Origin of the sequence: Exiguobacterium sp. SH1S21, assembly GCF_004337175.1 — a bacterium.
In the GTDB taxonomy this organism is placed as follows: Bacteria; Bacillota; Bacilli; order Exiguobacteriales; family Exiguobacteriaceae; genus Exiguobacterium; species Exiguobacterium aurantiacum_A.
The window spans coordinates 1-53,683 of record NZ_SJUY01000011.1; the positions used below are offsets into that span (position 1 = coordinate 1).

The 53,683-nt window shown below is 49.2% G+C and carries 68 protein-coding genes, 2 rRNA genes and 2 other annotated features; all 70 genes read left to right on the forward strand.

Translation table 11 applies throughout. The annotated features are described in order from the left end of the window. Positions 1-11 precede the first annotated feature (11 nt). A 5S ribosomal RNA gene (rrf, locus tag EVJ24_RS13290) occupies positions 12-127 on the forward strand. Between the two features lie 142 nt (positions 128-269). Continuing rightward, positions 270-737 carry a CtsR family transcriptional regulator gene (locus EVJ24_RS13295; RefSeq protein WP_070329265.1) on the forward strand — a complete coding sequence of 156 codons (468 nt, stop codon included), beginning with the start codon at positions 270-272 and terminating at the stop codon, positions 735-737. Positions 738-751: 14 nt separating this feature from the next. After that, a complete protein-coding gene (locus EVJ24_RS13300) occupies positions 752-1,186 on the forward strand; it encodes a UvrB/UvrC motif-containing protein (protein ID WP_131441625.1) in 435 nt (144 codons plus the stop codon). Further along, positions 1,186-2,229 carry a protein arginine kinase gene (locus tag EVJ24_RS13305; protein ID WP_131441641.1) on the forward strand — a complete coding sequence of 348 codons (1,044 nt, stop codon included), beginning with the start codon at positions 1,186-1,188 and terminating at the stop codon, positions 2,227-2,229. The genes EVJ24_RS13300 and EVJ24_RS13305 overlap by 1 nt, the downstream gene beginning before the upstream one ends. Positions 2,230-2,253: 24 nt before the next feature. Continuing rightward, positions 2,254-4,689 carry an ATP-dependent protease ATP-binding subunit ClpC gene (gene clpC / locus EVJ24_RS13310; RefSeq protein ID WP_070329262.1) on the forward strand — a complete coding sequence of 812 codons (2,436 nt, stop codon included), beginning with the start codon at positions 2,254-2,256 and terminating at the stop codon, positions 4,687-4,689. Between the two features lie 54 nt (positions 4,690-4,743). Next, positions 4,744-6,120 (forward strand): DNA repair protein RadA, encoded by a 1,377-nt coding sequence (radA, locus tag EVJ24_RS13315; protein WP_131441626.1) that lies wholly within the window; start codon positions 4,744-4,746, stop codon positions 6,118-6,120. A gap of 114 nt (positions 6,121-6,234) precedes the next feature. Beyond that, a complete protein-coding gene (locus tag EVJ24_RS13320) occupies positions 6,235-7,299 on the forward strand; it encodes a PIN/TRAM domain-containing protein (protein ID WP_131441627.1) in 1,065 nt (354 codons plus the stop codon). A gap of 56 nt (positions 7,300-7,355) precedes the next feature. Next, a complete protein-coding gene (gene ispD / locus EVJ24_RS13325; RefSeq protein WP_236637668.1) occupies positions 7,356-8,036 on the forward strand; it encodes a 2-C-methyl-D-erythritol 4-phosphate cytidylyltransferase in 681 nt (226 codons plus the stop codon). After that, positions 8,033-8,506 (forward strand): 2-C-methyl-D-erythritol 2,4-cyclodiphosphate synthase, encoded by a 474-nt coding sequence (gene ispF / locus EVJ24_RS13330; protein ID WP_131441629.1) that lies wholly within the window; start codon positions 8,033-8,035, stop codon positions 8,504-8,506. The genes ispD and ispF overlap by 4 nt, the downstream gene beginning before the upstream one ends. A 45-nt stretch (positions 8,507-8,551) precedes the next feature. Beyond that, positions 8,552-10,009: a glutamate--tRNA ligase gene (gltX, locus tag EVJ24_RS13335; RefSeq protein WP_201740379.1), complete on the forward strand. Its 1,458-nt coding sequence runs from the start codon at positions 8,552-8,554 to the stop codon at positions 10,007-10,009. Next, positions 10,006-10,209 (forward strand) — a binding site (T-box leader). Its footprint overlaps the gene before it by 4 nt. A gap of 49 nt (positions 10,210-10,258) precedes the next feature. After that, on the forward strand, positions 10,259-10,948 hold the full coding sequence (gene cysE, locus EVJ24_RS13340) for a serine O-acetyltransferase (RefSeq protein ID WP_131441631.1): 690 nt from the start codon (positions 10,259-10,261) through the stop codon (positions 10,946-10,948). Further along, on the forward strand, positions 10,917-12,314 hold the full coding sequence (cysS, locus tag EVJ24_RS13345) for a cysteine--tRNA ligase (RefSeq protein WP_070329255.1): 1,398 nt from the start codon (positions 10,917-10,919) through the stop codon (positions 12,312-12,314). The genes cysE and cysS overlap by 32 nt, the downstream gene beginning before the upstream one ends. Next, complete coding sequence (locus EVJ24_RS13350; protein ID WP_035386102.1) at positions 12,311-12,715, forward strand: Mini-ribonuclease 3; 405 nt, start codon at positions 12,311-12,313, stop codon at positions 12,713-12,715. The genes cysS and EVJ24_RS13350 overlap by 4 nt, the downstream gene beginning before the upstream one ends. A 121-nt stretch (positions 12,716-12,836) precedes the next feature. Continuing rightward, the gene (rlmB, locus tag EVJ24_RS13355; protein WP_035386115.1) at positions 12,837-13,574 is read left to right on the forward strand and encodes a 23S rRNA (guanosine(2251)-2'-O)-methyltransferase RlmB; all 738 of its coding nucleotides are present in this window, start codon (positions 12,837-12,839) and stop codon (positions 13,572-13,574) included. Next, on the forward strand, positions 13,571-14,119 hold the full coding sequence (locus EVJ24_RS13360) for a YacP-like NYN domain-containing protein (RefSeq protein WP_131441632.1): 549 nt from the start codon (positions 13,571-13,573) through the stop codon (positions 14,117-14,119). The genes rlmB and EVJ24_RS13360 overlap by 4 nt, the downstream gene beginning before the upstream one ends. 202 nt (positions 14,120-14,321) lie before the next feature. Further along, on the forward strand, positions 14,322-14,963 hold the full coding sequence (sigH, locus tag EVJ24_RS13365) for an RNA polymerase sporulation sigma factor SigH (protein ID WP_070329253.1): 642 nt from the start codon (positions 14,322-14,324) through the stop codon (positions 14,961-14,963). A gap of 127 nt (positions 14,964-15,090) precedes the next feature. Further along, positions 15,091-15,237 carry a 50S ribosomal protein L33 gene (gene rpmG, locus EVJ24_RS13370; RefSeq protein WP_083274150.1) on the forward strand — a complete coding sequence of 49 codons (147 nt, stop codon included), beginning with the start codon at positions 15,091-15,093 and terminating at the stop codon, positions 15,235-15,237. 34 nt (positions 15,238-15,271) lie between these two features. Beyond that, positions 15,272-15,442 (forward strand): preprotein translocase subunit SecE, encoded by a 171-nt coding sequence (gene secE / locus EVJ24_RS13375; RefSeq protein WP_012727692.1) that lies wholly within the window; start codon positions 15,272-15,274, stop codon positions 15,440-15,442. Positions 15,443-15,459: 17 nt separating this feature from the next. Next, entirely contained in the window at positions 15,460-16,011 is a 552-nt protein-coding gene (nusG, locus tag EVJ24_RS13380) for a transcription termination/antitermination protein NusG (RefSeq protein ID WP_016508920.1), read from the forward strand. 148 nt (positions 16,012-16,159) lie between these two features. After that, positions 16,160-16,585, forward strand: a complete 426-nt coding sequence (gene rplK / locus EVJ24_RS13385; RefSeq protein WP_070329252.1) for a 50S ribosomal protein L11 — start codon at positions 16,160-16,162, stop codon at positions 16,583-16,585. Between the two features lie 98 nt (positions 16,586-16,683). Further along, positions 16,684-17,370: a 50S ribosomal protein L1 gene (gene rplA / locus EVJ24_RS13390; protein ID WP_083274148.1), complete on the forward strand. Its 687-nt coding sequence runs from the start codon at positions 16,684-16,686 to the stop codon at positions 17,368-17,370. A gap of 59 nt (positions 17,371-17,429) precedes the next feature. Continuing rightward, positions 17,430-17,583: a sequence feature (ribosomal protein L10 leader region), on the forward strand. Positions 17,584-17,628: 45 nt separating this feature from the next. Beyond that, positions 17,629-18,135, forward strand: coding sequence for a 50S ribosomal protein L10 (rplJ, locus tag EVJ24_RS13395; RefSeq protein WP_070329251.1), 507 nt, complete (start codon positions 17,629-17,631; stop codon positions 18,133-18,135). Between the two features lie 55 nt (positions 18,136-18,190). Continuing rightward, positions 18,191-18,556, forward strand: coding sequence for a 50S ribosomal protein L7/L12 (rplL, locus tag EVJ24_RS13400; protein ID WP_070329250.1), 366 nt, complete (start codon positions 18,191-18,193; stop codon positions 18,554-18,556). An 84-nt stretch (positions 18,557-18,640) separates the two neighbouring features. Then, on the forward strand, positions 18,641-19,237 hold the full coding sequence (locus EVJ24_RS13405; protein ID WP_131441633.1) for a class I SAM-dependent methyltransferase: 597 nt from the start codon (positions 18,641-18,643) through the stop codon (positions 19,235-19,237). A gap of 193 nt (positions 19,238-19,430) precedes the next feature. After that, positions 19,431-22,979: a DNA-directed RNA polymerase subunit beta gene (rpoB, locus tag EVJ24_RS13410; RefSeq protein WP_131441642.1), complete on the forward strand. Its 3,549-nt coding sequence runs from the start codon at positions 19,431-19,433 to the stop codon at positions 22,977-22,979. A 22-nt stretch (positions 22,980-23,001) separates the two neighbouring features. Next, positions 23,002-26,601: a DNA-directed RNA polymerase subunit beta' gene (rpoC, locus tag EVJ24_RS13415; RefSeq protein ID WP_070329248.1), complete on the forward strand. Its 3,600-nt coding sequence runs from the start codon at positions 23,002-23,004 to the stop codon at positions 26,599-26,601. 288 nt (positions 26,602-26,889) lie between these two features. After that, positions 26,890-27,312 (forward strand): 30S ribosomal protein S12, encoded by a 423-nt coding sequence (gene rpsL, locus EVJ24_RS13420; RefSeq protein WP_012727683.1) that lies wholly within the window; start codon positions 26,890-26,892, stop codon positions 27,310-27,312. A gap of 45 nt (positions 27,313-27,357) precedes the next feature. Beyond that, positions 27,358-27,825, forward strand: a complete 468-nt coding sequence (gene rpsG, locus EVJ24_RS13425; RefSeq protein WP_016508928.1) for a 30S ribosomal protein S7 — start codon at positions 27,358-27,360, stop codon at positions 27,823-27,825. A 116-nt stretch (positions 27,826-27,941) separates the two neighbouring features. After that, positions 27,942-30,020, forward strand: a complete 2,079-nt coding sequence (gene fusA, locus EVJ24_RS13430) for an elongation factor G (protein WP_071398660.1) — start codon at positions 27,942-27,944, stop codon at positions 30,018-30,020. A gap of 113 nt (positions 30,021-30,133) precedes the next feature. Beyond that, the gene (gene tuf / locus EVJ24_RS13435) at positions 30,134-31,321 is read left to right on the forward strand and encodes an elongation factor Tu (protein WP_131441634.1); all 1,188 of its coding nucleotides are present in this window, start codon (positions 30,134-30,136) and stop codon (positions 31,319-31,321) included. A 97-nt stretch (positions 31,322-31,418) separates the two neighbouring features. Further along, positions 31,419-31,928, forward strand: a complete 510-nt coding sequence (locus tag EVJ24_RS13440) for a hypothetical protein (RefSeq protein WP_131441635.1) — start codon at positions 31,419-31,421, stop codon at positions 31,926-31,928. Between the two features lie 380 nt (positions 31,929-32,308). Further along, positions 32,309-32,617, forward strand: a complete 309-nt coding sequence (gene rpsJ, locus EVJ24_RS13445; protein ID WP_016508894.1) for a 30S ribosomal protein S10 — start codon at positions 32,309-32,311, stop codon at positions 32,615-32,617. Between the two features lie 61 nt (positions 32,618-32,678). Next, positions 32,679-33,305, forward strand: coding sequence for a 50S ribosomal protein L3 (gene rplC, locus EVJ24_RS13450; protein ID WP_016508913.1), 627 nt, complete (start codon positions 32,679-32,681; stop codon positions 33,303-33,305). Between the two features lie 28 nt (positions 33,306-33,333). Next, the gene (gene rplD / locus EVJ24_RS13455; protein WP_016508943.1) at positions 33,334-33,957 is read left to right on the forward strand and encodes a 50S ribosomal protein L4; all 624 of its coding nucleotides are present in this window, start codon (positions 33,334-33,336) and stop codon (positions 33,955-33,957) included. Continuing rightward, positions 33,957-34,238 (forward strand): 50S ribosomal protein L23, encoded by a 282-nt coding sequence (gene rplW / locus EVJ24_RS13460; RefSeq protein ID WP_071398658.1) that lies wholly within the window; start codon positions 33,957-33,959, stop codon positions 34,236-34,238. Before rplD ends, rplW begins: the two co-directional genes overlap by 1 nt. A 34-nt stretch (positions 34,239-34,272) precedes the next feature. Further along, the gene (gene rplB, locus EVJ24_RS13465) at positions 34,273-35,103 is read left to right on the forward strand and encodes a 50S ribosomal protein L2 (RefSeq protein ID WP_070329243.1); all 831 of its coding nucleotides are present in this window, start codon (positions 34,273-34,275) and stop codon (positions 35,101-35,103) included. Between the two features lie 66 nt (positions 35,104-35,169). Then, positions 35,170-35,445 (forward strand): 30S ribosomal protein S19, encoded by a 276-nt coding sequence (gene rpsS, locus EVJ24_RS13470; protein WP_012727673.1) that lies wholly within the window; start codon positions 35,170-35,172, stop codon positions 35,443-35,445. A 20-nt stretch (positions 35,446-35,465) separates the two neighbouring features. Further along, entirely contained in the window at positions 35,466-35,798 is a 333-nt protein-coding gene (rplV, locus tag EVJ24_RS13475) for a 50S ribosomal protein L22 (RefSeq protein WP_021066609.1), read from the forward strand. 13 nt (positions 35,799-35,811) lie between these two features. After that, entirely contained in the window at positions 35,812-36,456 is a 645-nt protein-coding gene (gene rpsC / locus EVJ24_RS13480) for a 30S ribosomal protein S3 (RefSeq protein WP_035386108.1), read from the forward strand. A 32-nt stretch (positions 36,457-36,488) separates the two neighbouring features. Next, the gene (gene rplP / locus EVJ24_RS13485; RefSeq protein WP_016508922.1) at positions 36,489-36,926 is read left to right on the forward strand and encodes a 50S ribosomal protein L16; all 438 of its coding nucleotides are present in this window, start codon (positions 36,489-36,491) and stop codon (positions 36,924-36,926) included. Then, positions 36,913-37,116: a 50S ribosomal protein L29 gene (gene rpmC / locus EVJ24_RS13490; protein WP_016508900.1), complete on the forward strand. Its 204-nt coding sequence runs from the start codon at positions 36,913-36,915 to the stop codon at positions 37,114-37,116. Before rplP ends, rpmC begins: the two co-directional genes overlap by 14 nt. 33 nt (positions 37,117-37,149) lie before the next feature. Beyond that, on the forward strand, positions 37,150-37,410 hold the full coding sequence (rpsQ, locus tag EVJ24_RS13495; RefSeq protein ID WP_016508930.1) for a 30S ribosomal protein S17: 261 nt from the start codon (positions 37,150-37,152) through the stop codon (positions 37,408-37,410). A gap of 43 nt (positions 37,411-37,453) precedes the next feature. Continuing rightward, complete coding sequence (gene rplN, locus EVJ24_RS13500; RefSeq protein ID WP_012727667.1) at positions 37,454-37,822, forward strand: 50S ribosomal protein L14; 369 nt, start codon at positions 37,454-37,456, stop codon at positions 37,820-37,822. Positions 37,823-37,859: 37 nt separating this feature from the next. Next, positions 37,860-38,168, forward strand: a complete 309-nt coding sequence (gene rplX / locus EVJ24_RS13505) for a 50S ribosomal protein L24 (protein WP_021066612.1) — start codon at positions 37,860-37,862, stop codon at positions 38,166-38,168. A 32-nt stretch (positions 38,169-38,200) separates the two neighbouring features. Beyond that, positions 38,201-38,740, forward strand: a complete 540-nt coding sequence (gene rplE, locus EVJ24_RS13510; RefSeq protein WP_016508927.1) for a 50S ribosomal protein L5 — start codon at positions 38,201-38,203, stop codon at positions 38,738-38,740. Positions 38,741-38,758: 18 nt separating this feature from the next. Continuing rightward, on the forward strand, positions 38,759-39,028 hold the full coding sequence (gene rpsN, locus EVJ24_RS13515; RefSeq protein ID WP_021066613.1) for a 30S ribosomal protein S14: 270 nt from the start codon (positions 38,759-38,761) through the stop codon (positions 39,026-39,028). Positions 39,029-39,059: 31 nt separating this feature from the next. Next, positions 39,060-39,458 (forward strand): 30S ribosomal protein S8, encoded by a 399-nt coding sequence (gene rpsH / locus EVJ24_RS13520; RefSeq protein ID WP_021066614.1) that lies wholly within the window; start codon positions 39,060-39,062, stop codon positions 39,456-39,458. A 33-nt stretch (positions 39,459-39,491) separates the two neighbouring features. Then, the gene (rplF, locus tag EVJ24_RS13525; protein WP_016508938.1) at positions 39,492-40,031 is read left to right on the forward strand and encodes a 50S ribosomal protein L6; all 540 of its coding nucleotides are present in this window, start codon (positions 39,492-39,494) and stop codon (positions 40,029-40,031) included. A 34-nt stretch (positions 40,032-40,065) separates the two neighbouring features. Then, complete coding sequence (rplR, locus tag EVJ24_RS13530; RefSeq protein WP_070329241.1) at positions 40,066-40,428, forward strand: 50S ribosomal protein L18; 363 nt, start codon at positions 40,066-40,068, stop codon at positions 40,426-40,428. A gap of 20 nt (positions 40,429-40,448) precedes the next feature. Further along, complete coding sequence (gene rpsE, locus EVJ24_RS13535) at positions 40,449-40,949, forward strand: 30S ribosomal protein S5 (protein ID WP_016508948.1); 501 nt, start codon at positions 40,449-40,451, stop codon at positions 40,947-40,949. Between the two features lie 15 nt (positions 40,950-40,964). Further along, positions 40,965-41,150 carry a 50S ribosomal protein L30 gene (gene rpmD / locus EVJ24_RS13540; RefSeq protein ID WP_016508937.1) on the forward strand — a complete coding sequence of 62 codons (186 nt, stop codon included), beginning with the start codon at positions 40,965-40,967 and terminating at the stop codon, positions 41,148-41,150. A 30-nt stretch (positions 41,151-41,180) separates the two neighbouring features. Next, positions 41,181-41,621, forward strand: a complete 441-nt coding sequence (gene rplO / locus EVJ24_RS13545) for a 50S ribosomal protein L15 (RefSeq protein WP_131441636.1) — start codon at positions 41,181-41,183, stop codon at positions 41,619-41,621. Then, positions 41,621-42,910, forward strand: a complete 1,290-nt coding sequence (gene secY / locus EVJ24_RS13550) for a preprotein translocase subunit SecY (RefSeq protein WP_131441637.1) — start codon at positions 41,621-41,623, stop codon at positions 42,908-42,910. The genes rplO and secY overlap by 1 nt, the downstream gene beginning before the upstream one ends. A gap of 78 nt (positions 42,911-42,988) precedes the next feature. Beyond that, positions 42,989-43,639 carry an adenylate kinase gene (locus EVJ24_RS13555; RefSeq protein ID WP_070329239.1) on the forward strand — a complete coding sequence of 217 codons (651 nt, stop codon included), beginning with the start codon at positions 42,989-42,991 and terminating at the stop codon, positions 43,637-43,639. Beyond that, complete coding sequence (map, locus tag EVJ24_RS13560; protein WP_016508902.1) at positions 43,636-44,394, forward strand: type I methionyl aminopeptidase; 759 nt, start codon at positions 43,636-43,638, stop codon at positions 44,392-44,394. The genes EVJ24_RS13555 and map overlap by 4 nt, the downstream gene beginning before the upstream one ends. A 105-nt stretch (positions 44,395-44,499) precedes the next feature. After that, positions 44,500-44,718 carry a translation initiation factor IF-1 gene (gene infA / locus EVJ24_RS13565; protein WP_035386112.1) on the forward strand — a complete coding sequence of 73 codons (219 nt, stop codon included), beginning with the start codon at positions 44,500-44,502 and terminating at the stop codon, positions 44,716-44,718. Positions 44,719-44,748: 30 nt separating this feature from the next. Continuing rightward, on the forward strand, positions 44,749-44,862 hold the full coding sequence (rpmJ, locus tag EVJ24_RS13570; protein ID WP_003156543.1) for a 50S ribosomal protein L36: 114 nt from the start codon (positions 44,749-44,751) through the stop codon (positions 44,860-44,862). 19 nt (positions 44,863-44,881) lie between these two features. Next, positions 44,882-45,247: a 30S ribosomal protein S13 gene (gene rpsM, locus EVJ24_RS13575; protein ID WP_035386113.1), complete on the forward strand. Its 366-nt coding sequence runs from the start codon at positions 44,882-44,884 to the stop codon at positions 45,245-45,247. A 16-nt stretch (positions 45,248-45,263) separates the two neighbouring features. Continuing rightward, positions 45,264-45,659, forward strand: coding sequence for a 30S ribosomal protein S11 (gene rpsK, locus EVJ24_RS13580; protein WP_070329238.1), 396 nt, complete (start codon positions 45,264-45,266; stop codon positions 45,657-45,659). Between the two features lie 92 nt (positions 45,660-45,751). After that, positions 45,752-46,696 (forward strand): DNA-directed RNA polymerase subunit alpha, encoded by a 945-nt coding sequence (locus tag EVJ24_RS13585; RefSeq protein WP_070329237.1) that lies wholly within the window; start codon positions 45,752-45,754, stop codon positions 46,694-46,696. Between the two features lie 24 nt (positions 46,697-46,720). Continuing rightward, positions 46,721-47,074, forward strand: coding sequence for a 50S ribosomal protein L17 (gene rplQ, locus EVJ24_RS13590; RefSeq protein ID WP_016510776.1), 354 nt, complete (start codon positions 46,721-46,723; stop codon positions 47,072-47,074). Positions 47,075-47,143: 69 nt separating this feature from the next. After that, positions 47,144-47,980 (forward strand): energy-coupling factor transporter ATPase, encoded by an 837-nt coding sequence (locus tag EVJ24_RS13595; RefSeq protein ID WP_070329236.1) that lies wholly within the window; start codon positions 47,144-47,146, stop codon positions 47,978-47,980. Continuing rightward, the gene (locus tag EVJ24_RS13600) at positions 47,956-48,834 is read left to right on the forward strand and encodes an energy-coupling factor transporter ATPase (RefSeq protein ID WP_131441638.1); all 879 of its coding nucleotides are present in this window, start codon (positions 47,956-47,958) and stop codon (positions 48,832-48,834) included. Before EVJ24_RS13595 ends, EVJ24_RS13600 begins: the two co-directional genes overlap by 25 nt. Then, complete coding sequence (locus EVJ24_RS13605; RefSeq protein WP_131441639.1) at positions 48,831-49,622, forward strand: energy-coupling factor transporter transmembrane component T family protein; 792 nt, start codon at positions 48,831-48,833, stop codon at positions 49,620-49,622. The genes EVJ24_RS13600 and EVJ24_RS13605 overlap by 4 nt, the downstream gene beginning before the upstream one ends. Further along, a complete protein-coding gene (gene truA / locus EVJ24_RS13610) occupies positions 49,619-50,359 on the forward strand; it encodes a tRNA pseudouridine(38-40) synthase TruA (RefSeq protein ID WP_131441640.1) in 741 nt (246 codons plus the stop codon). The genes EVJ24_RS13605 and truA overlap by 4 nt, the downstream gene beginning before the upstream one ends. A 154-nt stretch (positions 50,360-50,513) precedes the next feature. After that, entirely contained in the window at positions 50,514-50,951 is a 438-nt protein-coding gene (gene rplM / locus EVJ24_RS13615; RefSeq protein ID WP_016510784.1) for a 50S ribosomal protein L13, read from the forward strand. A gap of 25 nt (positions 50,952-50,976) precedes the next feature. Beyond that, the gene (gene rpsI, locus EVJ24_RS13620; RefSeq protein ID WP_070329232.1) at positions 50,977-51,369 is read left to right on the forward strand and encodes a 30S ribosomal protein S9; all 393 of its coding nucleotides are present in this window, start codon (positions 50,977-50,979) and stop codon (positions 51,367-51,369) included. A gap of 142 nt (positions 51,370-51,511) precedes the next feature. Further along, a complete protein-coding gene (locus EVJ24_RS13625) occupies positions 51,512-52,543 on the forward strand; it encodes a P-loop NTPase (RefSeq protein ID WP_071398652.1) in 1,032 nt (343 codons plus the stop codon). Between the two features lie 11 nt (positions 52,544-52,554). Then, positions 52,555-53,208 (forward strand): KinB-signaling pathway activation protein, encoded by a 654-nt coding sequence (locus EVJ24_RS13630; protein ID WP_071398651.1) that lies wholly within the window; start codon positions 52,555-52,557, stop codon positions 53,206-53,208. Between the two features lie 369 nt (positions 53,209-53,577). After that, positions 53,578-53,683: ribosomal RNA gene (locus EVJ24_RS13635) — 16S ribosomal RNA — on the forward strand; the annotation flags it as partial.

Consider the following 53,683-nt stretch of genomic DNA (forward strand, 5'->3'; position numbering starts at 1 on the left):
ACAATCCCTTGTCTGGTGGCGATAGCGAAGCGGCCACACCCGTTCCCATGCCGAACACGGAAGTTAAGCGCTTCAGCGCCGAAAGTAGTTGGGGGTCTCCCCCTGTGAGGATAGGACGTTGCCAGGCCATATGAAGGACGACCAAGCACATGCTTGGTCGTCTTTTCTTTTGAGCGACGACGCATTTGCGTCGTCGCTTTTCGTTTGCCTTTTTTTAAATCAGTGATAGAATAAAAACAAAAGTCAAAGATGGTCAGAGGGTGGTGGAGATGAGAAACATATCTGATGTAATCGAACAGTATTTGAAGCAAGTGCTGAAGGAAAGTCAGGCAGAAGCGATTGAAATCAAACGACAAGATATCGCGAAACGTTTTGAATGTGTTCCGTCTCAAATCAACTATGTCATCAATACACGTTTTACGGTCGAAAAAGGCTACCTTGTAGAAAGTAAGCGAGGCGGGGGCGGTTATATTCGAATTCGTCGCGTCATTCTTCATGAGAAACAAGACTTGCTGACGAGTTTAATGGATATTTTACAAGACCATCCTCGCCTGACGGAACAACTTGTTGAAAACATTTTGATCCGTTTATTTGAAGAAGGTATGTTGAGCGAGCGGGATGTCCGTTTACTGTACCACTTGTTGTCCGACGAAACGCTCGGCTTGAACGCCGACGACCGTTATCTGATTCGAAGACAGCAGCTACTCGCCCTGATGAAGTTACTTAGTTATCACTGACGGAGGCTTAAGACATGTTATGCGAACGGTGTAAACGGCGTCCTGCCGTCAATGAAGTCGTTATGTTGGAAAACGGGGTCCCAGTCGAACGAAAACTATGTCGGAACTGTACAGTCGAAGTGATGGCCGGTTACGTTCCTGTCGTGAAGCGGTGTCCAACTTGCCAGATGACACAGAGCGAGGTGGCGCACCTAAGAAAAGCGGGCTGCGCCTCATGCTACAAAGTTTTCCGTGAAGAGTTGATTAAAATGACACGTCAGTACCAGCAAGGGCATGACCATCATGTCGGTTCGGTACCTGACGCGTTACGCACACCGGATGAGCGAATCGGCGAACGTCTTGTAAAGTTAGCAGGGGAGTTAGAACGGGCCGTCGAACAAGAAGATTATGAACGAGCGGCACGAATCAAAAAAGAAATGACGCAACTGAAAGGGCAAGGTGAGGCGTGATGGAGACATTCCTCAAACATCCACTCGGTCCAAAAATGAAAGAACGGGCCAAGCTTGATGATCTTGTCATCTCGACACGAATTCGTTTGGCACGCAATTTAAAAGACACTGTCTTTTCTCCGACATTGTCTCAAGAAGGACAGCGACAGCTATGCGAGCGCATCGAGACGGCCTTGGGCGGCTTACAAGGCTTTGGATATCTGCATATGCGCGCCTATGATCAAGTGACGCGGCAAGCTCTCGTCGAAAAGCATTTGATCAGCCCGACGATTGCAGAAAAAGATGAGAGTGCTGTTTTTCTGAGTGAAGACGAGACGATTAGCGTGTTGATTAACGAAGAAGATCATTTGCGCATCCAAACGTTGCTTCCCGGCTATCAAGTCCAAGAAGCGTTCGAACTTGCGAAACGAGTCGACGCGCTCTGTGGCGAGTCGCTCCCATACGCTTTCGATGAAGAACTTGGCTATTTGACGACGTGTCCGAGCAACATCGGTACCGGACTTCGCGCATCGGTCATGCTACACCTGCCGGGTCTGACGTTAACGGGACGAATAACTCCTATATTAGTAGAACTTCGCAAACTCGGATACACGATTCGAGGACGTTACGGAGAAGGCAGTGACGCAGCCGGGCGTTTGTTCCAGTTATCGAATCAACGGACGCTTGGCAGCGATGAATCGCAACTGTTATCTGATTTTATGGAGATCACAGAACAAGTCGTCCAAGCGGAACGTCAAGCCCGAGAACAGCTCCTAGCCAGTAACCAAGATGAATTGGAAGATCAGTTTTATCGTTCTTACGGGATTTTACGGTATTCCAAATTATTGTCGTCCACAGAGGCGATTGAACGGTTATCAGATTTACATTTAGCGAGTGACCTCGGTATTTTGTCCGACTGGAGTCCACCGCAGTTTCATGATTTGATCGTCCGCCTACAATCAGGTTTCCTACAAAAACATTTCGGGAAAACATTATCTACGAAAGAACGAGATCGCGAACGAGCGACTCTCGTACGTCGAACGTTAGATCATGGTTTAGTTTGATCCAACTTTAAGGAGGTTTTGTCAATGATGTTTGGTCGATTTACAGAACGAGCTCAGCGCGTATTAGCTTTAGCACAAGAGGAAGCGGTACGACTTGGCCATCATAATATTGGTACGGAACATATCTTGCTCGGACTTGTCCGTGAAGGTGAAGGGATTGCTGCCAAAGCGTTGTTCGCCCTCGGTCTAACTTCTGAGAAAATTCAACAAGAAGTCGAGGCGCTGATTGGCCGTGGTTCTGAGAACGGTTCGACAATCCACTACACGCCGCGTGCGAAAAAAGTAATCGAGCTCTCGATGGATGAAGCCCGTAAACTCGGTCATTCTTACGTCGGGACAGAGCATATTTTACTCGGATTGATTCGTGAAGGCGAAGGTGTCGCTGCCCGCGTCTTGAACAACCTCGGTATCAGCTTGACGAAAGCACGGCAACAAGTACTTCAACTTCTCGGGAACACGGAATCGTCGTCAAACGCATCACAACCAGGCACCAGCGCTGCGACACCGACACTTGATGGCTTGGCCCGTGACTTGACGCAACAAGCTCGTGAGTCACGTCTCGACCCTGTTATCGGCCGTGCCGGTGAAATCCAACGGGTCATCGAAGTGTTGTCTCGCCGGACGAAGAACAACCCGGTCTTGATTGGAGAGCCAGGTGTCGGTAAGACGGCAGTTGTCGAAGGACTCGCGCAACAAATCATCAACAATGAAGTGCCGGAGACGCTTCGCAACAAACGCGTCATGGTGCTCGACATGGGTACGCTCGTCGCGGGAACGAAATACCGTGGTGAGTTTGAAGACCGATTGAAAAAAGTCATGGACGAGATTCGCCAGGCCGGCAACGTCATTCTCTTCATCGACGAGTTACACACGTTGATTGGGGCGGGTGGAGCCGAAGGGGCGATCGATGCCTCGAACATCTTGAAACCGTCGCTCGCTCGAGGTGAGCTCCAATGTATCGGTGCAACAACGCTTGACGAGTACCGGAAATACATTGAGAAGGATGCCGCACTCGAACGCCGCTTCCAACCGATTCAAGTGAATGAGCCGACGACGGACCAGGCTGAACAGATCTTGTTCGGTTTGCGTGACCGCTATGAGGCTCACCACCGTGTCACAATTACGGATGAGGCGATTCATGAAGCGGTTGTCTTATCTGACCGCTATATTTCGGACCGGTTCCTTCCAGATAAAGCGATCGACCTCGTCGACGAAGCGGCTTCGAAAGTTCGCCTCCGTTCATTCACGGCGCCGCCGAACTTAAAAGAGCTTGAAGCACGTCTCGAATCGATCCGTAAAGAAAAAGATGCGGCCGTCCAGAGCCAAGAGTTTGAAAAAGCGGCTTCGCTTCGTGATACAGAACAGAAGCTCCGCGATGAACTTGAGCATCTCAAATCAGAATGGCAGAACAAGCAAGGCAATGAAAAACTTGAAGTGACGAAAGAAGATATCGCCCAAGTCGTCGCAAGCTGGACGGGTGTGCCGGTGACAAAAATTGCCGAAGAGGAGACAGACCGTCTCCTCAAGCTCGAATCGATCTTACACGGTCGGGTCATCGGTCAAGATGAAGCCGTCAAATCAATCTCGCGGGCGATCCGTCGGGCCCGGGCCGGACTGAAAGATCCGAAACGTCCGATTGGTTCATTCGTTTTCCTCGGACCGACCGGTGTCGGGAAAACGGAACTAGCGCGTGCTGTAGCTGAGGCGCTCTTCGGTGACGAGGATGCGATCATCCGAATCGACATGTCGGAGTATATGGAAAAACATGCGACGAGCCGTCTCGTCGGATCACCTCCAGGGTATGTCGGATACGAAGAAGGCGGTCAGTTGACGGAGAAAGTCCGTCGTAAGCCATACTCGGTCATCTTGCTTGATGAGATTGAGAAAGCTCACCCTGAAGTGTTCAACATCTTGCTCCAAGTGCTCGATGACGGGCGTCTGACCGACTCGAAAGGTCGTACGGTCGACTTCCGCAACACGGTCATCATCATGACGTCAAACGTCGGTGCGGCCGCACTTAAACGGAACAAATATGTCGGTTTCACCGTCGAAGATGACGTGAAACGTGAATATACGGAAATGAAAGATAAAGTCATGGAAGAATTGAAGAAAGCGTTCCGGCCTGAGTTCTTGAACCGGATCGACGAGATCACCGTCTTCCATTCGCTTCAAAAAGAGCATATCCAAGAAATCGTCAAACTTATGGCGAAGACGCTCACAGATCGACTTGGCGAGCAAGGCATCGATTTCACTTTGACAGAATCGGCGCTTGAGAAGATTGCCGTCGTCGGCTATGACCCTGAGTACGGGGCTCGTCCGCTCCGCCGTGCGCTCCAACGCGAGGTGGAAGACCGACTCTCAGAATCGATGCTCAGCGGGGAGATCACGAAAGGCAGTAAAGTGGCTCTCGATGTTCAAGACGGTGAATTCATCGTCCGCAACGAAGGTGTCGTCCAGTAAATACGGAGCTCCCTCTCTCTTGTGAGGGGGCTTTTTTAGACAGAAGGGAATAACATGGCAAAAATTAAAACGAAGTACGTATGTCAGTCTTGTGGATATGAATCCCCGAAATGGATGGGTCGTTGTCCGGGATGTAACGAGTGGAACACGCTCGTCGAAGAATTTGTTGAAGAAAAGAAAGCGAAACGGGGAGCTGCGTTCGTCCATAGCTCGTCGCGACAACTGAAGCCAGAGCGTCTCTCAGACGTCGTTTCCCAAGAAGAAACACGTGTGCATACGAACAGTCAAGAGTTCGACCGGGTGCTTGGGGGCGGAATTGTCCCGGGCTCGCTTGTCCTCGTCGGTGGGGACCCGGGGATCGGGAAGTCGACAATTCTCCTGCAAGTGAGTGCACATCTTGCCCATAGCGGTCGGAAAGTGCTATATATTTCTGGGGAAGAATCGTTGAAGCAGACAAAGCTGCGCGCAGAACGACTCGGATTGCCGACGCAGGATTTATACGTTCTCGCCGAGACGGACATGCTCATGATCGAACGGGTCATCGATGAAGAGGAACCTGGGTTCGTCATTATCGACTCGATTCAGACGGTATACATGGATGAAATCCAATCGGCGCCAGGCAGCGTCGCCCAAGTGCGGGAATGTACGGCTGCGCTCATGAAAATTGCCAAGACACGAGGGGTCGCCGTCTTTATCGTCGGCCACGTGACGAAGCAAGGATCGATTGCCGGACCGCGTCTGCTCGAGCATATGGTGGATGCTGTTCTGTATTTTGAAGGAGAACGTCATCACACGTTCCGGATTTTACGGGCCGTCAAAAACCGGTTCGGTTCGACGAACGAGATTGGAATATTCGAGATGAAAGAAGGCGGTCTTGAGGAAGTGCTCAACCCGTCAGAGATTTTCCTCGAAGAAAGGACGGCGGGCGTCTCAGGCTCGACGGTCGTCGCGTCGATGGAAGGGACACGGACGGTACTCGTTGAGCTGCAAGCACTCATTTCCCCGACATCGTTCGGGAACCCGCGCCGGATGGCAACGGGAATCGACCAAAACCGGGTCGCTCTTCTTATGGCCGTGCTGGAGAAACGTTCGGGTCTCTTGCTTCAAACGCAAGACGCTTATTTGAAGGCGGCGGGCGGGGTCAAGCTCGATGAACCAGCAATCGATTTGGCGATTTGTATTTCGATTGCCTCAAGTTTCCGGGACCGTCCGACTCGTCCGACCGATGTCTGCATCGGCGAGGTCGGATTGACCGGGGAAGTGCGCCGTGTGTCACGGATTGAGCAACGTGTCGCGGAAGCGGCCAAGCTCGGTTTCACGCGTGCGATCATTCCGAAGAATAACCTAGGGGGCTGGACCGCCCCGCCTGGTATCGACGTGGTCGGTGTCAGTACTGTCGATGAAGCGCTCCAACTTGCCATCCCGTTCTGACGGGGCGCTTCCGGCAGTTTTTAACGCTTTGTAACGAACGGATTTAAAAGAACCGTGTTACAATATAAGTGTTATTTTTTTGAAATTTTAATTCAATAGAAGGAGGTGGAATGAGTGAAGATTGCAGTGCGACTCGGATTTATTTTGATTGGACTCGTCGTCGGATGGTTTGGCATGATCGAAGCGATGGTGCTTCTTGATGACCTCGGTGTAAACGTGCCGGCATGGTTGACGATTCCTTACGTTGCTAGTTTGATTGGTGGACTTATCTTCTTCATTCTCAGTTTATTTTTGACCGATGTGATCGTCAAATTTATCCGTTTTGTCGAAGAACGGCTCGTCCGTTTACCGGTCGGCGATATTTTATTCGGCTCGATCGGGTTGATCATCGGTTTATTGATTGCCTTTTTGATCAGTGTATCGCTTGAGGTCACAGGCATCTTCTTACTAAGTAAGATTGTACCGATTTTTGTGACTGCCCTGTTCGGTTACTTTGGATTTGCCGTTGGTTACCGGAAGCGGAACGAATGGATCAAGTTGTTCGTGAAAAGTGAACGGGACAAGCCGGAAGCGGAACCGTTACGCCGCTCGAACGATAAAATATTAGATACAAGCGTGATCATCGATGGTCGGATCGCCGATATTTCGAAGACTGGATTCATCGAAGGGACACTCATCGTTCCTCAGTTCGTCATCGGAGAGTTGCAGTACATTGCCGACTCGTCGGATACGCTTAAACGGAATCGAGGCCGACGAGGTCTGGATATTTTAAAAGAGCTCCAAAACAACGATCGAATCGAGGTCGAGATTTACGATGGTGACTTTGAAGACGTGGCCGAAGTCGATATTAAATTGATCAAGCTCGCCGAGTTAAAAAAAGGCATTGTCGTGACGAACGATTACAACTTGAATAAAGTGTGTGAAGTCCGAAACGTACCGGTGCTCAACATTAATGATTTGGCCAACTCGGTCAAACAAATCGTCATTCCCGGAGAAGAGATGGTCGTGACGGTCATCAAAGAAGGGAAAGAACAGAACCAAGGGGTCGCTTACCTCGAAGACGGGACGATGGTCGTCGTCGAAGGCGGACGCAAGCTCATCTCGAGGACGCTCCCTGTCGTCGTGACGAGCGTACTCCAAACATCCGCGGGCCGAATGATTTTTGCTCGCCCTGAATAAGTATGGAAAAAGAGACGCATCAGCGCTCTCTTTTTTCACGAAGAGAGGTGAACGTGATGGTACGTTACACGGTCGTCATCCCGGCTGCCGGGAAAGGCAAGCGCATGGGGGCCGATGAGAATAAGTTGATGTTGTCGCTCCAAGGAAAACCGATCATCGTCTGGACCGTCGAGGCGTTTGCGAGAGACACATGGTGTGAACAGATTGTTCTGGCGATTCGTCCGGAAGAAGAAGCCTGGTTCGCGCATGAGTTACGTCACGTCCCGACGCCGATTACGTACGTGGCAGGCGGAGAAGAACGGCAACAGAGCGTTCGAGCCGGTTTACAGACAATCGACACGGACGGAGTTGTGTTGATCCATGACGGGGCCCGGCCGTTCGTTCGAATCAGTCAGTTGCATCAAGTAGCGGAAGCGGCTCAGACGAAAGGGGCCATTTTAGCCGTTCCTGTGAAAGATACAGTGAAACAAGTGACCGCGGGGACGATTACGCAAACTGTTCCCCGTGAGACGCTTTGGCTCGCTCAGACACCGCAAGCGTTTCCTGCGGCTGATATCCGGGCGATTCATGACCAGGCAGAATCATCCCGATTCGTCGGGACTGATGATGCGAGCTTGTTTGAGTGGTCAGGGAAAGAAGTCACCGTCATTCCAGGTGACTATCACAACATAAAAATGACGACCCCTGAGGATTTATTGTTCGGGGAAGCGATCTTGACGAAGGAGGACTATCGATGAGAATCGGACAAGGTTTTGATGTACATGCGTTCGCAGAAGGGCGTCCGCTTATATTAGGAGGGATCGAGATTCCCCACGACCGCGGTTTGCTTGGACACTCGGATGCCGACGTGTTGCTTCACACCATCGCGGATGCGGCGCTCGGTGCCATCGCGGCAGGGGATATCGGCAAACACTTTCCGGATACGGATCCCAATTTTAAAGATGCAGACTCGAAAGTGTTGCTCCAACACGTATGGCAACTCGTCAAGGCAGAAGGGTATGTGCTCGGCAACGTAGACGCGACCGTTATGGCCGAACGGCCGAAGCTCCGGACGTATATCGATGACATGCGCGCGGTCATTGCTGAACTGCTTGAAGCTGATATTAGCCAAGTGAACGTGAAAGCGACGACGACGGAACGGTTAGGTTTCACGGGACGTGAAGAAGGAATCGCCGCCCAGGCGGTCATCTTGCTCAACCGTGCTTGAAAAAAGTGGTATACTATTTGGGCAGAAGAGAAGAAAGGTGGAAATATTATGAGTGAAGTGCGTGTACGCTATGCGCCAAGTCCGACGGGTCACCTTCATATCGGGAACGCCCGGACCGCGCTATTCAACTATCTATATGCTCGCCACGCAGGCGGGAAAATGATTCTTCGGATCGAGGACACGGATCAAAAACGAAACGTTGAGAACGGTGTCGAAAGTCAGATGAAGTACTTGGAATGGCTCGGTATCGAGTGGGATGAAGGTCCGGGTCGCGATGGCGATTACGGTCCATATTTCCAAATGGAACGACTCGACATCTACAACAAATACGTGAACGAGTTGATGGACAAAGGGCTCGCTTATAAATGCTACATGACGTCAGAAGAACTCGAAGCAGAGCGCGAAGCACAGATTGCACGCGGTGAAGCACCACGCTACTCGGGAGCACATCGCGACTTGAGCGACGCTGAGCGCTCGGCGTTCGAAGCCGAAGGACGGAAGCCGTCGATTCGGATTCGAGTGCCAGAACAGGTTACGTACAAATGGACAGACGTCGTCAAAGGCGACGTTTCGTTCGAGTCGAAAGACTTCGGAGACTGGGTCATCGTCAAGCAAGACGGGATCCCGACGTACAACTTTGCCGTCGTCGTCGATGACTACTTGATGAAAATCAGCCACGTCTTACGCGGTGACGACCATATCGCGAACACGCCGAAACAGATGATGGTATACGATGCGCTCGGATGGGACTATCCGACGTTCGGTCACATGACATTGATCTTCAACGAGAACCATAAGAAGCTCTCGAAACGTGATGAGTCGATCATCCAGTTCATCGAACAATATGCAGACCTCGGATACCTCCCTGGTGCACTCTTCAACTTCATCTCGCTTCTCGGCTGGTCTCCGGTCGGTGAAGAGGAGATCTTCACGAAAGAAGAGTTCATCGACATGTTCGACGCGGGCCGTCTATCGAAGAGTCCGGCCGTATTCGACCAGCATAAGCTCGCTTGGATCAACAGTGTCTACATGAAGCAGGCTTCGCTTGACGAAGTGGTAGCACTCAGTTTACCATTCTTACAAGAAGCAGGACGATTGCCTGTTGCCTTGTCAATGGAAGAGGCGGACTGGGCCACAGCGCTCATAGCTCTTTATAAAGAACAAATGACACACGGTGCCGAAATTGTACCGTTGACAGACTTGTTCTTTAAAGACGAGGTCGAGTATGACGAGGCGGCGAACGCGGTGCTTGCCGGTGAAGCGGTGCCGGCTGTACTCGCCGAGTTCAAAACGCAGCTCGAGGCGATCGAGGACTTCACACCGGAAGCTGTCAAAGCGGCTACGAAGGCCACTCAAAAAGCGACTGGTCAAAAAGGGAAGAACTTGTTCATGCCAATCCGTGTCGCCACGACCGGACAAACACATGGACCAGAACTTCCAAACGCGATTGCGCTGATTGGCAAAGAGCGTGTGTTGGCACGTCTCACAACATTATTAGCTTAAAGGCAACGATGAGGAAAGTAAGCGGGTTGACACTTGTCAGAGACTAGAACCTAGGCTGGAAGTTCTAGAGGCGTCCCCCGTCGAAGTGCACCTCGGAGCCGTTCCGGCGATATGTAGTCGGGACCGCGACTCGGCGTTAACGAGACTTGAGAGGGGAACTTTCCCAAACAGAGTGGAACCGCGCTTACGGCGTCTCTGTGCCTTGGCACAGGGGCGTCTTTGTTTTTGATATGGAAAAGGAGAACAATTATGGGATTTTGGAAAAGTGTGAGCGCCGACATCCGGAACGTGATCGAACTCGATCCGGCTGCCCGCTCAAAAGCAGAAGTTGTATTGACGTATCCTGGCCTCCATGCCTTGTGGTCGCATCGGATCGCACATGGGCTGTGGACGCATAACGTGAAACTTTTGGCTAAAATGATTGCCCAGACGAGTCGCTGGGTGACCGGGATTGAGATTCATCCGGGCGCCGTCATCGGCGAAGGTGTCTTTATCGACCACGGATTCGGGATCGTCATCGGGGAGACGGCCATCATCGGCAACAACGTCACCATCTATCAAGGTGTGACGCTCGGTGGAACCGGCAAAGAAAAAGGGAAGCGGCATCCGACCATCGGGAACGATGTGCTCATCTCGGCCGGCGCGAAAGTGCTCGGTAATATCACGATAGGCGATTGCGTCAAAATCGGGGCCAGTTCAGTCGTCTTAAAAGATGTCCCGTCAGACTCGACCGTCGTCGGAATCCCTGGACGTGTCGTCATCCGCAACGGGGAGCGGGTCAAACAGCACGACCTCGACCATCGCTTACCGGACCCGGATCGTGAATGCCAAGAGCGGTTAGAGAACGCTGTAGCCGATCTGCAACGTCAGTTAGCATCACTCGAGAAACAGATGGAGGAGAAGTCACATGATTCAGTTTTACAACAGCCTCACGAATAAGAAAGAACCGTTCAACCCGATCGTTCCTGGGAAAGTGTCTATGTACGTATGCGGACCGACCGTCTATAATTATATTCACGTCGGAAACGCCCGTCCGGCCATCGCATTCGACACGGTACGCCGCTATTTGACATACCGAGGCTACGACGTGAAGTACGTCCTCAACTTTACCGATGTGGATGATAAGATCATCCGTACGGCGAATGAGCTCGGTGAGGACGTCGGAACGCTGACGAACCGCTATATCGACGCTTATTTGGCGGATACGGGCGCGTTGAACGTCTTGCCAGCGGACGTGCATCCACGTGTCACCGACACGATGGAGGAAATCATCGACTTTATCCGTAACTTAGAGGATGAAGGCTACGCCTACGCGTCAGAAGGCGATGTCTATTTCCGGACGCGTAAGTTTGAAGAGTATGGCAAGCTCAGCCAACAGTCGATTGAAGACCTTCGGGCCGGGTCACGTGTCGACGTCGGGGAGAAGAAGGAAGACCCGCTCGACTTCGTGCTCTGGAAAGCGGCTAAACCAGATGAGCCGGCTTGGGACAGCCCTTGGGGACAAGGACGCCCCGGCTGGCATATCGAATGCTCGGCCATGGCGAAGAAGCACCTCGGCAAAACGATCGACATTCACGCAGGCGGGCATGACCTCAAATTCCCGCACCACGAGAATGAGATTGCGCAGTCTGAGGCGTGCAACCATACGAAGTTTGCGAACTACTGGCTCCACAACGGCTTCATCAACATCGAGAACGAGAAGATGTCGAAATCACTCGGGAATTTCCTGCTCGTCCACGAGGCGTTAAAAGAAGTCGACGCGATGGTGCTCCGTTTCTTCATGTTATCGGTCCACTACCGTCATCCAATCAACTATAGCCGCGAGCTGATCAATCAGGCCGCGAACGGATGGGACCGGATCAAGGAAGCGTACCATAACGTCGAATACCGTCTGTCGGTCACGGCCGGTCTCGTTGAACCGAGCGAGGCGATGGAGCGAAAACTTGCGACGGTGAAAGCAGCATTTATCGAAGCGATGGATGATGATATCAACACGGCGAACGCCGTGACAGTATTGTTTGATTTAGCAAAAGAGGCAAACATCTACGCCAAAGCAGATCATGTCTCGAAAGATACGCTCGAGCAAGTGCTCGACTTGTTCAAGGAATTGACGGGCGTGCTCGGGTTGACGATTGAAGTGGAAACAGAACTACTCGACGCCGAGATCGATCAGTTGATTCTCGAGCGGAATACGGCCCGAGCAGAGCGTAACTTTGCCCGTGCCGACGAGATCCGTGACTTGTTGAAACAACAAAACATCCAGCTCGAAGATACGGCGCAAGGCGTACGGTGGAAACGGTCATGACGAATGCGAATCAACTAAACGCGCTCGCCCTCGCTTATATGGGCGACGCAGTGTATGAGATGGCGGTACGAAAACGACTGCTCGGCAAAGGGTTGACGCGACCGAACGACCTCCATCGCGGGGCCGTCCGTTACGTGAACGCAACCGCGCAAGCGAGCGTCGTCACCCACTGGTTAGAGACGGGTATCTTGAGCGAGGACGAGACAGCGATCGTCCGGCGCGGTAAAAATGCGAAATCAGGGTCGATTCCGAAACGCACCGACGTCCACACATACCGCTACTCGACAGCTTTTGAGGCATTGATCGGCTACACATATCTAATAGAAAGAAGGGATCGTCTTGAAGAACTCATCGAACAGGCACTCACATGGCTCGAAACCGAGCAACCCGAAACGACATGACGGAGGACGAGCGAACGACAAGCGTTCGTTCGACCGTCCGAGAGGCGAACGGGGCGACCGTCCGCACCGTCAAAAGCCGGAACGCCCGGACTATCAAGAAGTTGACGTCCTTGAAGAAGGCATCGATTTCTTATATGGACGTAATCCAGTAATCGAGGCGCTTCGTAGCGGACGGGATATGAACAAAGTCTTTATCATGGAAGGGCAGCACAAAGGGCCGCTCGCCCAAATTATCGGCATGGCCAATGAGGCCTCGGTACAGATCTCGTTCGTCCCGAAGACGAAGCTTGAAAAGATGGCGGGCAGTGAACACCATCAAGGCGTCGTCGCGGCCGTTGCGGCTTACGAGTATAAGACGCTTGACGATATGTTCGCGCTTGCCGAGTCTAAAGGGGAGACACCGCTCTTTATTTTGCTCGATGAGCTAGAGGACCCGCACAACTTGGGATCGATTTTACGGACAGCTGACGCGGTCGGTGCCCATGGAGTCATCATTCCGAAACGGCGCTCGGTCGGCTTGACGCAAACCGTCGCGAAAGCCTCGACGGGAGCAATTGAATATATCCCGGTCGCGCGTGTCACGAACTTGACGCGGACGCTCGAAGAATTGAAAGAAAAAGGAATGTGGATCGTCGGAACTGACGCTAGTGAGAGTCAAGACTATCGTCGGCTCGATGGGAACATGCCACTCGTCGTCGTCATCGGCAGCGAAGGGAAAGGTATGGGCCGTCTCGTGCGCGAGGCATGTGACTTCCTCGTCCATATGCCGATGGTCGGTCATGTCACGTCGCTCAACGCTTCGGTCGCGGCCGCACTTCTTCTGTATGAGGTGCATCGCTCTCGTAATCCGTTATCATGAGCCTGAAAAAGCGAGAATTACTCCTCGTCGATGGCTATAACATCATTGGGGCGTGGCCGCATCTTCGAAAACTGCGGGACATCGACTTCGATCAAGCTCGAAATGACTTGATTGAAGCGATGGCCGAGTATCAGGCCGCCACAGGCCGCATAGTGACGGTCGTCTTTGATGCCCACATGCGCTATGGGCGCGAATCGATCCAGAAGCGGAGCCGGGTCGAGGTCGTCTATACGAAGGAGAACGAAACGGCGGATGAGTGGATCGAACGGCGGGCCCATGAACTCGTGGACGATCGTTTGGTGACGTTATTCGTCGCCACAAACGATTTTACCGAGCAATGGGTCATCTTCGGTCAAGGTGCCCTCCGTGTCCCAGCGACCGAACTATTAAAGGATTGGAAGCAAGCGAAAGTGGCGATTGAGCAAGAGCGTCAGACGCTCGCGAGCGACCGGTCCAATCGAAAAACAATCGATATCCCGCCTGACGTCATGGCCCGTTTTGAAGAAATGCGGCGCCGTAAGTCGAACGGTGAGGATTCTCACTGACGAGTTCATACAATGGACTCGTTTTTTGTTTTTAATTTGACATTTTTTTGGAAAGAAATGTTGTATACTATTAGTTGTATAAGTTACACCATATCTAATTGACGGAATTTTTTGAAATTTATTTGACGGTCGTTTTGTATGACGCCTATAATAAGAGCACTAACTTACATAGTTCATTATCAATAGCCGGGGGGTATGAAACATGAACGGATGGCCATACGAGCAGTTTGAAACGATGTCAGACGAAGAGCTCGTCTCTCTAGCGCGGAATGAAGGGGATAGTGATGCGCTCGAGTTTTTGATTGAACGTTACCGTTACTTCGTGCGGGCGAAGGCGCGGTCTTACTTTTTGATCGGCGCCGACCACGAGGATATCGTCCAAGAGGGAATGATCGGTCTGTATAAAGGCGTGCGTGACTATCGGGATGAACGCCTCGCTTCGTTTAAGAGTTTTGCCGAGATGTGTATCACCCGTCAGATGATCACGGCGATTAAGACGGCGACGCGTCAGAAGCATATTCCGCTCAACTCATACGTCTCGCTCGACAAGCCGATCTTTGACGATGAGTCTGACCGGACGTTGCTCGACGTGATTTTGCCCCCGCATCCGAACGACCCGCAAGACTTGCTCGTCACACGGGAAGAACAACTGTTCATGGAAGAGAAGATGGATGAGCTCCTCAGTGACTTGGAACGAAAAGTGCTTCGCCTTTATTTGGATGGCCGTTCGTATCAAGAAATCTCTGACGACCTTGACCGTCACGTGAAGTCGATCGATAACGCCTTGCAACGCGTGAAGAAAAAATTCGAGCGGCATGTTGACGTTAAAATGCTGACGAGTTAACTCGTATTGACCGCACGCCTCCTATGTGATACTTTTAAGGCAGCGCCTTGTCCGTAGACGCCAGTTACAGGAGGCGTTTTTTTTTCGCTCTTTTTTAATATGGAGCTGTCGAAAGGGGCGCTTATGGATGGCAAAGAAAGTAAGTCTCGAGTGCGCGGATTGCGGGTCAAGAGTTTACTCGACGACCAAGAAAGATGATGTGCAGACGCGGCTCGAGCTGAACAAGTTCTGCCGTCGTTGCAATGCGCACACAACACATCGAGAATCAAAGTAACGTAGATTGGCATTCAACGTAGGAGGAAGCTACCATGAACTTTTTGCGCGATGTATGGAAAGAGTTAAAGAAGACGAGTTGGCCGACTCGTAAAGAGCTCACAAAATATACCATCACAGTCATCGCGACGGTCGTCGTGATCGGCCTGTTCGTGTTCGGCGTAGATACTGGTGTCAGTTATCTCGTCAACCTATTGATTAACTAAGGAAAGAGGTGAAAGCCGTGGAGAAACAATGGTTTGTTGTCCAGACGTACTCTGGCTTTGAGAACAATGTCAAAGAAAACCTAGAACGTCGAATCGGTTCGATGAACATGGAAGATAAAATTTTCCGCGTCCTCGTTCCGACCGAAACAACGCAAGAAGAAGTCACGTTGAAGAGTGGCGAAAAGAAAATTAAAGAGCGTGAAGTGAAAAACTTCCCTGGATATGTCTTCGTCGAGATGATTATGACAGACGATTCATGGTATGTTGTTCGTAACACGCCAAACGTAACGGGCTTCCTCGGATCAACCGGGGGCGGCGCCAAGCCGATCCCGCTCCAGCCTGACGAAGTGACGAACGTCCTTTCGCAGATGGGTCTGATCGAGAAGAAAGACCGTTATAACTATGAGCTTGGCGATCTCGTTCGTGTCAAAGAAGGCGCGTTCGAGAACTTTGAAGGTACGATTGATGAGATCGAAACTGACAAAGAGAAGCTCAAAGTCGTCGTCGACATGTTCGGCCGCGAAACAAAAATTGAGCTTGATTTCGAACAAGTTCAGAAAATTAACTAAAACCCACTTGCCATTCTCGGAAACGGATGGTACAATCGGAAATGTTTGATGTTGTGCTATATTTCAGTACAAACTCGACCTAATAGATTGAGTGGGAGGGCGCACAACGTCCAAGAAACCACATTTTAGACTTAAGGAGGTGTGTCTCGTGGCGAAAAAAGTTACTAAACTCGTTAAACTTCAAATCCCTGCTGGTAAAGCTAACCCAGCACCACCAGTTGGTCCAGCACTTGGTCAAGCAGGTGTTAACATCATGGGATTCTGTAAAGAGTTCAACGCTCGTACACAAGACCAAGCCGGATTGATTATTCCTGTAGTCATTACGGTATACGAAGATCGTTCGTTTACATTCATTACGAAAACTCCACCAGCTGCAGTTCTTTTGAAAAAAGCTGCTGGTATCGAGAGCGGTTCAGGAGAACCGAACCGTAAGAAAGTAGCAACGGTTAAGCGTGATAAAGTTCGCGAAATCGCTGAACTTAAAATGCCTGACCTTAACGCAGCGTCTGTAGAAACAGCGATGCTTATGGTTGAAGGTACTGCGCGCAGTATGGGTATTGTAATCGAAGACTAATTTATTAGTCTCTGGGATTGTCGGTGCATATTTTGCTCACCTTCAATCCCTTAATTATGTGGGAGGAAATTCCGCTAACCACAAGGAGGAAAAGAATCATGGGTAAAAAACACCAAGAAGCAGCTAAGCTTGTTGATCGCACGAAGTCTTACGACCTCGCAGAAGCGGTTGAACTCGTTCAAAAAACTGCAACAGCTAAGTTCGATGAAACAATCGAAATTGCTGTCCGTCTCGGCGTAGATCCGAAGAAAGCGGACCAACAAATCCGCGGTGCCGTTGTACTTCCACACGGTACTGGTAAAACACAAAAAGTTCTCGTCTTTGCAAAAGGCGAAAAAGTTAAAGAAGCTGAAGCGGCTGGCGCTGACTTCGTCGGCGACGCTGAGTACATCACTAAAATCCAACAAGGATGGTTCGACTTCGATGTTATCGTTGCGACACCTGACATGATGGGTGAAGTTGGTAAACTCGGTCGCGTTCTCGGACCAAAAGGCCTCATGCCTAACCCGAAAACAGGCACAGTCACGTTCGACGTTGCGAAAGCAATCGCGGACATCAAAGCTGGTAAAGTCGAGTACCGTGTTGATAAAGCCGGTAACATCCACGTACCAGTTGGTAAGAAGTCATTTGAAGCAACAAAACTCTCTGAGAACATCGAGACTATCCTCGAGACACTCATGAAAGTTAAGCCTGCTACTGCAAAAGGAACTTACCTCAAAAACATCGCGCTTTCTTCGACAATGGGTCCTGGTATCCGTGTCGCGACTGCCGATTTCATCAAGTAATTCACTTGAAATAAACTGTTGACAACGTGTGATGCCGCTGTTAAAGTAAAACACGTTCAACCGAATATGTTGGATTACCGCAGACAGAAGGTGGACATCGGTCCGTAAACCCTTCCGAGGTGTCTTTGCTCGAACTTGAGCCTGTTGTCACAGGTTTACTTTCAAACAATTACGCCCTCGTATGTCTTCATACGAGGGATTTCTTTTTGGAGAGCAGCCTCTCGTCCGGTATAAGAATTGACTAGGAGGTGCACAAACATGGCAAGCGAAAAAATCGTAGCTCAGAAATCGGTACTCGTTGATGAAATCGCTGAGAAAATGCAAGCAAGCGTTGGAACGATCGTTGTTGACTACCGTGGACTTACAGTTGAAGAAGTGACTACACTCCGTAAAACACTTCGTGACGCTGGAATCGAGTTCAAAGTATACAAAAACGGTCTCCTCCGTCGCGCGGCGACTCAGTCTGGTTATGACGGTCTCGATGAAGTCTTCACAGGTCCTACTGCAATCGCGTTCTCGAAAGAAGACGTCATTGCTCCAGCGAAGATCTTGAACGACTTCTCAAAAGAGCACAAAGCGCTCGAACTTAAAGGCGGAATCATCGAAGGCAAAGTAACTTCACTCGAAGAAGTTAAAGCCCTTGCAGAACTTCCATCACGCGATGGTCTTCTCTCGATGCTTCTCAGCGTCCTTCAAGCTCCGATCCGCGGGCTCGCAATCGCAACAAACGCAATCGCAGAACAAAAAGAAGAGCAGTCTGCTTAATCTTTGTCGCGTAGCGTAAAAAAACTTTTTACAACATCAAAGGAGGAAAACCATAATGGCTTTCAACAAAGAGCAATTCATCGAAGACCTCAAATCAATGACGGTTCTCGAACTTAACGAACTCGTAAAAACAATCGAAGAAGAATTCGGCGTATCAGCAGCAGCTCCAGTAGCAGCAGCAGGTGCAGGCGCAGCAGTAGCTGAAGAGCAAACTGAATTCGACGTAATCCTCACAAGCGCAGGTTCTGGTAAGATCAACGTAATCAAAGCAGTACGTGAACTTACTGGCCTCGGTCTTAAAGAAGCAAAAGCACTCGTTGACGGAACTCCGGCTCCAGTCAAAGAAGGCGTTTCTAAAGAAGATGCAGACGCAGTTAAAGCTAAGCTTGAAGAAGCTGGCGCATCTGTCGAAGTTAAGTAATCTAACTTTTACTTCACAACGTATAGAAGCTCGCTATGGCGAGCTTCTTTTATTTCCTTGAAAGTGGGTTAGGAGGTTCAATGCATGGGAGATCATTACTATACGAACGATCCGAGTTCGAAAAGTGCCCCTGAGACGTGGACGTATGAGTTGCGAGGGAAGATGTATCGCTTCACCTCGGACCGCGGCGTGTTCTCGAAAGGATCGGTCGATTTTGGGTCACGTCTCTTAATCGAGTCATTTGAAGTGCCGGAAGTTGAAGGTCGCATTTTAGATGTAGGCTGCGGCTACGGTCCGATGGGGATCTCGCTTGCCGACGCCTCTGGGCGTGAAGCGCTTCTCGTCGACGTGAACGAACGAGCGCTTGCCTTGTCAGAGCAAAACGCCGCCCAAAACGGGGTGACGATCGAAACACGGCTTAGCCACGCATATGATGGAGTCGGAGGCGAGCAATTTGCCGCTATCGTGACCAATCCGCCGATTCGGGCCGGGAAGCAAGTGGTTCACACGATTTTAAGAGATGCGTACGCGCATCTCGTCATGGGCGGGGCACTCTACGTCGTCATTCAAAAGAAACAAGGAGCGCCTTCTGCTAAGAAGTTGCTTGAAGATGTGTTCGGTCAGGTCGAGACGGTTGCCAAAGACAAAGGCTATTTTATTTTCCGGGCAATTCGCTCTTGACAAACGGTTGAGTCTTGTTGACTCGCTATAACGTATATGCTAACATTATAAAATGCCATTGGAATGGAATTCGCCTTGAATTGCCGCGTTTGCCGCTTTTTAGACGCGGGAAAAGGGCGACATTCAATGACAATGTTCGATTATTACGCCCGAAAAATTCGATAGAGAATTGGGGGTCTGAGAGGTGAATCAGTTGACTGGTCAACTTGTTCAGTACGGTCGTCACCGTCAGAGAAGAAGCTTTGCCCGTATCAGTGAGGTATTAGAGCTTCCGAATTTGATTGAAATTCAAACTGCTTCTTATGAGTGGTTCTTACGTGAAGGATTGAAAGAGATGTTTACCGACATTTCGCCAATCTCCGACTTCACTGGAAACCTCGTGCTTGAGTTCATCGATTACTCGCTTAGCGAGCCGAAATATTCGATTGATGACTCGAAGGAGCGCGACGTCACTTATTCTGCGCCATTGCGCGTGAAAGTACGTCTGCAAAACAAAGAGACAGGTGAGCTTAAAGAACAAGAAGTATTCATGGGTGATTTCCCGATTATGACAGAGTCGGGAACGTTTATTATTAACGGCGCAGAACGCGTCATCGTTTCCCGGCTTGTTCGTTCGCCGAGCGTCTATTACAATTCTAAACTCGATAAAAACGGTAAACGTGGTTTCGGTGCAACAGTCATCCCGAACCGTGGAGCATGGCTCGAACTTGAGACAGATGCTAAGGATATCGTTTATGTTCGTATCGACCGTACCCGTAAGATCCCGGTAACGGTGTTGTTGCGTGCTCTCGGATTTGGTACGGACCAAGAAATTATCGACCTTCTCGGGGATGATGAATATCTTCGGAACACCCTTGAAAAAGATAATACCGAGTCGACAGAGAAAGCGTTGATCGAGATTTACGAGCGTCTCCGCCCTGGTGAACCACCAACGGTTGAAAACGCGAAATCACTTCTCGTCTCACGTTTCTTCGACCCGAAACGCTACGACCTCGCAAACGTTGGTCGTTATAAGATGAACAAAAAACTTCATCTTAAAAACCGTCTCTTCGGTCAGAAATTGGCCGAGACGCTCGTTGACCCAGAGACAGGCGAAGTGATCGCCGAAGCTGGAACAATCCTCGATCGTCGCAACTTAGACCGCGTCCTTCCGCATTTGGAGAACGGTCTCGGTTACATGGACGCTGAGCCAACTGGCGGCGTTGCTGAAGGTGAGCCGTTTGGTCTCCAATCGATTAAAGTCATCTCACCGGATGACCCGGATGGAGAGCGTGTCTTGAACATTATCGGTAATGGCAACATCGACCGTAGCATCAAACACGTCACACCAGCGGATATCATTGCATCGATCAACTACTTCTTCAACTTACTTCACGAAGTCGGAACAACAGATGACATCGACCACTTAGGAAACCGTCGTCTTCGTTCAGTCGGAGAACTTCTCCAAAACCAATTCCGTATCGGTCTTTCTCGTATGGAACGTGTCGTAAAAGAACGGATGTCGATTCAAGATCAAAATGCGATCACACCACAGGCGCTGATTAACATCCGCCCGGTAATCGCATCGCTGAAAGAGTTCTTCGGTAGCTCGCAGTTGTCACAGTTCATGGACCAAACAAACCCGCTCGCAGAGCTCACGCATAAGCGTCGTCTCTCTGCACTCGGACCGGGTGGTTTGACACGTGAGCGTGCCGGCTTCGAAGTTCGAGATGTTCACTATTCGCACTACGGTCGGATGTGTCCAATCGAAACACCTGAAGGACCGAACATCGGTCTCATCAACTCGCTTTCATCTTTTGCGAAAGTAAACGAGTACGGTTTCATTGAGACACCGTACCGCCGAGTCGACCCAGAAACAGGTCTCGTCACGAGCGAGATTCAATATATGACGGCGGATGAAGAAGATCTCTACGTCGTCGCCCAGGCGAATATGCCGCTCACTGAAGACAGTTACTTTGCAAACGAGCAAGTCCTTTGCCGCTTCCGCGGACAAAACTTGTCAGTTGAGCCAAGTCGAGTCGACTACATGGACGTTTCGCCGAAACAGGTTGTTTCTGCGGCAACAGCATGTATCCCGTTCCTTGAGAACGATGACTCGAACCGTGCCCTCATGGGAGCGAACATGCAACGTCAAGCTGTACCACTCCTTCAACCGGACTCGCCGATTATCGGTACTGGTATGGAGTACGTGTCAGCGAAAGACTCTGGGGCCGCGATTATCGCGAAATACCCAGGTGTCGTCGAGCGTGTCACAGCGCGTGAAATCTTGGTCCGCCGCACGTCTGACGTGAACGGAACAACGGTTTCAGGTGACCTTGACCGCTACAAACTTCAAAAGTACGTTCGTTCGAACCAAGGAACGTGCTATAACCAAAAGCCGATCATCGCTGCTGGTGACCAAGTCGAAAAAGGAGAAATCCTTGCTGACGGTCCATCGATGGATATGGGTGAGCTCGCGCTCGGTCGTAACGTCGTTGTCGCCTTCATGACTTGGGACGGTTACAACTATGAGGATGCGATCATCATGAGTGAGCGCCTCGTGAAAGATGACGTCTACACTTCGATTCACATCGAGGAGTATGAGTCAGAGTCACGAGACACGAAACTCGGACCTGAGGAAATCACACGTGATATTCCGAACGTCGGTGATGACGCGCTTCGCAACTTGGACGATCGTGGGATCATCCGCATTGGTGCGGAAGTGAAAGATGGCGATATCCTCGTCGGAAAAGTCACGCCTAAAGGTGTAACTGAACTGACGGCGGAAGAGCGTCTCTTGCATGCGATCTTCGGTGAGAAAGCCCGTGAAGTCCGTGATACGTCACTCCGTGTACCAAACGGCGGCGACGGCATCATTTTGGACGTCAAGGTGTTCGACCGTGAGAACGGCGACGAACTTTCACCGGGTGTGAACCAAATGGTTCGTGTCTACATCGTTCAAAAACGTAAGATTCACGAAGGGGATAAGATGGCGGGACGTCACGGTAACAAAGGTGTTATCTCGCGGATCCTCCCTGAAGAAGACATGCCATACATGCCAGACGGCACACCGATTGACATCATGCTTAACCCACTCGGTGTACCATCGCGGATGAACATCGGTCAGGTACTTGAACTCCACCTTGGAATGGCGGCTAAAAAGCTCGGCATCAAAGTGGCGACACCTGTATTCGATGGCGCACGTGAAGAAGACGTATGGGCAACGATTGAAGAAGCTGGAATGGACAAAGATGCCAAGACTCGTCTCTATGACGGTCGTACTGGTGAACCGTTCGATAACCGCGTCTCGGTCGGTGTCATGTATATGATCAAACTTGCGCACATGGTTGATGATAAACTTCACGCTCGTTCGACAGGACCATACTCGCTCGTTACGCAACAACCGCTCGGTGGTAAAGCACAGTTCGGTGGACAGCGCTTCGGTGAGATGGAAGTTTGGGCACTTGAAGCGTACGGCGCAGCCTACACGCTCCAAGAAATCCTTACAATCAAGTCGGATGACACGGTTGGTCGTGTGAAAGCATACGAAGCAATCGTGAAAGGCGAGAGCGTTCCGAAAGCGGGCGTTCCTGAATCGTTCCGCGTCTTGATCAAAGAGCTTCAAGCGCTCGGTATGGAAGTCAAGATGATGTCTGTGGACGACGAAGAAGTTGAAATGAAAGATGAAGATGACGACAACATCCCGAACGCAACATCGGCGTTAGAACAAGTCGTTCAACCGACTGTTACGGAAGAGGAATAAGGCGAAAAGGGAGGTCGGCCCCTTGGTAGATGTTAATCGATTTGAATATATGAAAATCGGCTTGGCTTCACCCGAAAAGATCCGTTCGTGGTCTTACGGGGAAGTCAAAAAGCCGGAAACAATCAACTATCGTACACTCAAACCAGAGAAGGACGGACTGTTCTGTGAACGAATCTTCGGTCCTACGAAAGACTGGGAATGTTACTGTGGGAAATACAAACGAATCCGATATAAAGGAGTTATTTGTGACCGCTGTGGCGTTGAAGTGACGAAAGCGAAAGTGCGTCGCGAACGTATGGGCCACATCGAGCTCGCGGCTCCGGTTTCGCACATCTGGTACTTCAAAGGGATTCCAAGTCGAATGGGGCTTGTTCTCGATATGTCACCGCGTGCGCTCGAAGAAGTAATCTACTTCGCGTCGTACGTCGTGACAGAACCAGGTGACACTCCGCTCGAGAAGAAACAACTTCTCTCGGAAAAAGAATTCCGTCTCTACCGTGAGAAGTACGGTAGTGACTTTAAAGCAGACATGGGTGCGGAAGCAATCCGGACACTCCTTCAAGACGTACAACTCGAGAAGGAAGTCGGAGAACTCCGCGAAGAATTGAAGACAGTTCAAGGCCAACGTCGTACACGTGCGATCAAACGTCTTGAAGTGCTCGATGCGTTCTTCACGTCGGGGAATGATCCAGATTGGATGATCCTCGAAGTACTTCCTGTCATTCCACCTGAGCTTCGCCCGATGGTGCAGCTCGACGGTGGGCGCTTTGCGACTTCTGACTTGAACGATTTATATCGTCGAGTCATCAACCGTAACAACCGTCTCAAACGTTTGCTCGATCTCGGCGCGCCGAACATCATCGTGCAAAACGAGAAGCGTATGCTTCAAGAAGCGGTTGACGCCCTCATCGACAACGGTCGTCGTGGTCGTCCGGTAACAGGTCCAGGTAACCGTCCACTTAAGTCGCTTTCACATATGTTGAAAGGGAAACAAGGTCGTTTCCGTCAAAACCTTCTTGGTAAACGGGTCGACTACTCAGGACGTTCGGTTATCGTCGTTGGACCAAACTTGAAGATGTTCCAATGTGGTCTCCCGAAAGAGATGGCCCTTGAACTCTTCAAACCGTTCGTGATGAAAGAACTTGTCGGTCGCGGGATCGCGTCGAACATCAAGAACGCCAAACGCAAAATTGAGAAGATGCAACCAGAAATCTGGGGCGTCCTCGAAGAAGTCATTCGTGAGCATCCGGTTCTCTTGAACCGTGCCCCTACACTTCACCGTCTAGGGATTCAAGCTTTCGAACCGATTCTCGTCGAGGGCCGTGCGATTCGTCTACACCCACTCGTATGTACGGCTTACAACGCCGACTTTGATGGTGACCAAATGGCGGTCCACGTACCACTTTCAGCCGAAGCGCAAGCAGAAGCTCGTCTCCTCATGCTCGCTGCACAGAACATCTTGAACCCGAAAGATGGTAAACCAGTTGTTACACCATCGCAGGATATGGTCCTCGGTAACTACTACATCTCGCTTGAACGCGACGATGCCATCGGACAAGGGAAAATTTTGTCGAACGTCAACGAAGCGCTCATCGCGTATCAAAATGGATACGTCCACTTGCATACACGTGTCGCCCTTCCAGCACGTACGCTCAACAACCCGACGTTCACAGCGGAGCAAAATGAGAAAATGTTAATCACGACAGTCGGTAAGATGATCTTTAACGAGATCTTGCCGAACACATTCCCATACTTGAACGAACCGACGATGGAAAACTTGCAGGAAGCAACGCCTGATAAGTACTTCATCGAAAAAGGTGCCAACGTCGCGGAAGAAATTGCCGCACGTCCACTTATCGAACCGTTCAAAAAAGGATTCCTTGGTAAAGTCATCGCGGAAGTGTTCCAGAAGTTTGAAACGACTGAAACGAGCCGCATGCTTGACCGGATGAAAGATCTCGGCTTCAAACACTCGACTAAAGCGGGTGTGACGGTCGGAATCGCCGATATCATCGTTCTTCCGGACAAACAAGAAATTCTTGATGAAGCGCAAACTCAAGTCGACCAAATCATGAAGTCGTTCCGTCGTGGTCTCATCACTGAAGATGAGCGTTACGAGCGCGTTGTACGCTCTTGGAACGAAGCGAAGGACGAGATTCAATCGCGATTGATGAAATCCCTCAACCGCTTGAACCCGATCTTCATGATGTCTGACTCAGGTGCCCGTGGTAACGCGTCCAACTTCACGCAGCTCGCAGGGATGCGTGGTTTGATGGCCGCTCCATCTGGCCGCATCATCGAACTTCCAATCAAATCGTCGTTCCGTGAGGGACTGACGGTTCAAGAATACTTCATCTCGACGCACGGTGCGCGTAAAGGTCTTGCCGATACAGCCCTTAAAACGGCTGACTCAGGTTACTTGACGCGTCGTCTCGTCGACGTTGCCCAAGATGTCATCATCCGTGAAGAAGATTGTGGAACGGACCGCGGAATCCGCGTTGCCGCTCTTCGCGAAGGCACGGAAGAAATCGAAAACTTGTATGACCGCCTCGTCGGCCGTACAGCGTTCGAGACAGTGGCACATCCGGAAACGGGTGAAGTTATGATTGAGAAGAACCAATTGATCACAGAAGATATCGCCCGCGACATCGTCGACGCTGGTATCGAACGAGTTGAAATCCGTACAGCCTTCACATGTAACACGTCACACGGCGTATGTAAGAAGTGCTACGGCCGTAACTTGGCGACCGGCTCTAACGTTGAAGTTGGCGAAGCAGTCGGAATCATCGCCGCGCAATCAATCGGTGAGCCAGGAACGCAGCTTACAATGCGTACCTTCCACACAGGTGGGGTAGCCGGAGATGATATCACGCAAGGTCTTCCACGTATCCAAGAGGTATTCGAGGCTCGTAACCCGAAAGGGCAAGCGGTCATCTCGGAAATTCCTGGTACGGTCATCGACTTTACCGAGTCGCGTGACAAGCGGGAACTCACGGTCGAAGGACTCAGTGAGACTCGTACGTACACGATTCCGTTCGGAGCGCGTTTACGCGTTCAAATCGGCGACACGGTAGATGCCGGGGAAGTCTTCACGGAAGGTTCGATCGATCCGAAAGAATTGCTCACCGTCCGTGGTGTGTCTGGTGTCCAAAACTATCTTCTTCAAGAAGTTCAAAAAGTATACCGGATGCAAGGGGTAGAAATCGGCGACAAACACGTCGAAGTCATGGTTCGCCAAATGCTTCGTCGCGTCAAAGTCATCGAGTCAGGTGACACGCCACTTCTCCCTGGTTCACTCGTCGACATCGGCGTCTTCAAAGAAGCGTGTAAAGATGTACTTCGCGTAGGTAAGAGCCCAGCAACGGCGAAACCGGTCCTTCTCGGAATCACGAAAGCGTCGCTTGAGACAGATTCGTTCCTCTCGGCCGCTTCGTTCCAAGAAACGACTCGCGTGTTGACAGACGCTGCCATCAAAGGCAAGCGCGACTATCTTCTCGGACTCAAAGAGAACGTCATCATCGGTAAACTCGTGCCAGCTGGTACAGGGATGCCGGTATACCGTGACGTTAAACTTAAAGAAGATGCGTCGAAAGCCGTCCTCGAAGACGCGAACGTCGAGTAAAAACGTCTTGACAGCACTCTTTGGCGGTGCTACTATGATTTAGTGCCGCCAATCGGTTGTTGTCGATGACAATGGTGTCCAGCAGTCGGCAAGCTACTTGGACGTTAACCGATCTTTCTACGGAAAGGTTTGGCTGCTATTATTGCCACTTTCAAGGTATAACTCACGTTTTTGCGAGGTCATGGAATGCCTACGCCTCGTAAAAGCGTTTCGTTATGACCTTAAATGAACCACCCGGGTCGGTGGGTCTAGAAAATAGCATAATTCAGGAAGGGAGGATCTTCAAAGATGCCTACTATCAACCAGTTAGTCCGTAAAGGACGCAAATCGAAAGTCGTTAAATCTGACTCTCCAGCACTTAACAAAGGTTACAACAGTTTCATCAAGTCACAAACAAACGTGAGCTCACCACAAAAACGTGGTGTTTGTACACGTGTTGGTACAATGACTCCGAAGAAACCGAACTCGGCTTTACGTAAGTATGCCCGTGTTCGTTTGACTAACCAAATCGAAGTGACTGCGTACATTCCAGGTATTGGCCACAACCTTCAAGAGCACAGCGTTGTTCTTATCCGCGGAGGACGTGTAAAAGACTTACCAGGAGTACGTTACCACATCGTTCGTGGTGCACTTGACACTGCAGGTGTGGACGGACGTATGCAAGGCCGTTCTAAATACGGTACGAAACGTCCGAAAGCTGCGAAGAAGTAATTCTCGCAAACTAAACTACTGAAATTTTGAAAGGAGGGTACTCGGATGCGTAAAAACCGTGCAGAACGTCGTGACGTTATCGCAGATCCGATCTACAACTCGAAATTGGTAACTCGCCTCATTAACCGTGTCATGTTAGACGGTAAAAAAGGTACAGCTCAAACTATCATTTACAACGCATTTGGTCTCATCGCTGAACGCTCAGGCAAAGAGCCTATGGAAGTGTTCGAAGAAGCAATGACAAACATCATGCCTGTACTTGAAGTTAAAGCTCGCCGTGTAGGTGGAGCAAACTACCAAGTTCCTGTTGAAGTTCGTCCAGAACGCCGTACGACACTTGGTCTTCGTTACCTCGTGAACTACGCTCGTCTCCGCAACGAGAAGACGATGGAGCAACGTATCGCGAATGAAATCATGGATGCAGCCAATAACACTGGTGCTTCTGTTAAGAGACGCGAAGACATGCATAAGATGGCAGAAGCGAACAAAGCGTTTGCTCACTATCGTTGGTAAGTTAAACGTAAAGACCACTCCACGTCACCAAGCGGTGGCTTAATGGAGTGGCTTTCGGGTATAATCATATCGTGTGCCAGCACACGAAAAACACATGCGGAAGGAGAATACCCAGTATGGCAAGAGAATTCTCCCTAAAGAATACTCGTAACATCGGGATCATGGCTCACATCGATGCCGGTAAAACGACTACAACTGAACGTATTCTTTATTACACAGGTCGTATCCACAAGATTGGTGAAACTCATGAAGGAGCTTCACAAATGGACTGGATGGAGCAGGAGCAAGAGCGTGGAATCACGATCACTTCTGCAGCGACGACTGCACAGTGGAATGGCCACCGTGTAAACATCATCGATACACCTGGACACGTAGACTTCACAGTTGAAGTTGAACGTTCACTCCGTGTACTTGATGGCGCAGTTGCTGTACTTGACGCTCAGTCAGGTGTTGAACCACAAACAGAAACTGTATGGCGTCAAGCGACGACATACGGTGTTCCACGTGTCGTATTCGTCAACAAGATGGATAAGATCGGTGCGGACTTCTTGTACTCGGTGAAAACACTTCACGAGCGTTTACACGCTAACGCACACCCAATCCAACTTCCAATCGGCGCAGAAGATGAATTCAAAGGAATCATCGACCTCGTTGAAAGAAAGACATACATGTACTCGAACGACCTCGGTACTGACATCGAAGTAACAGAAGGCTTCCCAGCTGATATGGCTGACCAAGCTGAAGAACTTCGCGGTCGCTTGATCGAAGGCGTTGCAGATTACAACGAAGATTTGATGATGAAATACCTCGAAGGCGAAGAGATCTCAATCGAAGAACTCAAAGCTGGTATTCGTCAAGCAACACTTAGCGTTGAATTCTACCCTGTACTTGTCGGTTCGGCCTTCAAAAACAAAGGTGTTCAATTAATGTTGGACGCTGTTGTTGATTACCTCCCATCACCAGTTGATGTTGAGTCAATCAAAGGGATCAACCTCGATACAGAAGAAGAAATCACGCGTGAACCTTCTGACGAAGCGCCGTTCTCGGCACTTGCGTTCAAAGTCATGACTGACCCTTACGTCGGTAAATTGACATTCTTCCGTGTGTACTCTGGTACAGCACAAGCTGGTTCGTATGTGAAGAACTCGACTAAAGGGAAGCGCGAGCGTCTCGGTCGTATCCTTCAAATGCATGCAAACAGCCGTGAAGAAATTCCAATGGTATTTGCTGGTGACATCGCCGCTGCTGTTGGTCTTAAAGATACAACGACTGGTGACACACTTTGCTCAGAGAAAGACAACGTCGTTCTCGAGTCAATGACATTCCCAGAACCGGTTATCTCGGTCGCGATCGAACCTAAATCGAAAGCAGACCAAGACAAGATGGGTCAAGCCCTCGCGAAACTCGCAGAAGAGGATCCAACTTTCCGCACTGAAACAAACCAAGAGACTGGTCAAACGATCATCTCTGGTATGGGTGAGCTTCACCTTGATATCCTCGTTGACCGTATGCGTCGCGAATTCAAAGTCGAAGCAAACGTCGGTGCACCACAAGTTGCTTACCGTGAGACAATCCGTAGCGCTGCGAAGATCGATTCGAAATTCGTACGTCAGTCGGGTGGACGCGGTCAGTACGGTCACGTTGTCGTTGAATTCGAACCGAACGTAGAAGGTGCTGGATTCGAATTTGAGAACAAGATCGTCGGTGGTGTTGTTCCACGTGAATACGTACCGGCTGTTCAAAACGGTATTCAAGAAGCTCTCGAAAACGGTATCCTCGCTGGTTACCCAGTAGTTGACGTTAAAGCTGCCCTCGTCTTCGGATCGTACCACGATGTCGACTCGAACGAGATGGCGTTTAAAGTTGCTGCTTCGATGGCGGTCAAACAACTTAAGGAACAAGCGAAAGCTGTCATCCTTGAGCCAATGATGCGTGTTGAAGTTGTCATCCCAGAAGAATACTTGGGAGACATCATGGGTGACGTCACGTCACGCCGTGGACGCGTAGAAGGTATGGAAGCTCGCGGTAACGCACAAGTCGTTAAAGCAATGGTTCCACTTTCAGAAATGTTCGGATATGCAACGTCACTCCGTTCACGTACGCAAGGACGTGGAACGTACTCGATGCACTTCGACCACTATGAAGAAGTACCGAAGTCAATTGCAGAAGAAATCATCAAAAAAGCGAACGGCTAATAACGGTTGTAACGCTGAAATGATTGTTGTAAGCTAAGGAGGACGTATGTTAAAAGTAGCCTACGTCTTCCTAGTTAAATAAAAATTAATTGTCTATAGAGGAGGAATCTAGAATGGGTAAAGAAAAATTCGACCGTTCTAAACCGCACGTTAACGTTGGTACAATTGGCCACGTCGACCACGGTAAAACAACTTTGACTGCAGCGATTTCAGCTGTACTTTCAAAAGCACAAGGGAAAACAGCTACAAAGTTTGACGCAATCGATGGTGCTCCAGAAGAGCGCGAGCGCGGTATCACAATCGCAACAGCTCACATCGAGTACGAAACTGAAAAACGCCACTACGCACACGTTGACTGCCCAGGTCACGCTGACTATGTTAAAAACATGATCACTGGTGCTGCACAAATGGACGGCGCTATCCTCGTTGTTTCGGCAACAGATGGCCCAATGCCACAAACACGTGAGCACATTCTTCTTTCACGTCAAGTAGGTGTTCCTTTCATCGTAGTATTCATGAACAAAGTTGACATGGTTGACGACGAAGAGCTTCTCGAACTCGTTGAGATGGAAATCCGTGAACTTCTTTCTGAATATGACTTCCCAGGCGACGACCTCCCTGTAATCAAAGGTTCAGCTCTTGGCGCGCTTAACGGCGAACCACAATGGGAAGAAAAAATCATGGAACTCATGAACGCAGTTGATGAGTACATCCCTGAGCCTGTTCGTGACACGGACAAAGACTTCATGATGCCAGTTGAGGACGTATTCTCAATCACTGGTCGCGGTACTGTAGCGACTGGTCGTGTTGAGCGTGGTATTCTCCGCGTCAACGACGAAGTTGAAATCGTTGGTCTTACAGAAGAAACTAAGAAAACTGTATGTACTGGTGTAGAGATGTTCCGTAAACTTCTTGACTATGCAGAAGCTGGCGACAACATCGGTGCTCTTCTCCGTGGTGTATCACGTGAAGACATCGAGCGTGGACAAGTACTTGCTAAACCAGGTACAATCACTCCGCACTCTAAATTCAAAGCTTCAATCTACGTTCTTTCTAAAGAAGAGGGTGGCCGTCACACGCCATTCTTCGCGAACTACCGTCCGCAGTTCTACTTCCGTACAACTGACGTAACAGGTATCGTTCACCTTCCAGAAGGTACTGAAATGGTAATGCCAGGAGACAACATCGAGTTGACGATCGAATTGATTTCTACAATCGCGATCGAAGACGGAACACGTTTCTCAATCCGTGAGGGTGGCCGTACTGTAGGTGCTGGTTCGGTAACAGAAATCATCGAGTAATCGATGTCTTAAGCAGTCCGCATTTGCGGGCTGCTTTTTTGTTTTTTGAAACGAAGTGATAGGATAGGAGATAGGATTGCAGGAAGGAGAATCGATGATGGAAAAGCAAATGGAGACGCTTTGCCGGTTGAACGGCGTTGCCTGCCGCTTTGGTGGGTCAAGTTTACTCAAGCATCACGGGATCGTCGAGACGGCGCGTGACTTAGATTTGTTCGTTGAGCCTGACCAGTTCGAGACGATTGACCGTGTGCTCAGCCGTGCCGGAAAAAAAGAAGAGTCTGGTCCGCACGACGAGTATATGACGACGTACTTTGGCGAATACACGTTTGAAGGACAAGACATCGACGTGATTGCTAGTTTTCGGATGCGTTGCACGGACGGGATTTATACGCATCCTTACATTGAACCGGACGAGAGTTGGATGCATCTTGAAGAGTGGGTCGTCCTCTATTCAGTGATGGGGCGGGAAGAGAGAGTCGACAAGCTGCACGAATACTTTATGACGCACCCGTTCAACAACTCGATTGTGCAAACATGTTTGAAACGAGCTCCGGCATCGGTCGTCGAAGCCGTGACTGAGCAGTTTAAAGAGTGTATGAAACGCTAGGAAGAGTTGGCATGGGCCTTCTTTTGAAAAATAGTTCAACAAAAGAAGGAAAAGAACTTGCAAAAGGGTTCGAATCTTGTTACATTAGTGAACGTTGAACAACTCATCAGACATCCGGCACGATCGAAAAAAATCAAATCTTGCTTTTGTTTTGCAGATTCGATATAATGATTAAGTGTTTGTGCGAGTGGTGAGAGACTTTACAGCAGAAAATGTGTCCTATCGTTGATTTGCAATGATCGGATGCCTCTGCTGACACAAGCACGCTGCGATGAAGCGGGAGGTTATGACACGCCAGGCAGCTTTGCCATGGCCGGTGTGGAAATTTCCGCTGAGAACTGTCTATTTTTAAAAGTAGGCGACAAAGGAGGGAAACTTACATGGCAAATGAAAAAATCCGTATTCGCTTAAAAGCATACGACCATCGCGTTCTCGATCAATCAGCTGAGAAAATCGTTGAAACTGCGAAACGTTCAGGTGCGAAGGTCTCGGGTCCAATCCCGCTTCCAACTGACAAATCGATCTACACGATCCTTCGTGCGGTCCACAAGTATAAAGATGCTCGTGAACAGTTCGAAATGCGTACACACAAACGCTTGATCGACATCGTTAACCCAACACCAAAAACGGTTGATGCGCTTATGCGTCTCGAATTACCATCAGGTGTTGACATCGAAATCAAACTTTAATTCTTCATATAGTAGATACTAGCCAGAAGAGACAATAATTATTAAACAGGAGGTGTATCTCATGGCTAAAGGAATCTTAGGAACAAAACTTGGTATGACTCAAATCTTCAACGAAGCAGGCGAAGTCGTACCGGTAACAGTAGTTGCTGTCGAAGGAAACGTCGTGCTTCAAGTTAAAACACTTGAAACAGACGGTTACGAAGCAGTTCAACTCGGTTTCGGAGACATCAAAGAATCACGTCAAAACAAACCGGCAAAAGGTCACGCTGCGAAAGCAAGTGCGACACCTAAGCGCTTCATGAAAGAAATTCGTACTTCAGTAGAAGGATACGAAATCGGTCAAGAGATCAAGGCGGACATTTTCGCTGCAGGTGAATTAGTGGACGTAACAGGTACTTCAAAAGGTAAAGGATTCCAAGGTGCGATTAAGCGTCACGGACAATCACGTGGACCAATGTCCCACGGTTCGCGTTACCACCGTCGTCCTGGTTCAATGGGTCCTGTAGCTCCTAACCGCGTATTTAAAGGGAAGCTTCTTCCTGGTCAAATGGGTGGCGAGCGTAAAACGATTCAAAACCTTGAAATTGTCAAAGTTGACGTGGAACGCGGCCTTGTACTCGTTAAAGGCGCAATCCCAGGCGCTCGTAAATCGAACGTCATCATCAAGACAGCTGTCAAAGGTAACTAATTAACTGCACGGAAAGGAGGAATTACGAATGCCTAAAGTAGCTTTGCTAAACCAAACAGGTTCACAAGTTGGCGAAATCGAATTGGCTGAAGCCATTTTCGGTATCGAGCCAAACGAATCAGTACTTTATGACGCGATCGTCATGCAACAAGCATCACGCCGTCAAGGTACTCACGATACGAAAGGTCGCTCGGAAGTACGCGGTGGCGGCCGTAAACCATGGAAACAAAAGGGAACTGGTCGTGCGCGCCAAGGTTCGATCCGCTCACCACAATGGGTTGGTGGTGGAACAGTCTTCGGTCCAACTCCACGTTCATACTCTTACAAGCTTCCTAAAAAAGTTCGTCGTCTTGCACTTCTCTCGGCTTTGTCGTCAAAAGTACAAAACAACGAAATGATCGTCCTCGAAGGCCTTGCTTTCGATGCACCAAAAACAAAAGATATGGTCGCAGTACTTCTTGGCCTATCAGTAGAACGTAAGGCTCTTGTAGTCACAGCGGACTACAATGAGACTATCGCTCTCGCAGCTCGTAACATCCCAGGAGTGACTGTAATCGAGGCAGCAGGCGTTAACGTTCTTGACCTCGTTGCTAACGACAAAGTCATCTTCACTAAAGATGCGGTTGCGAAGGTAGAGGAGGTGCTTGCATAATGGCTCAAGCATACGATATCATCAAACGTCCTATCATCACTGAGCGTTCAGTTAGCCTCATGGAAGCTAACAAATACGTTTTCGAGATCGACGTTAAAGCGACTAAATCACAAGTGAAGCACGCTATCGAAACAATCTTCAACGTGAAAGTTGCTTCGGTAAACACAATGAACATTAAACCGAAAGCGAAACGTGTCGGTCGTCACTCTGGTTACACATCGCGTCGTAAAAAAGCGATCGTAACTCTTGCTGAAGGCAACACAATCGACTTCCTCGGTTAATTTACTACCTTAGAAGAAAAGGAGGGAATCCTCGATGGCGATTAAAAAGTTTAAGCCGACCACTAACGGTCGCCGTAACATGACATCTCTCGACTTTGCAGAGATCACAACGAACCGTCCTGAGAAATCGTTAACTGAAAAGCTTTCGAAAAAAGGCGGTCGTAACAACCAAGGTCGTTTGACTGTACGTCACCAAGGTGGCGGGCACAAACGTAAATACCGTATCATCGATTTCAAACGTAACAAAGATGCTATCATCGGACGCGTTGCTACGATCGAATACGATCCAAACCGTTCAGCTAACATCGCCCTCATCAACTATGCAGATGGTGAGAAACGTTACATCCTCGCTCCTAAGGGCATCAAAGTAGGCATGGAAATCATGTCTGGTCCTGAAGCGGATATCAAAGTGGGGAACGCTCTTCCACTCGTAAACATCCCTGTCGGTACTACTATCCACAACATCGAGCTTAAGCCTGGTAAAGGCGGTCAGCTTGTTCGTGCGGCTGGTGCATCGGCACAAATCCAAGGACGTGACGGCAAGTACGTCATCGTTCGTCTTCAATCAGGTGAATCACGCTTGTTCCTCGGCACTTGCCGCGCTACAATCGGTTCAGTTGGTAACGAAGAACACGAACTTGTAAACATCGGTAAAGCAGGACGTTCACGTTGGTTAGGCAAACGCCCAACAGTACGTGGTTCTGTAATGAACCCAGTTGATCACCCACACGGTGGTGGTGAAGGTCGTGCGCCAATCGGTCGTTCGGGCCCACTTACTCCTTGGGGTAAACCAGCTCTTGGTTACAAAACTCGTAAGAAAAACAAATCGAGCGACATGTACATCCTTCGTCGTCGTAAGAAATAATTATCACATGATTCTTGGGCGGTTCGAAAGAGCCGTTCCCGAATCATTCCAAAGGGAGGTTCTATCATGGGTCGCAGCTTGAAAAAAGGTCCATTCGCAGATCACCATTTGCTCGCTAAAGTTGACAAACTTAACGAATCTGGTGAGAAGCAAGTCATCAAAACTTGGTCACGTCGCTCGACAATCTTCCCAGAATTCATGGGTCACACGTTCGGTGTACACGATGGTCGTAAACACGTACCAGTATTCGTGACAGAAGACATGGTCGGTCACAAACTTGGTGAATTCGCTCCAACACGCACGTATAAAGGTCACGGATCAGACAAGAAAACGAAACGGTAATCTGAGGGGAGGTCAAATCCATGCAAGCTAAAGCATCAGCTAATATGGTCCGTCTTGCTCCTCGCAAAGCACGTCTCGTTGTAGACTTAATTCGCGGGAAACAAGTCGGCGAAGCGCTCTCTGTCCTTGCTCACACGAACAAGGCAGCGTCGCCAATCGTTGAAAAAGTATTGAAGTCAGCGATTGCTAACGCAGAGCACAACTACGATATGAACATTGAGAACCTTGTTGTATCTGAAATTTTCGTCAACGAAGGTCCAACACTCAAACGCTTCCGCCCACGTGCGATGGGTCGCGCAAGTCGTATTAACAAACGCACAAGCCACATTCACATCGTGGTAACTGAGAAATAAGGAGGGATATGTAGTGGGTCAAAAGGTAAATCCGCACGGTTTTCGCGTTGGTGTTATCAAAGACTGGGATTCGCGTTGGTACGCTGAGAAAGACTACGCAGATCTCCTTCATGAAGACTACGTTATTCGTGAATACATCGAAAACAAAATGAAGGATGCTAGTGTGGCTAAAGTTGAAATCGAACGCGCTGCAAACCGCGTAAACATTTCGCTTCACACTGCGAAACCAGGTATGGTCATCGGTAAAGGTGGTTCGGAAATCGAGTCACTCCGTAAAAATATCACAAAGCTTGCTGAAGGCAAACGTGTTCACATCAACGTTGTTGAAGTGAAAAACGCGGATGCAGTCGCTAAGCTTGTTGCTGAAAACATCGCTCGTCAATTGGAAGGCCGTGTGTCATTCCGTCGTGCAATGAAACAGTCAATTCAACGTTCGATGCGCACTGGCATCAAAGGGATCAAAACAGAAGTTTCTGGTCGTCTTGGTGGCGCTGATATCGCTCGTTCAGAGAAGTACTCAGAAGGATCAGTTCCGCTTCATACAATCCGTGCCGACATCGACTACGGAACAGCTGAAGCTGACACAACTTATGGTAAAATCGGAATTAAAGTATGGCTTTACCACGGAGAAGTTCTTCCAACAAAAAACACTAAATAATAAACACTCTTTCAGGAAGGAGGCAACACACTATGTTGTTACCTAAACGCGTGAAATATCGTCGTGTACACCGTGGTAAAATGCGCGGAAATGCAAAACGCGGCACAACAGTACATTTCGGTGAATTCGGTCTCCAATCGCTCGAAGCGAGCTGGATCACAAACCGTCAAATCGAATCAGCACGTATCGCAATGACACGTTATATGAAACGTGGCGGTAAAGTGTGGATCAAGATCTTCCCACACAAGCCGTACACTAAAAAGCCTCTCGAAGTTCGAATGGGTTCGGGTAAAGGTGCTCCAGAAGGCTGGGTAGCTGTAGTTAAGCCTGGTAAAGTAATGTTCGAAATCGCGGGTGTATCTGAGGAAGTCGCACGTGAGGCACTTCGTCTTGCAGCGCACAAACTTCCAGTAAAATGTAAGTTCGTGAAACGTGAAGAAAATGGTGGTGATACGAATGAAAGCAACTGATCTCCGTCAATCAACTAATGAAGAGCTCAACGGTAAAGTAGGCGAATGGAAAGAAGAACTCTTTAACCTTCGTTTCCAATTAGCTACAGGTCAGCTTGAGAATCCTGCTCGTATCCGTGAAGTACGCAAGTCGATTGCGCGTGCTAAAACGATTCTTCGTGAACGCGAACTCGGCATCAACAACGGCTAATCTAATCGGATTATTGAAGAGGAGGTAACACTCATGGAACGCAATAAGCGTAAAGTACTCACTGGACGCGTCGTGTCTGACAAAATGGACAAAACGATCGTCGTTGCAGTTGAAACAAAAGTACGTCATAAGCTTTATGGAAAACGTGTAAACTACACGAAGAAATTTAAAGCGCACGATGAGAACAATGTCGCTAAAGTAGGCGATGTAGTCCGCATCGCGGAGACACGTCCGCTTTCTAAAGACAAACGTTTCCGTCTCGTAACAGTAGTAGAAGAATCAGTAATCATCTAATAACAGTTCGGATCTATAAACATCCGGAGGGAGGTACACTCGCATGATTCAACAAGAATCTCGCTTGAAAGTAGCAGACAACTCTGGCGCGCGTGAACTGTTGACAATTAAAGTCCTCGGTGGTTCAGGTCGTAAGACTGCAAACATCGGTGACATCATCGTCGCGACGGTAAAACAAGCAACACCAGGTGGCGTTGTTAAAAAAGGTGACGTTGTCAGAGCAGTTGTCGTTCGTACAAAACGCGGCGCTCGTCGTAAAGATGGTTCGTACATCCGTTTCGATGAGAACGCAGCAGTCATCATCAAAGATGATAAGAGCCCACGCGGCACTCGGATCTTCGGGCCAGTTGCACGTGAACTTCGTGAAAAAGAATTCATGAAGATCGTTTCGTTGGCACCGGAAGTACTTTAATTTCCAATTTCAATCCTATAAGGAGGTGCGCAAAACGATGCATGTTAAAAAAGGCGATACAGTCCAGGTAATGTCTGGTAAAGATAAAGGCAAGCAAGGGGTTATCCTCAAAGCTATGCCAAGCAAGAACCGCGTAGTCGTAGAAGGTATCAACGTGATTAAAAAACACTCGAAACCATCACAAGCGAATCCACAAGGCGGTATCCTTGAAATCGAAGCACCAATTCACGTCTCGAACGTCATGCCACTCGACCCTAAAACGGGCAAACCAACTCGCGTTGGTTTCAAAGTAGTCGATGGTAAAAAAGTTCGTGTCGCGAAATCGGGCGAAGTACTCGATAAATAAGAACAACGTGACGAAAGGAGGTCCATTCGATTATGAACCGTTTGCAAGAGAAGTATAAAAGCGACATCGTGAAAGCGATGATGGATAAATTTAACTATGACTCGGTTATGCAAGTGCCACAAGTCGACAAGATCGTTATCAACATGGGTGTAGGTGACGCTGTTTCGAACTCGAAGGCTCTTGACATGGCAGTGGAAGAATTATCAATTCTTTCAGGTCAAAAACCACTCGTAACGAAGGCTAAGAAATCAATCGCTGGTTTCAAACTTCGTGAGGGCATGCCAATCGGTGCGAAAGTAACACTTCGTGGCGAGCGTATGTACGATTTCCTCGACAAATTAGTAACTGTTTCACTTCCACGTGTACGTGACTTCCGCGGTGTATCGAAGAAAGCATTCGACGGACGCGGTAACTACACGCTTGGTGTGAAAGAGCAACTTATTTTCCCTGAAATCGATTACGATAAAGTAACTAAAGTACGCGGTATGGATATCGTTGTTGTTACAACAGCGAACACAGACGAAGAAGCTCGTGAATTGCTCACACTTCTCGGAATGCCATTCCAAAAATAATAAAGGGAGGTCGACAACATGGCTAAAAAGTCAATGGTGAATCGCGAACAAAAACGCGAGAAACTCGTTGCCCAGTACGCTGAGAAGCGCGCGCAATTAAAAGCTGAAGGCGACTACATCGGACTCAGCAAATTGCCACGTAACTCGTCACCTGTACGTCTTCATAACCGTTGCCGTATCACAGGTCGTCCACATGGTTACATGGGTAAATTCGGGATCAGCCGTATCAAGTTCCGTGATCTTGCATACAAAGGTCAAATCCCTGGTGTTAAAAAAGCAAGTTGGTAATCCACTAACAGTGTGAAAGGAGGTACATCGCATGGTAATGACAGACCCTATTGCAGATATGCTTACACGTATCCGTAACGCTAACATGGTTCGCCATGAAAAATTGGAGCTTCCAGCTTCTAATATCAAACGTGAGGTTGCAGAGATCCTCAAGCGTGAAGGTTTCATTCGCGATGTTGAATATATCGAGGACGCTAAACAAGGTACACTTCGTCTTTTCCTTAAATATGGAGCAAGCAACGAACGTGTTATCACTGGTCTCAAACGTATTTCGAAACCAGGTCTTCGTGTATATGCAAAAGCAGATGAAGTACCAAAAGTACTCGGAGGACTCGGTATCGCAGTTCTTTCGACATCAAAAGGTCTTATGACTGATAAAGAAGCTCGCCAACAACAAGTCGGCGGCGAAGTGCTCGCCTACATCTGGTAAGTCACTTTTCTAACAAGAACGGAGGTGTAATCAATGTCACGTATTGGTAAAAAACCAGTTACGATTCCAGCTGGCGTTACTGTAACGGTTGCAGAAGGCAACATTGTCACAGTAAAAGGTGCTAAAGGTGAACTTTCGCTTTCAGCTAACCCAGCCTTGGAAGTCAAAATTGAAGAAAACGAACTAACTGTTGTTCGTCCGGATGACTCGAAAGAGAACCGTACGATCCACGGTACGACACGTGCCCTCATCGCCAACATGGTGGAAGGTGTGTCTAACGGGTTCCAGAAAACACTTGAGATCTCAGGGGTTGGTTACCGTGCTGCTAAGCAAGGTAACAAACTCGTCCTCAGCCTCGGTTACTCGCATCCAATCGAGTACGTTGCTGAAGAAGGTATCGAGATCGAAGTTCCTTCAAACACGCAAATCATCGTAAAAGGTATTAGCAAAGAGCGCGTCGGTCACGTTGCAGCTCAAATCCGCTCGTACCGTGCTCCAGAACCTTACAAAGGTAAAGGTGTTCGTTACTCTGATGAACGTATTCGCCGTAAAGAAGGTAAGACTGGTAAGTAATTCGTCACGAAATGAACGGAAAGGAGTGGCATAAATGATCACAAAAGCAGATAAAAATGCAGTTCGTAAGAAACGTCATGCTCGTGTACGTCGTACGATCACCGGGACGGCAGCTCGTCCACGTTTGAACGTATTCCGTTCGAGCAAGAACATCTACGTACAACTTATCGATGACGCGTCACAAACAACGCTTGTGTCAGCATCTTCGAAAGATAAAGCACTCGATCTTACAAACGGCGGCAACGTTGAAGCAGCGAAAGCTGTTGGTAAACTTGCAGCTGAACGTGCACTCGAGAAAGGTATCGACACTGTTGTGTTCGACCGTGGTGGATACCTCTATCATGGCCGCGTCAAAGCTGTTGCAGAAGCAGCTCGTGAAGCGGGTCTTAAATTCTAACAAAAAGGAGGGGACACTCGATGCGCCAGTTAGACGTTAACATGGAACAACTTGAAGAACGCGTTGTTACCGTAAACCGCGTCGCGAAAGTTGTGAAAGGTGGCCGTCGCTTCCGTTTCGCCGCTCTCGTAGTCGTAGGTGACAAAAATGGTCACGTCGGTTTCGGTACAGGTAAGGCACAAGAGGTGCCAGAAGCGATCCGCAAGGCTATTGAAGCCGCTAAGAAAAACATGGTTCAAGTACCAATGGTTGGTACAACAATTCCACACGAAATCACAGGAGTATACGGAGCAGGTCGTGTATTCATGAAACCTGCTTCTGAAGGTACTGGGGTTATCGCCGGTGGTCCAGTTCGTGCAGTGCTCGAACTTGCAGGTGTAGGTGACATCCTTTCGAAATCGCTTGGATCAAACACACCGATCAACATCGTCCGTGCGACGGTCAAAGGCTTGACAGAGCTTAAAAAAGCAGAGGAAGTTGCTAAACTACGCGGTAAAAGCGTAGAAGAACTTCTTAAATAAGGGAGGGAACTAGACATGGCGAAACTCGCAATCACCCTCACACGCAGCACAATCGGTCGTCCCGAGGATCAGCGTGTAACAGTACGTACACTTGGTCTTCGCAAAATGCATCAAACCGTCGTTGTCCCTGACAACGTCGCGATGCGTGGTATGATCAAAAAAGTGTCGCACCTTGTGACTGTAGAAGAAATTAACGAATAATATCGATTTTAATAATAAGGAGGTGCCACTATGAAACTCCATGAATTGAAGCCAACTCCAGGTTCGCGTCACGAACGCAACCGTGTCGGTCGCGGTATGGCGACTGGTAACGGTAAAACTTCTGGCCGTGGACATAAAGGTCAAAAAGCTCGTTCAGGCGGTGGCGTTCGTCCAGGGTTCGAAGGTGGACAAAACCCACTTTACCGTCGTCTTCCAAAACGCGGTTTCAACAACCCTACTCGTAAAGAGTATGCAGTTGTTTCCCTAGACACGCTTAACCGTTTCGAAGCAGGTACTGAAGTAACTCCAGAACTCTTAATCGAGACTGGATACGTCAGCTCTGCTAAAGACGGAATCAAAGTACTTGCTAACGGCAAGCTTGAAACAAAATTAACTGTTAAAGCCAACAAATTCTCGGGTGCAGCGAAAGAAGCGATCGAAGCAGCTGGCGGTTCAGTTGAGGTGATCTGATGTTTCAGACGATCTCCAATATGTGGCGCGTGAAAGATATTCGACAGCGTATTCTCTTCACACTCGCAATCATCATCATTTTCCGCATCGGGGCCCATATCCCGGTGCCGATGGTGAATACGGATGTGTTGCGTTTTGACTCAGGCGGTCTACTCGACTTCTTGAACTTGTTTGGAGGAAATGCTTTACAGAACTTCTCCCTGTTCGCAATGGGGATCATGCCGTACATCACGGCATCGATCGTTGTACAACTTTTACAAATGGACGTCGTTCCGAAGTTTGCCGAATGGGCAAAACAAGGCGAGTCCGGGCGTAAAAAGCTAGCGACGGTCACGCGCTATGGGACGATCATGTTAGGATTTATCCAAGCGACATCATTGTCGTTCGGGTTTAACCGCCTCTACCCAGGTCTCGTTAATGAGACGTGGGGAACGGCAACCTATTTCGTGATCGCGATTGTACTTACTGCAGGTACGGCGTTCTTGATGTTCCTCGGTGAGATGACAACGGAGAAAGGTGTCGGGAATGGTATTTCCGTCATCATCTTCGCTGGTATCGTTGCCGGGTTCCCAAGAATCTTCACGCAGATTTACGAGACGAAGCTCCAAAATGCTGGAGACGCGTTATTCATTAACATCATTTACTTGGTTGTATTGGCGTTGGTCATTCTTGCAGTGACGATGGGGATCATTTATGTTCAACAAGCAGCACGTAAGATTCCGATCCAATATGCGAAGCGCACGGCGAACCGTACCCCTGTGGGCGGCCAGTCGACGCACTTGCCAATCAAGCTAAACGCTGCTGGTGTCATCCCGGTCATCTTCGCGATTTCCTTCATGGTGACACCGCCAACTGTTGCAAGCTTCATTGCTTCTCCGGAAACGACGCAAAAGTTGCAGACTTACTTCGATACGACATCTCCAATCGGAATGTCAATCTACGTAGCGCTCATCATCGCGTTCGCTTACTTCTATACATTCATTCAGGTCAACCCTGAACAAATGGCAGAAAATCTGCAGAAGCAAGGTGGCTATATTCCTGGGATTCGTCCTGGGGCGCAAACAGAACAGTACATCACGAAGTTGCTCTATCGATTGACTTTCTTCGGAGCGATTTTCCTATCTCTCGTTGCGATCATGCCGACAATCTTCATTAAGCTTGCCGGTCTCCCAACTTCGGTGCAAATCGGAGGGACGAGCTTGTTGATCGTAATCGGGGTAGCCCTCGAAACGATGAAACAAATCGAAAGTCAACTCGTAAAACGACACTACAAAGGCTTTATCCGTTAAAGCGGAAGGAAGGGCTCTCCCTTCCTTCCTGTCGTGTTTACGATGTGTTGTGAAAATCAAAACTGGAGGCTAACTGAGATGAATCTAGTACTCATGGGCTTACCGGGTGCAGGGAAAGGGACTCAAGCGGCTAAAATCGTCGAAGAGTACCAAATCCCACACATTTCGACAGGCGACATGTTTCGTGCGGCAATCAAAGGCGGAACGCCACTTGGTAAAGAAGCTAAATCGTTCATGGATAAAGGTGAACTCGTACCGGATGAGGTAACAATCGGAATCGTACGTGAACGCTTGAGTCAAGATGATACGAAAAACGGCTTTTTACTTGATGGATTCCCGCGTACTGTTGCTCAAGCAGAGGCACTCGAAAGTTTGCTTAAAGATTTGGGGAAACAGATCGACCACGTCGTCAACATTGATGTGGCTGCGGAAATTCTCGTTCCGCGTTTGACAGGTCGTTGGATCTGCCCGACGTGTGGAGCGACATATCATGTGATCTTCAATCCACCAAAAGTGGAAGGCATCTGTGATGTGGATGGGTCGGCACTCATGCAACGTGAAGACGATAAAGAGGAAACGGTTCGCCGTCGCCTTGACGTCAACATCGAGCAATCGAAACCACTTATTGACTTTTATGCAGAAAAAGGGTATCTTCGTACATTGGATGGAGATCGTCCAATCGATGTCGTTTATGCCGATGTTAAAGCGTTACTCGGTGATACTGAATGATCATCACGAAGACGCCTCGAGAAATTGCGATTATGCGTGAGGCTGGGCAAATTGTTGCTCGAACGCACCAGGTGCTCAAAGAGCACATCAAACCAGGTATTACGACGCTAGAGCTCGACCGGATTGCGGAAGATTACATTCGCAGCCAAGGTGCGACACCGTCGTTCAAAGGCTACAACGGTTTTACCGGTAGTGTTTGCGCTTCAGTGAACGAAGAACTTGTTCATGGAATTCCCGGAGAACGGGTATTGAACGATGGAGATATCATCTCGATCGACATCGGTGCCCACTATAACGGATACCATGGAGATTCCGCTTGGACTTATCCAGTGGGAACAATCTCAGAAGAGACACAGCGGTTGCTTGACGTAACCGAAGAAAGTCTGTATAAAGGATTGGAGCACGCCAAGGCTGGACTGCGATTGACAGACATTTCGCATGCGATTCAAGCGTATGTTGAATCTCATGAGTTTTCTGTCGTCCGTGAGTATGTCGGTCATGGTGTCGGTCAAAATTTGCATGAAGAACCGCAAATTCCGCACTATGGTCCACCGGGGAAAGGGCCGCGCCTAAAGACTGGGATGACGTTAGCCATTGAACCAATGGTCAACGCTGGTCAACGCTATGTTCGAACGCTGGCTGACAACTGGACAGTTGTGACAGTGGACGGTAGCATGTGCGCCCACTTTGAGCACACCATCGCCATCACAGACGATGGATACGAGATTTTAACGAAACTCGATTCCGGTGAATGAGGCTCTATTGTTGTGTGCTGATCCGTTATGGATCCTTCTCTCACAGTACTGTACAATAGATCGTCTGTGCTCCTAAATATCTTCATATAGAAAGGGGAATAAATGATGGCGAAACAAGATGTCATTGAAGTGGAAGGCACTGTTATCGAACCACTTCCAAACGCAATGTTTAAAGTGGAGTTAGAAAACGGCCACACGGTGCTCGCGCACGTCTCAGGGAAAATTCGGATGCACTACATTCGAATCCTTCCAGGCGACCGCGTAACTGTCGAGTTGTCTCCGTACGACTTGACTCGCGGGCGAATCACGTACCGTTATAAGTAACTCCGATTTTTCCAGGAGGAGGGTATAATCATGAAAGTAAGACCGTCGGTAAAACCGATTTGCGAAAAATGTAAAGTTATTCGCCGTAAAGGAAAAGTAATGGTAATTTGCGAAAACCCGAAACACAAACAAAAACAAGGTTAATCTAAGAGGAGGTGCACACATGGCACGTATTGCTGGTGTAGATATTCCGCGCGAAAAACGTATCGTTATTTCGCTCACATACATCTTTGGTATTGGTAAAACAAAAGCACAAGAAATCTTGAAGACTGCAAACGTATCTGAAGATTCACGCACACGTGATCTTACAGAAGACGAAATCAACCGCATCCGTGAAGCAATTGACGGAATTAAAGTTGAAGGTGACCTTCGTCGTGAAGTTTCACTCAACATTAAGCGTTTGATCGAGATCGGCGCCTACCGCGGTGTCCGTCATCGCCGTAGTCTCCCTGTTCGCGGACAAAACACGAAGAACAACTCGCGTACTCGTAAAGGCCCACGCCGTACAGTAGCGAACAAGAAGAAGTAAAGGAGGGAATTGAACAATGGCGAAACGTAAGCAAAATGTACGTTCAAAACGTAAAGTCAAAAAGCATATTGAAGTCGGTGTGGTACACATCCGTTCTACATTTAACAACACAATCATCACAATCACTGACACGCAAGGTAACGCGATCTCATGGGCTACTTCTGGTAACCTTGGATTTAGAGGATCACGTAAATCGACACCGTTCGCAGCACAATTGGCTGCTGAAACTGCAGCGAAAGTTGCAATGGACAACGGTATGCGTACAGTAGAAGTTAACGTTAAAGGTCCTGGTGCTGGACGTGAAGCGGCAATCCGTGCCCTCCAAGCTACTGGTCTTGAAGTAACTGCAATCCGTGACGTAACACCTGTTCCGCACAACGGTTGCCGCCCTCCAAAACGTCGCCGCGTATAATCGTTTGTGCGTGTGATGGGCTTACCTAGCACGAACAACATATACAATGCAGCGCAAGCTGCGTGGCAGGATACACTCAAGGAGGGGTTCAGATGATCGAGATTGAAAAACCAAAGATCGAAACGGTCGAAATCAGCGAGGATGCTACGTTTGGTAAATTCGTGGTGGAACCGCTTGAACGTGGATATGGCACTACTCTCGGCAACTCACTGCGTCGAATTTTATTGTCATCGCTTCCTGGTGCAGCGATTACGGCGGTTCAAATCGATGGCGTACTTCACGAGTTCTCAACGATTGACGGAGTCGTCGAAGACGTCACCCAAATTGTTTTAAACCTCAAGAAGTTAGCGCTCAAAGTGTACTCGGAAGAAGAGAAAACGCTTGAGATTAACGTTTCAAGTGCCGGTGCTGTCACTGCGGCAGACATTACCCATGATAGCGACGTTGAAATCTTGAATCCTGAGCTCCACATCGCGACTCTCGCTGACAATGCGACGCTTCGCATGCGTTTGACTGCTCGCCGTGGTCGTGGTTACGTCCAGGCAGAAGATAACAAACGTGATGATATGCCGATTGGTGTCATTCCAATCGATTCGATCTATACACCGATTCAACGCGTGAACTACGAAGTAGACAAAACACGTGTCGGTCAAGATGCTAGCTTCGATAAGCTTCTATTAGACGTGTGGACAGATGGTTCAATCCGTCCGGAAGAAGCAGTATCGCTTGGAGCGAAAATTTTGACAGAACACTTGAATATCTTTGTTGGTTTGACTGACGAAGCTCTCAACGCAGAAATTATGGTCGAGAAAGAAGAAGACCAAAAAGAAAAAGTACTTGAAATGACGATCGAAGAACTCGATCTCTCAGTTCGTTCGTACAACTGCTTGAAGCGCGCCGGCATCAACACTGTTCAAGAACTCGCAAACAAATCAGAGGAAGAGATGATGAAAGTCCGTAACCTCGGACGTAAATCACTCGAAGAAGTTCAACTCAAGTTGGACGAGCTCGGTTTGGGCTTGCGTAAAGAAGACTAAGTTCAACCGAAGGAGGGAAATGTAATGGCTTATTCGAAACTTGGCCGTACAAGCTCGCAACGCAAGGCTCTTTTGCGTGATCTTGCAACTGACCTTATTATCAACGAGCGCATTCAAACAACTGAACAAAAAGCGAAAGAACTTCGCCCAGTCGTTGAAAAATTAATCACTCTTGGAAAACGTGGCGATCTTCATGCCCGTCGTCAAGTAGCTTCATTCGTTCGCAAAGAGAGCGCTGGAGAGAAAAACGCAATCCAAAAATTGTTCGAAGACGTGGCACCACGCTACGCTGAACGTCAAGGTGGATACACACGCATCATGAAAGTCGGCCCACGCCGCGGTGACGGTGCGGAAGTCGTAATCATCGAACTCGTCTAATTCATTAGGCAGTCAACAGGGCATGCGGTCACGTATTGCCCTGTTTCCACATCGGAAAGGAGTCGACAGATGGAATCTCAAATTATGGTACGCGATGTCGTGTTTCGTTACCCGGGACAAACCGAGCCAGCCTTAGACGGGTTGTCACTCGATGTATACAAAGGGGAATGGCTCGCCATCGTTGGCCATAATGGTTCCGGCAAGTCGACTTTGACGAAGTTGTGGAACGGGCTTTTGCTTCCTCAGGAAGGAGAGGTCCGGGTTGAGACGCTCGATCCGACGGACGCCACAGACGTGTGGGACGTTCGTAAACGGATCGGTGTCGTCTTCCAAAATCCCGACAATCAGTTTGTCGGGGCGACCGTGCGCGATGATGTGGCGTTCTCTCTCGAAAACATGGGACTTCCACGTCAAGAAATGGTTCGTCGAATTGATGACAGTCTAGCGCGCGTTGGATTATCGGAACTAGCGGACCGTGAACCGCATCAGTTATCCGGTGGACAAAAGCAGCGTGTTGCGATTGCTTCGGCTCTCGCAATGCGCCCGCATGTCCTCGTGCTCGATGAAGCTACCTCGATGCTTGACCCGATTGGGCGTAAAGAGGTGTTACAAACGGTACAACAGCTCGTCTCAGAAGGGATGACCGTTGTCGCCATTACACACGAGCTCGACGAAGTGTTGTTTGCCGACCGTATCATTGCCTTGTCTAAAGGGAAAATTGCAATGACCGGTACACCAGAAGACGTGTTTAGAAATCCGGAAGCGTTACGTGCCATCCAATTGGATGTGCCGTTTATCGTACGGATGCAACTCGAACTGAAGGAACGGGGCATACCACTCGATCGTCTGATGCTACAACATTCGGAGTTGGTGAACCATCTATGCCGATTAGCATTGAAGAAGTGACTTACCAATATCAATTGAATACTCCGTTTGAACGAACCGCGCTGCGCGATGTGAATGTATTTATTCCGTCGGGGGCGCTTGTTGCGTTTCTTGGCCATACCGGCTCTGGGAAATCGACACTCGTTCAGCACATGAACGGCTTACTGCGACCGACAAAAGGTCGTGTCGTCGTGGATGACATTACAGTACGTGCGATTACGAAGCGTCGCGATAAAAAGCAAAGTTTGCTTCCGCTTCGGCGCCGCGTTGGGCTCGTCTTTCAGTATCCCGAGCATCAACTGTTTGAAGAGACGGTCGAACGCGACGTGATGTTTGGTCCCCGCAACTTTGGTGCGACGGAGGCCGAGTCGAAAGAACGGGCTCATGCGGCCTTGCGCCTTGTCGGTCTCGATGAAACGTTATGGGACCGTTCCCCGTTCGATTTGTCGGGCGGACAGATGCGACGTGTCGCGATTGCGGGCGTGCTCGCGAGCCGTCCGGACGTCTTAGTCGTCGATGAACCGACGGCGGGACTCGATCCGCTCGGCCGTCAAGATATGCTGGCGCTGTTTAAACGTTTAAAAGAAGAACTCGACTTGACGCTCATCCTCGTCTCGCATGACATGGATGACGTGTTGACGTATGCGGAGCGTGTCATCGTCATGGAACAAGGACAAGTCGCCTTCGATGGCGACCCGTTCGAACTGTTCAAGGACGAGTCACTCGTTCGCTCGTTGCAACTCGACGTCCCGAACGTGCTTCGGCTCGCGCTTGAACTCGCACCGACGTTCGGGGTCGAGCCTCCATCCCTTCGGACGGAAGTCGAACTGGCGGACTGGATTGCGGCCGAGTTGAGAAAGGGGGGAGCCATATGATCATCGGGCAATACATTCCCGGTCATTCATGGCTGCACACACTTGACGCTCGGGCCAAAACGCTGTTCATCCTCGGGTTTATTCCGATCGTCTTCTTGGCCGACAATTTGTGGGCGAACGTGTTTTTACTCGCGTTCACGTTATTTGCGGTCAAATTGTCTCAGTTGTCATGGCGCTATTTGTGGAATGGGTTGAAAATGATTTTATTTTTGATCGTGTTCACACTCCTGTTGCAACTGTTCTTCAATCGGGAAGGGACGTTGCTCGTTTCACTCGGTCCGTTCTCGATTTATTCGGAAGGGGTGAGAATGGGCTTGATCGTCTCGCTCCGTTTCTTCTATCTCGTCATGTTGACGACGCTCGTCACCTTGACGACGACGCCGATGGAACTGACCGATTCGATTGAAGCCGGTCTTCGTCCCCTCGAACGCATACGAGTGCCGGCACACGAAATCGCCCTGATGTTATCCATCTCGCTTCGTTTCTTGCCGACGCTAGCCGACGAGACGGATCGCATCATGAAGGCGCAACAGGCGCGAGGCGTCGATTTAAAGAGTGGTCCGATTAAAGATCGGTTAAAAGCGGTCGTCCCGCTCATGATCCCATTGTTCGTGTCCGCGTTTAAGCGGGCTGAGGACCTTGCCACGGCGATGGAAGCCCGCGGGTACCGTGGGGGTGAAGGGCGGACGAGGTGGCGTGAGATGACGTGGGAACGGCGCGACACAGGATTGTTGATCGTGTTTGTCTGCTTGACGCTCATTTTGATTGGATTGCGAGGGATAGGATGAGACGGGTTAAATTGACGATTGCTTATGATGGGACGAATTATGCGGGCTATCAAGTCCAGCCAAACGGCAATACGGTTCAGGCCGAAGTCGAGACGGTTCTTGCGAAGATGCATGGTCAAGCGATGAAAGTCGTCGCTTCTGGACGGACGGATGCCCGTGTTCACGCGAAAGGTCAGGTCATCCACTTCGATACGCATTTATCGATGCCGGCAGATCGCTTCGTCAAAGCGTTGAACGCGATGTTGCCAGATGATATCCTTGTTTGTTCGGCCGAAGAAGTAGATACTTCTTTCCATGCCCGCTACGGGGCGAAACGGAAAGAGTATCGTTACTTCATTCGCACTGACGTTGATCCGTTCCGCCGCCATCATGCCGTGACGGTGACGTATGCGCTTGACCGGGAACGGATGCGTCAAGCGCTCCGTTCACTCGTCGGGACACATGATTTCACTTCGTTTTCGGTGACGAAGTCAGAAGTGGTGGACCGTGTCCGCACGATTTATGAAGCGGAACTCGTTGAGGCGGGAGACGAAATGTACTTTCGGTTCGTCGGATCCGGCTTTCTGTACAACCAAGTCCGCATTATGGTCGGTACGTTAATGGAGGTTGGCAGAGGGAAGTATGAGCCGGCCGATGTGAGTCGAATGCTCGCGGCGAAAGACCGCCGCAGTGCTGGGATTACGGCTCCACCGCACGGTCTATATTTATGGAATGTGAATTATAAAAAAGTAGATTGACATTCCCCTTGTAAAAACGTATCATATTCATTGGCATTTCATTTTCACATTGAGAGATGAACCACAATCTTAGCCCCGTAAACTAGGATTATGATAAAGCATCAAACAAGCATTAAAAAATTCAAATGAACAGACATTTTAGGAGGTATTCCACATGCGCACGACATTCATGGCTAAAGCATCTGAAGTAGAACGCAAATGGCACCTTATCGATGCAGAAGGCAAAACACTCGGTCGTATGACTAGTGAAGTAGCATCACTTCTTCGCGGTAAGCACAAGCCAACTTTCACACCACACGTTGATTGCGGAGACCACGTCATCATCATCAACGCTGAGAAAGTCAAATTGACTGGTAACAAACTGAACGACAAGATGTACTACCGTCATTCAGGTCATCCAGGCGGCTTGAAATCACAAACTGCAAAAGAGCTTCTTGCAAAACGCCCAGAGCGTATGCTTGAACTCGCGATCAAAGGGATGCTTCCAAAAGGATCACTCGGTCGTCAACAATTCACTAAACTCCACGTTTACGCTGGAGCTGAGCACAACCACGAAGCACAAAAACCAGAAGTTTACGAACTTCGCGGTTAATCGGGACACAAGGAGGAACTAAACGATGGCAGATGTACGTTACTACGGAACTGGCCGCCGCAAGCACTCGGTGGCTCGTGTTCACCTCGTTGCAGGTGACGGCAAAGTTGTTGTAAATGGCCGTGATATTTCAGAATACTTCGGTCATGAGACTTTGATCATGATGGCAAAATCACCACTCGTATTGACTGAAACAGAAGGTAAATACGATATCATCGTTAACGTTAACGGTGGTGGATTCACTGGACAAGCTGGAGCGATTCGCCACGGCGTATCACGTGCGCTTCTTCAAGCGGACCCAGAATTCCGTCCAAGCCTCAAAGAAAAAGGCTTCTTGACTCGTGACGCACGTATGAAAGAGCGTAAAAAATACGGTCTTAAAGCAGCACGTCGCGCACCACAGTTCTCGAAGCGTTAATCTTCGAACAGTTTGGTCTAAACTCTTCGCCTTTATGGGCGGAGAGTTTTTTTGTTGCTCGAGAAATAGTCGGTTTTCGTTCCCTCAAGAAAACGCTTTTTTTGATATACTGTTATCGAGACAGAAATTAGGGGGAAATGACATGCTTACAGTAGAACAAGTTCGTGAAGAACTAGCAGGGTTGGTCGATCCGACGATCAATCGTACGCTTGGAGATACAGCTGGCGTGAAAGACGTCCGAATTAAAGAAGACTATGTCAGCGTGAAAGTGGCACTCGGTCAGACCGGGAGCGGGGAACAGCTTCAGTTGCAACAAGAGATCGTCACATTGTTGAAAGGAAAAGGCTTTAAGACGGTCGGCCTTCGTTTCGAAGCGCTAAATGACGAAAGTTTACAAGAAGCGACAAAACCGGCTATCCTTCGTGAAAACTCAGGAACGACGTTCATAGCAATCGCTTCAGGAAAAGGCGGCGTCGGGAAGTCGACGGTGTCGGTCAACTTGGCGGTCGCGTTGGCACGTGCCGGTAAAAAGGTCGGCTTGATCGATGCCGATATTTACGGGTTCAGTGTCCCGGATATGCTCGGGATTGAAGAACGTCCCGTCGTCCGAGGTGAAAAGATCATCCCGGTCGAGCGGTTCGGGGTAAAAGTCATCTCGATGGGCTTCTTCGTCGAAGACAATGCGCCGGTCATCTGGCGCGGACCGATGCTCGGGAAGATGCTCAACAACTTCTTCAATGATGTGGAGTGGGGCGACCTCGACTACTTGTTGCTCGATTTACCGCCAGGGACAGGTGACGTCGCGCTTGATATCCACTCGATGCTCCCGTCATGCCAGGAGTTGATTGTAACGACACCTCACGCGACCGCTGCGTTCGTCGCGGCTCGAGCGGGTGCGATGGCAATCAAGACGAACCATAAAGTGCTCGGAATCATTGAGAATATGGCGTACTTCGAAAGCAAGGTAACGGGCGAGAAAGAATACGTCTTCGGTTACGGCGGCGGCGAAAAATTATCAGAAGCGCTCAAGAGTAAACTGCTCGCGCAAATCCCACTCGGTCAGCCGTATGACAATGAAGACGACTTTGCGCCTTCGGTCTACCGGGATGGGCATCCGTTTGAGACAACATATGATGAATTGGCGCAATCGGTCATTCAACAAATAGAAGGGTGAATGGTTAGCAGATGAAAGTACAAGGTTTTTTACGTTTGTTTTGGACGACGCTCGTTTTCGGGACGCTATTTGGGTTCCTGATGAATATACTCGCTAATCCGGGTTATTTGGTCAGTCAGTCGTGGGAAGCGATCGTGACGGCACTCAGTTACTCGAGCACGTGGACGGGAATCAGTATGATGGGCTTTTTTGCCTACTTGATCGTCCACCGTGTCGGCTTGGATTTATTCCGCGGAGCGAAACTGTGGAATCGAGTTCAAGTGCTCTTGATTGTATTCGCGTTATTTGACGCGGTCTATCTACGCATGCTCGCATTTGGAAATGATCACATGTGGCGTTATATCGGAGAGATGCTCGTCCTAGTCGTCGTGTCGTGGATCGTAGCGACGAGCAAGGCGAGACAGACGAACGCGAGTGCATTTATCCCCGCGCTCTTCTTGATGATCGTCATTACGTTGATTGAGTGGATTCCGGCACTGCAAGCGACAGATGAGATCGCTCTTCTATGGCCGGCACTTGCGACGCTCGTGTTCGCCAACGCTTATCAAGTGTTGATGCTTCATCGCTTCCAAGCACCAGCGCATGGCGAAGCAGTATCAAAATCGAATAGTGGTCCTAAAGAGTCATTAAAGACGAAGAAACGAGTCTCGTCCAAATCGTCTTAATGTTCTCTTACCAGTGATAAGCTCAGGCGATTTCGCCTGAGCTTATCCATTGGTTAAGAAAGGAGTCCGAGGCCGATTTAAGCGTATCGAAATAATTTTTGAAGCAACCAAAGTTTTTTTAGAAAAACAGTTGACGAATAGTGCAGGCATTGATATATTAATAAACGTCGCTGCTGTTCAATTTTGAACAACAGAAAAAAGTGAAAAAAATAATAAAAAACGGTTGACTTTAAAAAGTGAACTCGCTATTATTAAAAAGTCGCTAACACGACAACATTTGGTCTTTGAAAACTGAACGATGAGGCAAAAAAAGTTTTACAAGTTTTGATTGAAGCGCAAGCTTCGTCATTTTCAAGAGCTATATCAAATTCTTTGGAGAGTTTGATCCTGGCTCAGGACGAACGCTGGCGGCGTGCCTAATACATGCAAGTCGAGCGCAGGAAATCGACGGAACCCTTCGGGGGGAAGTCGACGG

Bases quoted from the DNA above. Each gene is read 5' to 3' on its own strand.
- rplF (WP_016508938.1), top strand. From the start codon at position 39,492: ATGTCACGTATTGGTAAAAAACCAGTTACGATTCCAGCTGGCGTTACT.
- rplR (WP_070329241.1), top strand. From the start codon at position 40,066: ATGATCACAAAAGCAGATAAAAATGCAGTTCGTAAGAAACGTCATGCT.
- cysE (WP_131441631.1), top strand. From the start codon at position 10,259: ATGGGATTTTGGAAAAGTGTGAGCGCCGACATCCGGAACGTGATCGAA.
- EVJ24_RS13440 (WP_131441635.1), top strand. From the start codon at position 31,419: ATGGAAAAGCAAATGGAGACGCTTTGCCGGTTGAACGGCGTTGCCTGC.
- tuf (WP_131441634.1), top strand. From the start codon at position 30,134: ATGGGTAAAGAAAAATTCGACCGTTCTAAACCGCACGTTAACGTTGGT.
- EVJ24_RS13600 (WP_131441638.1), top strand. From the start codon at position 47,956: ATGCCGATTAGCATTGAAGAAGTGACTTACCAATATCAATTGAATACT.
- rplD (WP_016508943.1), top strand. From the start codon at position 33,334: ATGCCTAAAGTAGCTTTGCTAAACCAAACAGGTTCACAAGTTGGCGAA.
- rplM (WP_016510784.1), top strand. From the start codon at position 50,514: ATGCGCACGACATTCATGGCTAAAGCATCTGAAGTAGAACGCAAATGG.
- rplC (WP_016508913.1), top strand. From the start codon at position 32,679: ATGGCTAAAGGAATCTTAGGAACAAAACTTGGTATGACTCAAATCTTC.
- rplV (WP_021066609.1), top strand. From the start codon at position 35,466: ATGCAAGCTAAAGCATCAGCTAATATGGTCCGTCTTGCTCCTCGCAAA.
- EVJ24_RS13585 (WP_070329237.1), top strand. From the start codon at position 45,752: ATGATCGAGATTGAAAAACCAAAGATCGAAACGGTCGAAATCAGCGAG.
- rpsM (WP_035386113.1), top strand. From the start codon at position 44,882: ATGGCACGTATTGCTGGTGTAGATATTCCGCGCGAAAAACGTATCGTT.
- rpsJ (WP_016508894.1), top strand. From the start codon at position 32,309: ATGGCAAATGAAAAAATCCGTATTCGCTTAAAAGCATACGACCATCGC.
- rplL (WP_070329250.1), top strand. From the start codon at position 18,191: ATGGCTTTCAACAAAGAGCAATTCATCGAAGACCTCAAATCAATGACG.
- rpsK (WP_070329238.1), top strand. From the start codon at position 45,264: ATGGCGAAACGTAAGCAAAATGTACGTTCAAAACGTAAAGTCAAAAAG.
- rpmJ (WP_003156543.1), top strand. From the start codon at position 44,749: ATGAAAGTAAGACCGTCGGTAAAACCGATTTGCGAAAAATGTAAAGTT.
- rplE (WP_016508927.1), top strand. From the start codon at position 38,201: ATGAACCGTTTGCAAGAGAAGTATAAAAGCGACATCGTGAAAGCGATG.
- rpsS (WP_012727673.1), top strand. From the start codon at position 35,170: ATGGGTCGCAGCTTGAAAAAAGGTCCATTCGCAGATCACCATTTGCTC.
- EVJ24_RS13625 (WP_071398652.1), top strand. From the start codon at position 51,512: ATGCTTACAGTAGAACAAGTTCGTGAAGAACTAGCAGGGTTGGTCGAT.
- sigH (WP_070329253.1), top strand. From the start codon at position 14,322: ATGAACGGATGGCCATACGAGCAGTTTGAAACGATGTCAGACGAAGAG.
- rpmC (WP_016508900.1), top strand. From the start codon at position 36,913: ATGAAAGCAACTGATCTCCGTCAATCAACTAATGAAGAGCTCAACGGT.
- rpsL (WP_012727683.1), top strand. From the start codon at position 26,890: ATGCCTACTATCAACCAGTTAGTCCGTAAAGGACGCAAATCGAAAGTC.
- EVJ24_RS13555 (WP_070329239.1), top strand. From the start codon at position 42,989: ATGAATCTAGTACTCATGGGCTTACCGGGTGCAGGGAAAGGGACTCAA.
- rpsI (WP_070329232.1), top strand. From the start codon at position 50,977: ATGGCAGATGTACGTTACTACGGAACTGGCCGCCGCAAGCACTCGGTG.
- EVJ24_RS13595 (WP_070329236.1), top strand. From the start codon at position 47,144: ATGGAATCTCAAATTATGGTACGCGATGTCGTGTTTCGTTACCCGGGA.
- rplX (WP_021066612.1), top strand. From the start codon at position 37,860: ATGCATGTTAAAAAAGGCGATACAGTCCAGGTAATGTCTGGTAAAGAT.
- rpmG (WP_083274150.1), top strand. From the start codon at position 15,091: ATGGCAAAGAAAGTAAGTCTCGAGTGCGCGGATTGCGGGTCAAGAGTT.
- map (WP_016508902.1), top strand. From the start codon at position 43,636: ATGATCATCACGAAGACGCCTCGAGAAATTGCGATTATGCGTGAGGCT.
- rpmD (WP_016508937.1), top strand. From the start codon at position 40,965: ATGGCGAAACTCGCAATCACCCTCACACGCAGCACAATCGGTCGTCCC.
- rplQ (WP_016510776.1), top strand. From the start codon at position 46,721: ATGGCTTATTCGAAACTTGGCCGTACAAGCTCGCAACGCAAGGCTCTT.
- cysS (WP_070329255.1), top strand. From the start codon at position 10,917: ATGATTCAGTTTTACAACAGCCTCACGAATAAGAAAGAACCGTTCAAC.
- ispD (WP_236637668.1), top strand. From the start codon at position 7,356: ATGGTACGTTACACGGTCGTCATCCCGGCTGCCGGGAAAGGCAAGCGC.
- rpsE (WP_016508948.1), top strand. From the start codon at position 40,449: ATGCGCCAGTTAGACGTTAACATGGAACAACTTGAAGAACGCGTTGTT.
- rpsG (WP_016508928.1), top strand. From the start codon at position 27,358: ATGCGTAAAAACCGTGCAGAACGTCGTGACGTTATCGCAGATCCGATC.
- EVJ24_RS13350 (WP_035386102.1), top strand. From the start codon at position 12,311: ATGACGAATGCGAATCAACTAAACGCGCTCGCCCTCGCTTATATGGGC.
- EVJ24_RS13605 (WP_131441639.1), top strand. From the start codon at position 48,831: ATGATCATCGGGCAATACATTCCCGGTCATTCATGGCTGCACACACTT.
- ispF (WP_131441629.1), top strand. From the start codon at position 8,033: ATGAGAATCGGACAAGGTTTTGATGTACATGCGTTCGCAGAAGGGCGT.
- EVJ24_RS13295 (WP_070329265.1), top strand. From the start codon at position 270: ATGAGAAACATATCTGATGTAATCGAACAGTATTTGAAGCAAGTGCTG.
- radA (WP_131441626.1), top strand. From the start codon at position 4,744: ATGGCAAAAATTAAAACGAAGTACGTATGTCAGTCTTGTGGATATGAA.
- infA (WP_035386112.1), top strand. From the start codon at position 44,500: ATGGCGAAACAAGATGTCATTGAAGTGGAAGGCACTGTTATCGAACCA.
- clpC (WP_070329262.1), top strand. From the start codon at position 2,254: ATGATGTTTGGTCGATTTACAGAACGAGCTCAGCGCGTATTAGCTTTA.
- EVJ24_RS13300 (WP_131441625.1), top strand. From the start codon at position 752: ATGTTATGCGAACGGTGTAAACGGCGTCCTGCCGTCAATGAAGTCGTT.
- rplW (WP_071398658.1), top strand. From the start codon at position 33,957: ATGGCTCAAGCATACGATATCATCAAACGTCCTATCATCACTGAGCGT.
- rpsN (WP_021066613.1), top strand. From the start codon at position 38,759: ATGGCTAAAAAGTCAATGGTGAATCGCGAACAAAAACGCGAGAAACTC.
- EVJ24_RS13360 (WP_131441632.1), top strand. From the start codon at position 13,571: ATGAGCCTGAAAAAGCGAGAATTACTCCTCGTCGATGGCTATAACATC.
- EVJ24_RS13305 (WP_131441641.1), top strand. From the start codon at position 1,186: ATGGAGACATTCCTCAAACATCCACTCGGTCCAAAAATGAAAGAACGG.
- secY (WP_131441637.1), top strand. From the start codon at position 41,621: ATGTTTCAGACGATCTCCAATATGTGGCGCGTGAAAGATATTCGACAG.
- rplP (WP_016508922.1), top strand. From the start codon at position 36,489: ATGTTGTTACCTAAACGCGTGAAATATCGTCGTGTACACCGTGGTAAA.
- EVJ24_RS13405 (WP_131441633.1), top strand. From the start codon at position 18,641: ATGGGAGATCATTACTATACGAACGATCCGAGTTCGAAAAGTGCCCCT.
- rplJ (WP_070329251.1), top strand. From the start codon at position 17,629: ATGGCAAGCGAAAAAATCGTAGCTCAGAAATCGGTACTCGTTGATGAA.
- rpsH (WP_021066614.1), top strand. From the start codon at position 39,060: ATGGTAATGACAGACCCTATTGCAGATATGCTTACACGTATCCGTAAC.
- truA (WP_131441640.1), top strand. From the start codon at position 49,619: ATGAGACGGGTTAAATTGACGATTGCTTATGATGGGACGAATTATGCG.
- rplN (WP_012727667.1), top strand. From the start codon at position 37,454: ATGATTCAACAAGAATCTCGCTTGAAAGTAGCAGACAACTCTGGCGCG.
- rplO (WP_131441636.1), top strand. From the start codon at position 41,181: ATGAAACTCCATGAATTGAAGCCAACTCCAGGTTCGCGTCACGAACGC.
- fusA (WP_071398660.1), top strand. From the start codon at position 27,942: ATGGCAAGAGAATTCTCCCTAAAGAATACTCGTAACATCGGGATCATG.
- rplB (WP_070329243.1), top strand. From the start codon at position 34,273: ATGGCGATTAAAAAGTTTAAGCCGACCACTAACGGTCGCCGTAACATG.
- secE (WP_012727692.1), top strand. From the start codon at position 15,272: ATGAACTTTTTGCGCGATGTATGGAAAGAGTTAAAGAAGACGAGTTGG.
- EVJ24_RS13630 (WP_071398651.1), top strand. From the start codon at position 52,555: ATGAAAGTACAAGGTTTTTTACGTTTGTTTTGGACGACGCTCGTTTTC.
- rpsQ (WP_016508930.1), top strand. From the start codon at position 37,150: ATGGAACGCAATAAGCGTAAAGTACTCACTGGACGCGTCGTGTCTGAC.
- rplA (WP_083274148.1), top strand. From the start codon at position 16,684: ATGGGTAAAAAACACCAAGAAGCAGCTAAGCTTGTTGATCGCACGAAG.